Source organism: Acinetobacter sp. CY17 (assembly GCF_059515825.1).
The window spans coordinates 169272-226942 of the sequence record NZ_JCAKMX010000003.1; the positions used below are offsets into that span (position 1 = coordinate 169272).

At 42.3% G+C, this 57671-nt stretch carries 50 protein-coding genes, 1 tRNA gene and 1 riboswitch (2 of these 52 cut by a window edge); of the genes, 24 read left to right on the top strand and 27 right to left on the bottom strand.

Going from position 1 to position 57671, the window contains the following annotated elements; genetic code table 11:
* Nucleotides 1–1071, top strand: partial view of an NAD(P)(+) transhydrogenase (Re/Si-specific) subunit beta gene (locus AC5YCI_RS03650; RefSeq protein WP_496128931.1) — the 3' portion only. 375 nt of this gene lie to the left of the window's left edge; the window shows 1071 of its 1446 coding nt (coding positions 376–1446); the start codon falls outside the window, past its left edge; the stop codon is at nucleotides 1069–1071.
* A gap of 68 nt (nucleotides 1072–1139) precedes the next feature.
* On the opposite strand, the gene rsfS is transcribed toward AC5YCI_RS03650, so the two are convergent.
* The 5 genes from rsfS to AC5YCI_RS03675 form a co-directional block, all read right to left on the bottom strand.
* Entirely contained in the window at nucleotides 1140–1541 is a 402-nt protein-coding gene (rsfS, locus tag AC5YCI_RS03655; protein WP_496128932.1) for a ribosome silencing factor, read from the bottom strand.
* An 84-nt stretch (nucleotides 1542–1625) separates the two neighbouring features.
* Nucleotides 1626–2408, bottom strand: coding sequence for a hydroxypyruvate isomerase family protein (locus AC5YCI_RS03660; protein WP_496128933.1), 783 nt, complete (start codon nucleotides 2406–2408; stop codon nucleotides 1626–1628).
* Between the two features lie 3 nt (nucleotides 2409–2411).
* Nucleotides 2412–3284, bottom strand: coding sequence for an NAD(P)-dependent oxidoreductase (locus tag AC5YCI_RS03665; protein WP_496128934.1), 873 nt, complete (start codon nucleotides 3282–3284; stop codon nucleotides 2412–2414).
* An 11-nt stretch (nucleotides 3285–3295) separates the two neighbouring features.
* Nucleotides 3296–4081 (bottom strand): crotonase/enoyl-CoA hydratase family protein, encoded by a 786-nt coding sequence (locus AC5YCI_RS03670; protein ID WP_496128935.1) that lies wholly within the window; start codon nucleotides 4079–4081, stop codon nucleotides 3296–3298.
* 56 nt (nucleotides 4082–4137) lie between these two features.
* Complete coding sequence (locus AC5YCI_RS03675; RefSeq protein ID WP_496175245.1) at nucleotides 4138–6948, bottom strand: GacS-like sensor histidine kinase; 2811 nt, start codon at nucleotides 6946–6948, stop codon at nucleotides 4138–4140.
* A gap of 153 nt (nucleotides 6949–7101) precedes the next feature.
* Here AC5YCI_RS03675 and cysM point away from each other — a divergent pair, with 153 nt between their 5' ends.
* The 5 genes from cysM to AC5YCI_RS03700 are packed head-to-tail and all read left to right on the top strand — an operon-like array spanning nucleotide 7102 to nucleotide 13274.
* Entirely contained in the window at nucleotides 7102–8016 is a 915-nt protein-coding gene (gene cysM, locus AC5YCI_RS03680; protein WP_496128937.1) for a cysteine synthase CysM, read from the top strand.
* A gap of 28 nt (nucleotides 8017–8044) precedes the next feature.
* Nucleotides 8045–8866, top strand: a complete 822-nt coding sequence (locus tag AC5YCI_RS03685; RefSeq protein WP_496128938.1) for a 3'-5' exonuclease — start codon at nucleotides 8045–8047, stop codon at nucleotides 8864–8866.
* A gap of 6 nt (nucleotides 8867–8872) precedes the next feature.
* The gene (gene rlmD / locus AC5YCI_RS03690) at nucleotides 8873–10261 is read left to right on the top strand and encodes a 23S rRNA (uracil(1939)-C(5))-methyltransferase RlmD (RefSeq protein WP_496128939.1); all 1389 of its coding nucleotides are present in this window, start codon (nucleotides 8873–8875) and stop codon (nucleotides 10259–10261) included.
* Between the two features lie 43 nt (nucleotides 10262–10304).
* A complete protein-coding gene (locus AC5YCI_RS03695) occupies nucleotides 10305–12611 on the top strand; it encodes a RelA/SpoT family protein (protein WP_496128940.1) in 2307 nt (768 codons plus the stop codon).
* A gap of 54 nt (nucleotides 12612–12665) precedes the next feature.
* A complete protein-coding gene (locus tag AC5YCI_RS03700; RefSeq protein WP_496128941.1) occupies nucleotides 12666–13274 on the top strand; it encodes a 4'-phosphopantetheinyl transferase family protein in 609 nt (202 codons plus the stop codon).
* A gap of 41 nt (nucleotides 13275–13315) precedes the next feature.
* Here AC5YCI_RS03700 and secF read toward each other — a convergent pair whose 3' ends face one another.
* The 8 genes from secF to queA all read right to left on the bottom strand — a co-directional run bounded on the left by secF (nucleotide 13316) and on the right by queA (nucleotide 21453).
* Nucleotides 13316–14290 carry a protein translocase subunit SecF gene (gene secF / locus AC5YCI_RS03705; RefSeq protein WP_496128942.1) on the bottom strand — a complete coding sequence of 325 codons (975 nt, stop codon included), beginning with the start codon at nucleotides 14288–14290 and terminating at the stop codon, nucleotides 13316–13318.
* A gap of 11 nt (nucleotides 14291–14301) precedes the next feature.
* Nucleotides 14302–16203 (bottom strand): protein translocase subunit SecD, encoded by a 1902-nt coding sequence (gene secD / locus AC5YCI_RS03710; RefSeq protein ID WP_496128943.1) that lies wholly within the window; start codon nucleotides 16201–16203, stop codon nucleotides 14302–14304.
* Nucleotides 16204–16256: 53 nt separating this feature from the next.
* Nucleotides 16257–16586, bottom strand: a complete 330-nt coding sequence (gene yajC, locus AC5YCI_RS03715) for a preprotein translocase subunit YajC (RefSeq protein WP_496128944.1) — start codon at nucleotides 16584–16586, stop codon at nucleotides 16257–16259.
* Between the two features lie 83 nt (nucleotides 16587–16669).
* Nucleotides 16670–17800 (bottom strand): tRNA guanosine(34) transglycosylase Tgt, encoded by a 1131-nt coding sequence (gene tgt, locus AC5YCI_RS03720; RefSeq protein ID WP_496175246.1) that lies wholly within the window; start codon nucleotides 17798–17800, stop codon nucleotides 16670–16672.
* Nucleotides 17801–17920: 120 nt separating this feature from the next.
* Entirely contained in the window at nucleotides 17921–18745 is an 825-nt protein-coding gene (locus tag AC5YCI_RS03725; protein WP_496128946.1) for a hypothetical protein, read from the bottom strand.
* A gap of 46 nt (nucleotides 18746–18791) precedes the next feature.
* Nucleotides 18792–19358: a LemA family protein gene (locus AC5YCI_RS03730; RefSeq protein ID WP_496128947.1), complete on the bottom strand. Its 567-nt coding sequence runs from the start codon at nucleotides 19356–19358 to the stop codon at nucleotides 18792–18794.
* Between the two features lie 10 nt (nucleotides 19359–19368).
* Nucleotides 19369–20406 (bottom strand): hypothetical protein, encoded by a 1038-nt coding sequence (locus AC5YCI_RS03735; protein ID WP_496175247.1) that lies wholly within the window; start codon nucleotides 20404–20406, stop codon nucleotides 19369–19371.
* A 9-nt stretch (nucleotides 20407–20415) separates the two neighbouring features.
* Nucleotides 20416–21453 (bottom strand): tRNA preQ1(34) S-adenosylmethionine ribosyltransferase-isomerase QueA, encoded by a 1038-nt coding sequence (gene queA, locus AC5YCI_RS03740; RefSeq protein WP_496128949.1) that lies wholly within the window; start codon nucleotides 21451–21453, stop codon nucleotides 20416–20418.
* Nucleotides 21454–21627: 174 nt separating this feature from the next.
* On the opposite strand from queA, the gene AC5YCI_RS03745 reads away from it, so the two are divergent.
* The 8 genes from AC5YCI_RS03745 to AC5YCI_RS03780 all read left to right on the top strand — a co-directional run bounded on the left by AC5YCI_RS03745 (nucleotide 21628) and on the right by AC5YCI_RS03780 (nucleotide 30427).
* A tRNA-Leu gene (locus AC5YCI_RS03745) sits at nucleotides 21628–21714 on the top strand.
* Between the two features lie 263 nt (nucleotides 21715–21977).
* The gene (locus AC5YCI_RS03750) at nucleotides 21978–23237 is read left to right on the top strand and encodes a sensor histidine kinase (protein WP_496128950.1); all 1260 of its coding nucleotides are present in this window, start codon (nucleotides 21978–21980) and stop codon (nucleotides 23235–23237) included.
* 69 nt (nucleotides 23238–23306) lie between these two features.
* On the top strand, nucleotides 23307–26069 hold the full coding sequence (gene glnE, locus AC5YCI_RS03755) for a bifunctional [glutamate--ammonia ligase]-adenylyl-L-tyrosine phosphorylase/[glutamate--ammonia-ligase] adenylyltransferase (protein WP_496175248.1): 2763 nt from the start codon (nucleotides 23307–23309) through the stop codon (nucleotides 26067–26069).
* A gap of 18 nt (nucleotides 26070–26087) precedes the next feature.
* On the top strand, nucleotides 26088–27014 hold the full coding sequence (locus AC5YCI_RS03760) for a branched-chain amino acid transaminase (RefSeq protein WP_496128952.1): 927 nt from the start codon (nucleotides 26088–26090) through the stop codon (nucleotides 27012–27014).
* A 70-nt stretch (nucleotides 27015–27084) separates the two neighbouring features.
* Nucleotides 27085–27969, top strand: coding sequence for a mitochondrial fission ELM1 family protein (locus AC5YCI_RS03765; RefSeq protein WP_496175249.1), 885 nt, complete (start codon nucleotides 27085–27087; stop codon nucleotides 27967–27969).
* A gap of 65 nt (nucleotides 27970–28034) precedes the next feature.
* Nucleotides 28035–28697 (top strand): YrbL family protein, encoded by a 663-nt coding sequence (locus AC5YCI_RS03770; protein WP_496128954.1) that lies wholly within the window; start codon nucleotides 28035–28037, stop codon nucleotides 28695–28697.
* Nucleotides 28694–29740 (top strand): glycosyltransferase, encoded by a 1047-nt coding sequence (locus AC5YCI_RS03775; RefSeq protein WP_496175250.1) that lies wholly within the window; start codon nucleotides 28694–28696, stop codon nucleotides 29738–29740. The genes AC5YCI_RS03770 and AC5YCI_RS03775 overlap by 4 nt, the downstream gene beginning before the upstream one ends.
* A gap of 12 nt (nucleotides 29741–29752) precedes the next feature.
* The gene (locus tag AC5YCI_RS03780; protein WP_496128956.1) at nucleotides 29753–30427 is read left to right on the top strand and encodes an SGNH/GDSL hydrolase family protein; all 675 of its coding nucleotides are present in this window, start codon (nucleotides 29753–29755) and stop codon (nucleotides 30425–30427) included.
* Between the two features lie 44 nt (nucleotides 30428–30471).
* Here the strand turns inward: AC5YCI_RS03780 and AC5YCI_RS03785 are convergent, their stop codons facing one another.
* The 4 genes from AC5YCI_RS03785 to AC5YCI_RS03800 all read right to left on the bottom strand — a co-directional run bounded on the left by AC5YCI_RS03785 (nucleotide 30472) and on the right by AC5YCI_RS03800 (nucleotide 34469).
* On the bottom strand, nucleotides 30472–31338 hold the full coding sequence (locus AC5YCI_RS03785) for a lysophospholipid acyltransferase family protein (protein ID WP_496128957.1): 867 nt from the start codon (nucleotides 31336–31338) through the stop codon (nucleotides 30472–30474).
* A 67-nt stretch (nucleotides 31339–31405) separates the two neighbouring features.
* Nucleotides 31406–31630, bottom strand: a complete 225-nt coding sequence (locus tag AC5YCI_RS03790) for a hypothetical protein (protein ID WP_122899532.1) — start codon at nucleotides 31628–31630, stop codon at nucleotides 31406–31408.
* Between the two features lie 134 nt (nucleotides 31631–31764).
* Nucleotides 31765–33549, bottom strand: coding sequence for an aspartate--tRNA ligase (gene aspS, locus AC5YCI_RS03795; RefSeq protein ID WP_496128958.1), 1785 nt, complete (start codon nucleotides 33547–33549; stop codon nucleotides 31765–31767).
* Nucleotides 33550–33704: 155 nt separating this feature from the next.
* On the bottom strand, nucleotides 33705–34469 hold the full coding sequence (locus tag AC5YCI_RS03800; protein WP_496175251.1) for a DUF4184 family protein: 765 nt from the start codon (nucleotides 34467–34469) through the stop codon (nucleotides 33705–33707).
* A gap of 132 nt (nucleotides 34470–34601) precedes the next feature.
* Here AC5YCI_RS03800 and znuD point away from each other — a divergent pair, with 132 nt between their 5' ends.
* Nucleotides 34602–36686, top strand: coding sequence for a zinc piracy TonB-dependent receptor ZnuD (gene znuD / locus AC5YCI_RS03805; RefSeq protein ID WP_496175252.1), 2085 nt, complete (start codon nucleotides 34602–34604; stop codon nucleotides 36684–36686).
* 76 nt (nucleotides 36687–36762) lie between these two features.
* Complete coding sequence (locus AC5YCI_RS03810) at nucleotides 36763–38229, top strand: phospholipase D-like domain-containing protein (protein ID WP_496175253.1); 1467 nt, start codon at nucleotides 36763–36765, stop codon at nucleotides 38227–38229.
* A gap of 78 nt (nucleotides 38230–38307) precedes the next feature.
* Here AC5YCI_RS03810 and AC5YCI_RS03815 read toward each other — a convergent pair whose 3' ends face one another.
* Nucleotides 38308–38763 carry a hypothetical protein gene (locus AC5YCI_RS03815; protein ID WP_496128962.1) on the bottom strand — a complete coding sequence of 152 codons (456 nt, stop codon included), beginning with the start codon at nucleotides 38761–38763 and terminating at the stop codon, nucleotides 38308–38310.
* Nucleotides 38764–38865: 102 nt separating this feature from the next.
* On the opposite strand from AC5YCI_RS03815, the gene AC5YCI_RS03820 reads away from it, so the two are divergent.
* Nucleotides 38866–39234 (top strand): RcnB family protein, encoded by a 369-nt coding sequence (locus AC5YCI_RS03820; RefSeq protein ID WP_496128963.1) that lies wholly within the window; start codon nucleotides 38866–38868, stop codon nucleotides 39232–39234.
* On the opposite strand, the gene AC5YCI_RS03825 is transcribed toward AC5YCI_RS03820, so the two are convergent.
* From AC5YCI_RS03825 to AC5YCI_RS03840, 4 genes are all read right to left on the bottom strand, one after another.
* Nucleotides 39231–39716, bottom strand: a complete 486-nt coding sequence (locus AC5YCI_RS03825; RefSeq protein WP_496128964.1) for a phosphate-starvation-inducible protein PsiE — start codon at nucleotides 39714–39716, stop codon at nucleotides 39231–39233. The genes AC5YCI_RS03820 and AC5YCI_RS03825 overlap by 4 nt on opposite strands.
* A gap of 110 nt (nucleotides 39717–39826) precedes the next feature.
* Nucleotides 39827–41608, bottom strand: a complete 1782-nt coding sequence (locus tag AC5YCI_RS03830) for an acyl-CoA dehydrogenase C-terminal domain-containing protein (protein WP_496128965.1) — start codon at nucleotides 41606–41608, stop codon at nucleotides 39827–39829.
* Between the two features lie 103 nt (nucleotides 41609–41711).
* Nucleotides 41712–43496 carry an acyl-CoA dehydrogenase C-terminal domain-containing protein gene (locus AC5YCI_RS03835; protein ID WP_496128966.1) on the bottom strand — a complete coding sequence of 595 codons (1785 nt, stop codon included), beginning with the start codon at nucleotides 43494–43496 and terminating at the stop codon, nucleotides 41712–41714.
* Nucleotides 43497–43767: 271 nt separating this feature from the next.
* Nucleotides 43768–44307 (bottom strand): hypothetical protein, encoded by a 540-nt coding sequence (locus AC5YCI_RS03840; RefSeq protein ID WP_496128967.1) that lies wholly within the window; start codon nucleotides 44305–44307, stop codon nucleotides 43768–43770.
* Nucleotides 44308–44431: 124 nt separating this feature from the next.
* Between AC5YCI_RS03840 and baeS the strand changes: the two genes are divergently transcribed.
* The 3 genes from baeS (at nucleotide 44432) to AC5YCI_RS03855 (ending at nucleotide 48373) form a co-directional block, all read left to right on the top strand.
* Nucleotides 44432–46066 (top strand): sensor histidine kinase efflux regulator BaeS, encoded by a 1635-nt coding sequence (gene baeS / locus AC5YCI_RS03845; RefSeq protein WP_496128968.1) that lies wholly within the window; start codon nucleotides 44432–44434, stop codon nucleotides 46064–46066.
* Between the two features lie 6 nt (nucleotides 46067–46072).
* On the top strand, nucleotides 46073–46759 hold the full coding sequence (locus AC5YCI_RS03850; protein ID WP_496128969.1) for a response regulator: 687 nt from the start codon (nucleotides 46073–46075) through the stop codon (nucleotides 46757–46759).
* Between the two features lie 258 nt (nucleotides 46760–47017).
* Entirely contained in the window at nucleotides 47018–48373 is a 1356-nt protein-coding gene (locus AC5YCI_RS03855) for an amino acid permease (protein ID WP_496128970.1), read from the top strand.
* 38 nt (nucleotides 48374–48411) lie between these two features.
* Here the strand turns inward: AC5YCI_RS03855 and AC5YCI_RS03860 are convergent, their stop codons facing one another.
* Nucleotides 48412–49857, bottom strand: coding sequence for a protein adenylyltransferase SelO (locus tag AC5YCI_RS03860; protein ID WP_496128971.1), 1446 nt, complete (start codon nucleotides 49855–49857; stop codon nucleotides 48412–48414).
* A 68-nt stretch (nucleotides 49858–49925) separates the two neighbouring features.
* Entirely contained in the window at nucleotides 49926–51089 is a 1164-nt protein-coding gene (locus tag AC5YCI_RS03865; protein ID WP_496128997.1) for an acyl-CoA desaturase, read from the bottom strand.
* 256 nt (nucleotides 51090–51345) lie between these two features.
* On the opposite strand from AC5YCI_RS03865, the gene AC5YCI_RS03870 reads away from it, so the two are divergent.
* The gene (locus AC5YCI_RS03870; RefSeq protein ID WP_496175254.1) at nucleotides 51346–51768 is read left to right on the top strand and encodes an META domain-containing protein; all 423 of its coding nucleotides are present in this window, start codon (nucleotides 51346–51348) and stop codon (nucleotides 51766–51768) included.
* Nucleotides 51769–51804: 36 nt separating this feature from the next.
* Here the strand turns inward: AC5YCI_RS03870 and AC5YCI_RS03875 are convergent, their stop codons facing one another.
* From AC5YCI_RS03875 to AC5YCI_RS03885, 3 genes are all read right to left on the bottom strand, one after another.
* Entirely contained in the window at nucleotides 51805–52518 is a 714-nt protein-coding gene (locus AC5YCI_RS03875) for a glycerophosphodiester phosphodiesterase (RefSeq protein WP_496128973.1), read from the bottom strand.
* 133 nt (nucleotides 52519–52651) lie between these two features.
* Nucleotides 52652–53236, bottom strand: coding sequence for a cob(I)yrinic acid a,c-diamide adenosyltransferase (locus tag AC5YCI_RS03880; protein ID WP_496175255.1), 585 nt, complete (start codon nucleotides 53234–53236; stop codon nucleotides 52652–52654).
* A 106-nt stretch (nucleotides 53237–53342) separates the two neighbouring features.
* A complete protein-coding gene (locus AC5YCI_RS03885) occupies nucleotides 53343–55196 on the bottom strand; it encodes a TonB-dependent receptor plug domain-containing protein (RefSeq protein ID WP_496175256.1) in 1854 nt (617 codons plus the stop codon).
* Between the two features lie 35 nt (nucleotides 55197–55231).
* Nucleotides 55232–55435, bottom strand: a riboswitch (cobalamin riboswitch).
* Between the two features lie 128 nt (nucleotides 55436–55563).
* Between AC5YCI_RS03885 and AC5YCI_RS03890 the strand changes: the two genes are divergently transcribed.
* The 3 genes from AC5YCI_RS03890 to AC5YCI_RS03900 all read left to right on the top strand — a co-directional run.
* Complete coding sequence (locus AC5YCI_RS03890) at nucleotides 55564–56205, top strand: phosphoribosylanthranilate isomerase (RefSeq protein WP_496128998.1); 642 nt, start codon at nucleotides 55564–55566, stop codon at nucleotides 56203–56205.
* Nucleotides 56189–57418, top strand: coding sequence for a tryptophan synthase subunit beta (gene trpB, locus AC5YCI_RS03895; RefSeq protein ID WP_496128976.1), 1230 nt, complete (start codon nucleotides 56189–56191; stop codon nucleotides 57416–57418). The genes AC5YCI_RS03890 and trpB overlap by 17 nt, the downstream gene beginning before the upstream one ends.
* A gap of 183 nt (nucleotides 57419–57601) precedes the next feature.
* Nucleotides 57602–57671 carry the 5' end (the start) of a DUF1543 domain-containing protein gene (locus AC5YCI_RS03900; protein ID WP_496128977.1) on the top strand. 440 nt of this gene lie beyond the right edge of the window, so the window shows 70 of its 510 coding nt (coding positions 1–70); the start codon lies at nucleotides 57602–57604; its stop codon lies off the right edge, out of view.

Below are 57671 nucleotides of genomic sequence, written 5' to 3' on the forward strand. Positions count from 1 at the left end.
GGTGTCAATTTTCATGCCATGAGCAGCGTGCATTTATTTGAACTGTTTGTCGGTTGTTTTGTCGGTGCAATTACCTTTACAGCCTCTGTATTTGCTTATGGCAAATTAGCAGCGAAAAAATGGGCTAAAACCATTAGCGGTGCATGGGTTAAACCTGTACAGGCGTTAATTTTCATTACGATGCTGATTTGTGGCTTTACTTTCTTTAGCACAGGCAGTATGCCAGCATTCTGGGCCATGACCGCTTTAGCTTTAGTATTTGGCTGGGTATGGATTGCACCAGTCGGTGGTGGTGATATGCCAGTGGTGGTCTCATTGCTAAACTCATTCTCGGGTTGGGCAGCAGCAGGGATTGGTTTCACGCTCGAAAACAATATGTTGATTGTGGCGGGTTCACTGGTGGGTTCATCGGGTGCAATTTTATCTTACATCATGTGTAAGGCCATGAACCGTTCTATCATTAACGTATTATTCGGTGGTGCCATGGGCGGTGCAGCTGTGGCCAGTGCCGATGCGGGCGAAAAAGTACAACGTAATTACCGTTCAGGTTCTGCCGATGATGCAGGCTTCTTAATGTCCAATGCCGATAGCGTGGTAATTGTACCGGGTTATGGTATGGCACAGGGGCGTGCGCAAAATGCGGTCAAAGAACTGGCAAATTTGCTCAAAGAACAAGGTGTGACGGTACGTTTTGCCATTCACCCTGTCGCGGGGCGTATGCCGGGGCATATGAACGTATTACTTGCTGAAGCAGATGTACCGTATGAAGATATTTTGGAAATGGATGAAATTAACTCAGACTTTCCAGCCACTGACGTGGTGCTAGTGATTGGTGCCAATGACGTGGTTAACCCTGCGGCAAAAGATGACCCAACCTCACCAATTTACGGTATGCCAATTTTAGAAGCGCATAAAGCACGTACCACGATGGTGATCAAACGCTCTATGGCAACTGGTTATGCCGGTTTAGACAATGACTTGTTCTATAACGACAAAACCATGATGGTATTTGGTGATGCCAAAAAAGTGGTAGAAGATATGACCAAGGCCATTAATGGTACAGGTCACTAAAAATAACCGCCTGAGGGCGGTTTTTTTGAGGCATTAAAAAAGCGACCATTAAGGTCGCTCTTTGCTTTTTAAGCCACAGTTTCTGGCTGAGTGCGCCATAAACTTTCAAGATCGTAAAATTTACGTGCTGTAGGTAGCATTGCATGCACTACCACAAAACCTAGATCAATTAAGATCCATTCAGCATCTTGTTCGCCTTCAATACCAAGAGGGCGGAAGCCTGCTTTACGTGCTTCTTCAGCGACGTTATTGGCAAGCGCCTTTAAATGACGGGTTGATGTGCCGCTAGCAATGACAATAGCATCTGCAACGTTACTGATCGTGCTGACATCTAATGTCACGATATCTTTAGCTTTTACATCTTCTAAAGCTTCGCGTACAACATCTAAGCATGCTTGTACGTCTTTAGTTTGAGAATTCATTGCGAGATCGTGAGAATTAGAAGCGCTGGGCGATGGTTCTAAATTCATAAAGGTTAATATTTCCAGACAATAACTCACCTTCTAATATAGCGAATTTAGCACTAAATTTCAAACCAGCATCCGACAAACTGTTTAACTACTTGGAAAATATTGTGCTTTCCATTCAAAGGAATGCTGTGACTGACTTTGCGGACGATATTCTGCGGCCACATAGCCTGCGTAAGCGCTGGATTGCAAATAGGCAAAAATCGCCTGATAGTCAATGTCACCTGTACAAGGTTGATGACGGCCAGGACAGTCGGCAAATTGAATATGTCCAATCTGTTCAATATTTTCTTGTAAGGTAGTCAGTACATCTTCGCCCATCATGGCCATATGGTAGCAATCATATTGCATCTTTAATTGAGGATGTTGCACTGCTTCTAACATCTCTTGGGCCTGAGCAATATTTTGTAGCAAAAAACGCGGCATATCTGTGCCATTGATCATTTCAAATACGGGCTGAATATTAAGCTGGCTTAGCATTTGACTGGCAACTTTTAAGTTACTGGCCAGAGTGCATAAACATGGCAACAGATCTACATCTAACGGTTGCTTGCCCGCTAAAATATTGACGCTTGGTACATCAAGCGCCGTGGCATATTCAATAGCCTGTTGCACAGCTTGGCGAAACTCAGGCTCCTTGCCTGGGATACCTGCTAATCCATTGCCGCCTTGCATCAAGTCGCCAGCAGGAACATTAATTAAACAGAGGCTTAAGTTATGCGCACGTAGTTGCTGTTGAATTTGGGCAATAGAAAGCTCATAAGGAAATTGAATTTCAACATGCTCAAAGCCATGTTGACGCGCAAGAGCAAAGCGCTCAATCAGCGGCACTTCAGTAAAAATCATCGACAGGTTAACAGCGAGTTTCATGTTTTATTCCTGATTGGCCTCGACTAAATGAATGACGGTAGCTAGGTCTGCTTGACTATAGCCTTGATGTTGATGGCGTTGCAGTTGCGATAAGGCCTGAGTAGCCACAGGAATAGCCAAATCAAAATCTTGTGCCAATTGCACCGCATTATTTAAATCTTTGGCTAGGGTTTGTACTTTCCATTGTACGGGTTCAAAGGTATGGGTCGCCATCCGCGGGCTTAAAATTTGAAAGGGTTTGGAGTCGGCAAAGCCACCTGCCAATGCGGGTGCCAGTAAAGTAGTATCTACGCCTGCTTGAGCTGCCAATGCCACAGCTTCGGCAATTAAGGTGCTGTTGGCAGCGACAATCAATTGATTGCAAATTTTAGTGGCTTGGCCTGTGCCGCTGTCGCCCATACGGGTCACACGTTGTGCCAGCACCTGATAAATCGGTGTTAAATCTGCAATAGTCGCGGCATCACCCCCAGCAAAGACCACCAAACTGCCTTGTTCAGCACCTGCTGTGCCACCGGATACAGGTGAGTCAATCCAAGTGATGTGTTTGGCTTTGGCGGCTTGGGAGAGGCGCTGTGTTGCCGCGACGGATAAACTGGAAAAATCGACAATAATCTGATTGGCTTGTAAGTGAGATTCAATTTGCGCATAGACGCTTTCAGCGGCTAGATCATCTGCCACACATAATAAAATCACTGGATAAGTGCCAATATTGGCTAAATCAAGCGCATGCGCCCCTTGTTCAAGTAGTGGTGTACAGGCACTTGCAGTTCGATTCCAGACCGCAATTTTAAATTTTGCCTCAATTAAGCGCTTTGCCATACGGCTGCCCATTAGGCCTATGCCTAAAAAAGCGATTTTTCCTTGTGCTAATTGCATACTTCCCTCTATTAAAATTGTCGTGGTAAAAATTCAATCTGTGGGTTTTTATCTTTTTGTCGTGCTAAACGACTGTTTTTGCCCAATAATAATTTTAGCTGCCAGATTTTCTCTAATCTTAAGGCCTTATGTGGGGCATGTTGCATGGCATCTAATACCCGTTTAGCAGCATAAATAGCATCTGGCGAGCGGCTGCAGATCTCCTGTGCTAGATGCTTTGCCTGTTGCAAAGGCTGCTCAGCTAAATGGGTCACTAAGCCAATCTCTTTTGCGTAATTGCCATCAAAAATACGTGCAGTTAGCGTCAATTCTTTGGCTAAATCTAAAGGAATTAAACCTGAGAGTGAGCGAGATAGCCCCATATCTGGCACCAAACCCCAACGACTTTCCATAATTGACATTTGTGTATTTGGATGTGCAATACGGATATCAGCGGCTAAAGCCAGTTGCATACCTGCACCAAAGCAATAACCTTCAATCGCGGCAATGACAGGTACAGGCAGCTGTTGCCAAATTAAAAAGGCTTTTTGAAATAAACTTTGTCCGGGTTTAATCAGCTCCCAGGTGGCAAAAGCACGATTTTTACTGTTATTTAAGTCGGCAAGGTCAATGCCGGCACTAAACACCTGTGCTTCGCCAGTTAAAATTACCGCGCGTAACTGCCGATTTTTTTGTAATTGTTCGGCAGTTTTAACCAAGTCTTTAAGTAAAGCAAAGCTCATGGCATTGCGTTTTTCAGGACGGTTTAAACGCACAATCGCAATGCCATCTTGGTATTCGAGTTCGATATGGGCCATATTATTCTCTTGTTATTGCTTTTGAGGTGAGCATAACATGCGCCAACCGCAAAAAATTAGTCTGCTTGGTTTTTTAGCATATGTTGTGCTGCCAGTCGGACTTCATCAATACGATGGGTTAATTCCTCAAAACGGGTTTGGGTTGCTGCAATAAAGGCTTCATCGGCAATGCGTTGTTCCTTACGCAAAATAGAGATGAATTGCTCAAATTCCCCCGTGATCTGTTGCAAACGCGGCGTACCTACATAACGCGTTGCACCATATAGACGATGTAATACATGTTCTAACTGTGGAAAATCTTCTACTTCAATCAGTTCCTGCATTTCACTGAGTTCTTTATCAAAGCTTTCTACTAGCATTTTGAGTAAATCTAAGGCTAAATCTTCTTTATTGGCCGCCAATTGTAAGCTTTGTTGCCAGTTTAAGATCTCAGGGTCAATCACAGGTGGCGTACTGACGCTATCGAGACTCAGATTTTTGGCATTAAAACTTTGTTTGGTCCACTGGGTGAGAATCTGAATAATTTGTTCAATTTGAATGGGCTTAGTGACATAGTCATCCATGCCATTTTGTAACAACTTTTGCTTTTCATCGGCTAAAGCATGTGCGGTTAAAGCAATAATTGGTAAGCGTTTATGGTGCTCAATGGTCGACTCCAGCGAGCGAATAGCGCGTGTGGTATCAATGCCTGACATCACGGGCATTTGAATATCCATAAAAACTAAATCAAATGCCGGCTGCGCGTGTTGCAATTGTTTTTCTAAAATACCCAAAGCTTCTTGACCACTTAAAGCACGCGTCATTTTGACATTGAGTTCGCCTAAAAGTGCTTCTAAAACAATTAAATTGGGTAAATGATCATCGACAGCCAAGACATGTAGGCCTTGGCCATTAAATTGCTCAAACGCTTCTTCAACAAAGATTCCTTGATTGCTGAGTAATTGAATCAAGGCGCTACGGCTTAAAGGTTGATACAGTGGACGCGCTTGATGTTCGTTTAAAAGCTGCGGTTCTAGTTGCATTTGGTAGCCATAAACCGCTAAGTTACCGCGATAACGATGACGAATTTCGCGTAATAACGCTTCACTATCACCACTATGATCAACAATCAACCATGTGTTTTCATTGGCATCAAAACGATTTAAATCACTAAATAATTCTAAAATCGAACCTGATTCGGTGTGTTGTACACCATAGTTTTCTAAATAATGGCGTAATACATTGGCTGTGGCCGGATGTGCCAGATACGACAACACATGGATATGGCTAAAGTCAGGATGTGGCGTGTAATCTTCTTCGTTGACACCAAACATGGCAGTAAACCAAAAAGTTGAGCCTTTTTCGGTAGGTGCACGTTCTTGGTTATCTTCAAAGCCAATATGTCCGTGCATTAAATGCACCAATTGCTTGGAAATGGCTAAACCTAAACCCGTACCACCAAATTGACGTGTCACAGAGGCATCACCTTGAGAAAAGGATTCAAACAGCTTTTTACGATCAGTTCCGCTTAAGCCAATACCACTATCTTGGACGCTAAAGTGCAATAAACATTGCCCAATGTCGTCATGTTCCATACGCACCCGCACAATGATGTCCCCATCTGGGGTAAATTTAATCGCATTTGAAATCAGGTTGGTCAGCACTTGTTTAAAACGTAGTGCATCGCCAATCACATCTTTTGGAATGTTATCGGCATAGTAAAAGGCCATGGCAATATGTTTTTGCGCGGCAAGTGGTGACAGCATATCCATGACGTCAAAAATGGCTTCTTCCAAATCAAAGGGCGCAGTTTCTAGTTCTAATTTGCCCGCATCAATTTTAGAAAAATCTAGTACATCATTAATCAGAGCCAATAAATGAGCTGAGGATTTACGAATGGTTTGTAAATAGAGGTTTTGCTCAGTAGATAAATTGCCTTGTCGCAGCAATAAATGGATAAAGCCATCAATACTATTTAAAGGAGTGCGTAATTCATGGCTAATGTTGGCTAAAAATACCGATTTCGATTGGTTGGCTTGAATTGCCTGATCGCGTGCTTGGCGATAGGTAATATTTTGTACCTCTAGGGTATCTAAGGTACGGCGTAAGTCGTCTTCAGTTTGTTCGGTGTGTTCTTTGAGCTCTAAAAAGCTGTAATGTAAGCGCTTGACGACATTGGCAATATCGCGCTGTAGTAAGCGTAACTCACCGGTACTGTTAATGACGATGTGCTGATCTAAAGTGTCTGCATTTAAGCGTTGTAATTGCATGCGTACTTCATACATCGGTGCAATCCAGCGCCGTGAATAGAAGTTTAAGCATAGAAGTAACAGCAGTAAGGTCAGTAAACCTGTAGCAATTAATACAATCAATACCCGATAACGGGCAATTTGCAGTGGCTGATTATCCAATTCAATCATCAACCACGCCACTTTATTCGGTGCTTGATGAATGGCCATTCCATAAATATGACTATCTTTATGTTCTATAGGGCCTAAAAAACTGGCATTGGCGGCAGCTTTAGGCCATGGATCGCCGGCTTGATCGCCCAAACTCAAACGATTTTGTCCACTGGCATCAATAATTGCCGTTCGGATGACATGTTTATTATTCATCATGGTTTGCATAAAAGTGCGACCATGATCGTAATGCAATGGATAATAATTGAGTAAAGTGATGGCTTGTTCAGCTTGGGTTTGAAAGCGGGTTAAAATCGCAATGGCCATTTGCCGTTGCTGTGCTTTGGCGGCATTGGACGTTTCAATTAAAACTAAAGCTGCGCCCACGCAGGCCAAAATCATAATGGGGACAAAAATGAGCGCAATCAGTTGCCCGTAGGCATGGTTTAAATGTAAGCGCTTAAATAACTTTTTATTGATATTGGGCATGATTAAAAAGGCAGCTTTTGTTTGCCGATGAGTTTAGCATGCTTTTTTTTAATCTGATTAGGCTTTGAGCGAGTTAAAGAAAAAGCCTGCTAAATGGGTGCAGAATCAAGCATTTTTTCATACAATAGGCACACCTCGATAAAGGTGCAAATAATGAGTACGACAACCCCTGATTTTCAAGAAGACGAATTTTTACTGGATCATTATGTGGGCAAAACCCCACTGGTGCGTTTACAGCGTCTGGCAAATCACACTCAAGCAACAGTATTGGCCAAATTGGAAGGCAATAACCCAGCAGGTTCAGTCAAAGATCGTCCTGCCTATAACATGATTATGCAAGCAGAAAAGCGTGGTCAGATCCAACCGGGTGATACGTTAATTGAAGCGACGAGCGGAAATACAGGCATTGCCTTAGCAATGGTTGCAGCGATGCGCGGCTATAACATGAAACTCATCATGCCAGCTAACTCGAGTCAAGAACGTAAAGATGCCATGGCAGCTTATGGTGCTGAGCTCATCGAAGCAGACAACATGGAACAGGCGCGTGATATGGCGCTACAAATGCAAGCTGATGGCGTTGGTTTGGTACTGAACCAATTTGGCAATCCAGATAATGTAGAAGCACATTACCTGACCACGGGGCCAGAAATTTGGCAGCAAACGGGCGGTAAAATTACCCATTTTGTCAGTTCAATGGGCACTACGGGCACCATTATGGGGATCTCAAAATACTTAAAAGAACAAAACCCAAATGTCCAAATTGTCGGTTTGCAACCTGCTGAAGGCTCCAATATTCCCGGGATTCGTCGCTGGCCAACTGAATATCTACCGACCATTTTTGATGCTTCACGCGTCGATCGTATTATGGATATTCCGCAAATTGAAGCGGAAAAAACTGCGCGTCAATTGGCACGTACAGAGGGCATTAGTGCGGGCGTTTCTTCAGGCGGTGCAGTTTGGGCATCGATTAAAATTGCTGAACAACATCCAGATGCAGTGATTGTATGCATTGTCTGCGATCGCGGTGATCGTTATTTATCTACTGGCTTATTCTCAGTCCAAGACTAAGATTGAGCAACGTCTATAGGGTCATATTATGCGTTTACCGGTATTAGTTTTTGATATTGAAACCTTAACCGACAAAAAATCAGGTGCGCATTTATATGACCTTGATTTGCCAGATGCGGATTTAGATGCTGCTTTGGCCAAGTTGCGGCGGCAAGAAGCAGGTACAGACTTTCAGCGTTTACCGCTACATGAAATAGTCTGTATTTCTGGGCTATGGATTAACGAACAAGGTCAGATGAAATTGTTTTCGTTTAGCCAAGAGCATTATACTGAACGCGAAATTTTACAAAAATTTTTATCGATCTTTGATAAGCGCTATCCAACCTTAGTTAGTTGGAATGGTTCACAATTTGATTTGCCAGTGATTTTGTACCGCGCCATGTATCATGGTTTATCTGCGCCAAGTCTTTTCGATCAGGGCGAAATTGATAACCAAAAACGCTATAATAACTATCAGAACCGTTACCATCAGCGTCATGTCGATTTAATGGACGTGCTGGCCATGTTTAACGGACGTAATTTCCAAAAGTTAGATGATATTGCCCATCTGTTAGGTTTTCCGGGTAAACGTGGTTTACCGGGTTATCATATCCCTAAGTACGTGGCCCAAGGGCAGTGGCTAGAATTAACCAGCTATTGCGAAGGCGATGTGCTCAATACTTGGTTGGTGTTTTTACGCTGGGCACTGTTAAAAGGCTTAATTACGGCACAAGACCATCAAACTTGGATTCAACACAGCATCGACTATTTACAGAGTCAGCCGCAACATACCGAATTTTTACAGGTATGGCGCCAAAACTCACAACACACTGCATTTACTGCGATTGATTTCTCCCCAGACAAAAATTAGGTATCCATGAAACACAGAGCTAAACCTCGTCCTATGCCACAACCCAAGTACATTTTTCAGGTTGAATCGCTATCACATGAAGGACGAGGGATAGCGCACTATGGCAATCATCCTGATCATCCGAGTGATAAACACGGTAAAAAAGTCTTTATTGAGGGTGCTTTACCGGGCGAAACGGTACTGGCTCAGATTACCAATGTCGTAAAGCGCCTAGAAGAAGCTGACTGTGTAGAACTGATCAGTGAACCTTCAGTAATACGTGTAGAGGCGGCATGTCCGCATTTTGAGCGTTGTGGTGGCTGCAATATGCAGCATATTGCTAAAGATGAACAAATTCGTCTTAAGCAAGAGGTATTAAAATCGCATCTGACCCATTTTGCAGGTCTAGAACCAGAAAATTGGTTGGCCCCGATTCGCTCACAACGTGAAGATTACCGTCGTAAAGCACGCATTGGGGTACGTTATGTGCCAAGTAAAGATAAGTTAGTGGTCGGCTTTCGTGAAAAGCAGAGCAATAAACTGACTTCAATTGATCGTTGCCTCATTTTGGATCAACAATTTGGCTCAATTACCCGTTTAAAACAACTATTACAAAGTTTGGCTGGCAAAGCAGCTATTGGTCATATCGAACTGGCCATGGGTGACCAAGAGGTGGCCCTCGTGATCCGACATTTACAGCCTTTAATTGCAAATGATGTCAACCAATTGCGCCAATTTGCGTTAGACAAGGGTTGGCAATTGTATTTACAAGGCAATGAAGACCCAGCATTAGTGCGTGTTGATCAGCCTGAAGCAGCGAAACGTTTACACTATAGTTTGCCTGATTTTGCGCTCAACTTTGCTTTCCATCCGCATGATTTTACTCAAGTAAATTCAACAGTTAACCCACAAATGGTGCAGTTGGCATGCCAATTGCTAGAGTTGCAGCCCGGTGAGCGTGTTTTAGACCTGTTTTGTGGTTTAGGTAACTTCTCTTTACCACTGGCACGTTGTGTAGGGGAGACTGGGCAGGTGGTTGCGGTAGAAGGGAGTCAAGAAATGGTCGAGCGTGGCACAGAAAATGCCCAACTTAACCAAATTCAGCAGATTCAGTTTTACTCACAAGATTTAACACAAGATTTTTCGCACCAATCTTGGGCGAAACAAGGTTTTGATGCATTATTAATTGACCCACCTCGTGCTGGCGCCGAGCAAGTGATGCATTATGTGCCCAAGTTTGGTGCAAAACGTTTGGTATATGTCTCGTGTAATCCTGCAACGCTGGCGCGTGATGCAAAAGTGTTAGCAGAACATGGATATCGCTTGATTCAAGCGGGTGTGATGGATATGTTTACACATACTGGCCATGTAGAATCAATTGCTTTATTTAAAAAACACGAAATAGACAATTTATAAATTTATAATATGATACAGCGTAACAGAGAAGTAGGAGACGGGTATGGTCACAGTACGTGAACAGCTTCCAGGGCGATTAAATGAATTGTCTGAGGAAACGACTGTTGAGCATGCCGAACAAGCTCAGCAAGATCTGGCCGAATGGCTAGATCGCGTCCGCGCTATTTTTGATGGTGCTGAACTTAAACAACTCGAAGAAGTTGCCCAGTTGACCTTACAACGTGAGCTTAAAAGTACGGTCAATCATCGATCCAATACCTTCTATACGGGTTTAGAGATGGCCAATATTTTGGCCCATCTGTATGTGGATGAAGATACCTTATCGGCAGCGATGCTCTACCGTGGTGTACGTGAGGGTGTGATTTCGCTTGCAGAAGTACTCGAGCGTTTTGGTGCACAAGTGCATAGCTTAGTGACGGGCACCTTATCTATGGGTAAGCTTTCTGAACTGATTGAAAAGAATAAGCGTCTAGAAGATCACTTTAATAATAACCAGCGTGAACATCTGACCGGCATTTATAAGATGCTGATTTCTGTGACTGAAGATGTTCGAGTCGTATTAATTAAGCTGGCAGAACGTACTTATGCGCTACGTGAATTGGCCAAATCACCCAAAGATCGTCAAGAACGTGTAGCACGTGAGATTCTCACCATTTACTCACCACTGGCGCATCGTTTAGGCATTGCCCAGCTCAAGTGGGAGTTGGAGGATTTAGCTTTCCGTTATTTAGCGCCAGAGCGTTATAAAGAAATTGCCTCACTCCTTAATGAAAAGCGTTTAGAGCGTGAGCAATATATTCAGTTTGTGATTGATAAATTGCGTAATGCTTTACTCGAATATGGCATTGAGGCGGAAATTAATGGTCGAGTGAAACATATCTACTCGATTTACCGCAAAATGAAGAGCAAAGATTTAAGCTTTGATCAGCTGTATGACATTCGTGCTTTACGTGTTTTGGTGAAATCCATTCCTGAGTGTTATCACACGTTAGGTATTGTGCATCAAATGTGGCGGCATATTCCGCATCAGTTTGATGACTATATTACCAACCCTAAAGCCAATGGTTATCGCTCATTACATACTGCGGTGATTGCCGAGAACAAATCTTTAGAAGTGCAAATTCGTACCCTTGCCATGCATAACGAAGCAGAGCTTGGGGTATGTTCACACTTTAACTATAAAGAAGGCTCAAAAACCACGGATCATTCTTTTAATCATCGTTTGCATTCGCTTCGTGCAGTGCTTGAGCATTATCAAGAACGTAATGATGCAAGTGCCCATAAAGAAGATGACACTGAAGAAAACTTTGAGCAAATCCAAGAGTTTGAAGATTTTGAGAAGATTTATGTGTTTAGTCGTGATGGCGACATTAAAGAGTTACCACGTGGCTCTACAGTCTTAGATTTTGCCTATCATGTGCATACGGAAGTGGGCAATAAGTGCTATGCCGCGCGCGTCAATCAGCGTTATGTGCCCCTGACTTATACCTTAAAAACGGGTGAACAAGTTGAGATCTTAACCAAAAAAGATCGTGAACCGAACCGTGACTGGTTGGTGAACTCACTTGGCTATATCAAAACTGCCCGTGCACGGGATAAATTGCGCCATTGGTTCCGTCAGCAGGATCGTAGTAAAAACTTAGAAGCGGGGCGTGAGATTCTTAATAAAGAGTTATCTCGTTTAGCCATTCATCCAAAAAGCATTGATTTGGCAGATTACTGTAATCATTTCAATGTCAAAACGGGTGATGATATTTTAATTGCCTTGGTTAATGGTGATGTCAGCCTGCATGCTCTGATTAATCAGGTCAACCGTCATATGCATCTGGATCAGGATGAACCTGAACTGGTGTTAAAACCAACCTTAAATCCACGTGCTAGTCATACCTTGTCGGCACACGGCATTTTAATTGATGGTTTAGACAATGTTGAGCTGCATATCGCGCAGTGCTGTCAGCCTGTCCATGGTGAATCAATTGCCGGTTATATTACCTTAAACCGTGGCGTCAGCATCCATAAAGTGGCTTGCCCTGATTATCTGCGTATGATTCAAAATGAACCAGAACGTGCGGTGGAAGCCGATTGGGAAATGCAGCCGACTCGGGGTCAAAGCGTGCAAATTGTGGTGGAAGCCTATGACCGCCGTGGTTTACTCAAAGACTTAACCCAAGTGATTTTCTCGGACCAAATTAACATTCGTCAGGTGAATACCATTTCAGAAGCGGATGGTATTGCCAATATGAAACTTTTAATTGAAGTCAAAGGCTTGGCGCAGTTATCGCGCTTATTGGCGCGTTTGGAGCAACAACCGGGTATTATTAGCGCTCGCCGTTTAGTTCAAGGTAACTAAACCAAGTGCAAGAAACCAGCAATTTCGGTTGCTGGTTTTTTTATGGAAAAAATCATGCAAATTTATTTAGATTGTCAACCTATTCAACAGCTTGTAAAGCTTGATCCAGCTTTAAGCCGCCGAGATTTTGTCGCAGCGCAAAAGCAGGCGTTACATGCGTATCGCCTAGAAAAATTAAGTCAAAGTTTAGGCCGTGACGTGCAAGCAGCAGAATTATGCAAAACTGAATATGGTAAGCCATATTTACCAGATCTCGCCTTTAATCATAGTCATAGTCAGCAACATTATGCTTTAGTGATGAGTGCTGATGTAGATGACATTGGCGTAGACATTGAAGATTTAAATCGCAGTATTCGTTTTGAGGCTTTGGCTCAGCATGCTTTTACGCAGAATGAATTACAGCAATGGCAGCGAAGTGGAAAAAATAAAAACTATTGGTTTCAAGTGTGGACAGCCAAAGAAGCGCTTGTCAAAGCAGCGGGTCTAGGTATTCGTTTAAGCTTAAATACTTTAGAAACCAACGTCGTATTTGGGCAGATGCAGGGCAGTATGCAGCATCCACAATTGGGCGAGTTGAGTTATCAGCAACTACAATTACATGAGGCCATGCTAACAATTGCTTGGCGTAGCACAGCGCAGATGCCAACCATTCAACAGATCTAAAAAAAGCCCATCAAGTGATGGGCTTTTTTTAGCGTGGGCAATTAACGCGGAGGTAATTGCTCATCGCCATGTTCTTCAAATTCAGGTTTGACCTGCACAATAAAGTCTTGACGATTTAAACCACGCCATAAGGCAAAGGCTGTACCAATGTAAATCGATGAGTAAGTACCCACAAACACACCTACAAACATGGCAACTGAAAACCACTTCAGACCATCACCGCCCATAAACATCATGGCAACCACTACAAGTAATAGGGTCATAGAGGTATGAATGGTACGACGTAAGGTTTCAGTTAAGGCAATATTCACCACTTCAAGCGGTGTCGCGCCACGAATCTTACGGAAGTTTTCCCGAATACGATCCGATACCACAATGTTATCATTCAGTGAGAAACCAATAATTGCCAGTAAAGCTGCAAGTACGGTTAAGTCAAATGGCCATTGCATCAAAGCAAAGAAACCTAAAGTCACAATAATGTCGTGGAATAAAGACAGCACTGCACCCATAGCAAGCTTAAATTCAAAGCGAATGGTGACATACACTAGCATCAGCAGTAAGGCTAGGCCGACTGCGCCTGCAGAACGGACATATAGCTCATTCCCGACTTGACCACCGACTACATCGACTTTAGGGACTTCGGCGGCGTTGTTTGGTAACTGTACCGCAGTGGTAATCGCTTTGGTTAAATCTTCTGCTTCAATGTCTTCTTGCACGGGCATACGCACCATCAGGTCACGTTCAGAACCTAGGGTTTGTACCACAGCATCACTAAAACCAGCTTGGCTTAACGCTTGTGTGACTTGCTCAGGTTTGACTGGATTGGTGTAGTTTAATTCAGCAGCGACACCGCCAGTAAAGTCTAAGCCTAAATTCAAGCCCTTCGTGGCAATAAAGAAAATACTGGCCACCGTTAAGAAGATCGATAGCAATGCTGCAGGCAATGCGATCTTCATAAACGGGATAACACGTTCTTCTTCTGGGCGACCGTATTGCGGTTGAGAATTTTCAGTCATCAATGATCTCCTTAAATGCTCAACTTTTTCAGGTCGCGCTTTTTGCCATAGATAATTTGTACAATCGCACGCGTCACTGTAATCGCAGTAAACATCGAGCAGACAATACCAATCATGAGGGTCACCGCGAAGCCTTTAATCGGGCCGGTACCAATCGCAAATAGAATAAATGCCACCAAGAATGTGGTTAAGTTCGAGTCAAAAATGGTGTTATAAGCACGGTCATAACCGGCCACAATGGCCTGTTTAGGCGAAGCGCCCCATTTTATTTCCTCTCGAATTCGTTCACAAATCAGTACGTTGGCATCGACTGCCATACCAATGGTAATCACGATCCCAGCAATACCCGGTAGGGTCAGCGAAGCACCAATCCAAGACATGACGGTTAAAATCATGGCTAAGTTAAACACCAAAGCAAAATTGGCAATCACACCAAATAGACGGAAAAACACCACCATCCAAATCGCAACCAGTAAGAAACCAATTTGCGTAGACAGTACGCCTTTGTCGATGTTTTCTTGACCTAAACTTGGCCCAATCACACGCTCTTCAACAAAGTACATAGGTGCAGCTAAAGCACCCGCACGTAGCATAAGTGCCAGCTCTGAGGCTTCTTGTGGTGAATCTAGACCAGTAATACGGAACTGTGATCCCAAGACAGCTTGAATCGTTGCTGCGTTAATGACCACAGATTCGGTATAAGGAGTACGTACTTCAGTTTGTGTACCTGTTTCAGGATCTTCGACATAGCTAATTTTTTGTTTGTTCTCAATGAACAATACCGCCATGCGTTTACCCACTGCGTTACGCGTGGCATCCGCCATGAGCTTACCGCCAGCAGAGTCGAGGGTAATGTTGACCTCGGCACCACCCGTATCTTGGCTAAAACCAGATGAAGCATTTTGTACACGCTCACCCGTTAAGATACGATTACGATTTAACAGTAACTCACGACCGCTGTCTAAAGATTCAAATGCAAATAGCTCAGTGCCTGGAGGAACAGGTTGACCATTTGATTTGCCCAAATAAGGGTCAATGTATTGATCATTTAAATCAGACACTAAACGGAATTCTAAGTTCGCTGTACGACCTAAAACACGTTTTGCTTCGGCAGTATCTTGTACGCCTGGTAATTCAACCACAATACGGTTGCTACCTTGGGTTTGTACCAATGCCTCAGCTACACCTAACTCATTAATACGGTTACGTAAAGTGGTTAAGTTTTGATTGACTGCGTAGCTTTGAATTTCTTGACGACGCGTATCTGTGTAGGTTAAGCGTAAAGTTGCACCTGCATCTGTCGCGAGCGCTTGTTGATTAAACTCATTGCCATTACGACGTAAGAAGTCCATGGCCGCGCTACGCGCATCATTATCGGCAAATTGAACCGTAATGGTGTTGTTCGCTAAGCTTAAACTATTAAATTTAAGGTTGTTTTCACGCAGTTGACGACGCAAATCAGTTGCGGATGTTTCCATACGCTGGCTAATGGCTTTGTCCATGTCCACTTCAAGTAAGAAGTGTACACCACCACGTAAATCCAGACCGAGCTTCATTGGTTTGGCACCAATTTTTTGTAGCCACTCTGGTGTAGTAGGCGCTAAGTTTAACGCCACAACATAATCATCACCCAAACCTTGACGCAAGGCATCTTTGGCTTTGAGCTGGGCTTCAGAGGAATCTAGACGCAGCAAAGCTGCATTATTACTAAAGCTGCTGTCATGACTACTGAGATTTTCGCTTTTGAGGATTTGCTCTGCTTTTTGTACGATGCTTGCGTCAATTTGAGTACCAGCTTTGGCACCCGAAATTTGCACGGCAGGTTCATCTGGATACAAACTTGGCAGGGCATATAAAGTACTGATCACCAAAACAACGAGGATCAGTAGATATTTCCATGCAGGGTAACGCATTTATTTTCTTCTTAAAATAAAAAGTCGTGCAACTTGCACGACTTACATTGTGATTAGAGGTTATTCAAAGTGCCTTCAGGTAGAACCGAAATCACACTCGCACGTTGAATTTTCACTTCTACGCCACGATTCAATTCTACCACTGCAAAATCACCTTCAATTTTGGTGATACGACCCATAAGACCGCCAGCAAAAACCACTTCGCTACCTACACCTAAGCTTTGTACAAGATTACGGTGTTCTTTGGCGCGTTTTGCTTGAGGACGCCAAATCAAGAAGTAGAAGATTGCAACAAATACCGCAATCATCAAGAGGTTGGCCATCAGGCTAGGTTGTTGTGCAGCTTCACCTGCTGCATGAGCGGTTGAAATAAAAAGGCTCATCTATAATTTCCTAAATACTAAGTAAAAAATGTCTTGAACAGCAATTTACCTTGTCTTTTTCTTTAGCGCAAATAGCAAAAAGATTAATCAACAGGGCAAGGTGGTACTTCTAGGCCGCGACGTGCATAAAAGTCTGCAACAAATTCGTCAAATGTACCGTTATCCAAGGCATCACGCATCATTTCAGTTAAACGTAGGTAATAACGTAAATTGTGAATCGTGCCGAGCATCGAACCTAACATTTCACCGCATTTTTCTAAATGGAATAAATACGAACGAGTAAAGTTGGTACAGGTGTAACAATCACAATGTGGATCGAGTGGACCTTGGTCATGGCGATATTGGCTGTTACGAATACGCACTAAACCATCGGTTACAAAATAATGACCATTACGTGCGTTACGCGTTGGCATAACACAGTCAAACATATCCACACCGCGACGTACCGCTTCGACGATATCTTCAGGCTTACCCACGCCCATTAAATAACGTGGTTTATCTTCTGGCATTTTGGCAGGCAGATAATCCAAAACCTTGATCATTTCTTCTTTTGGTTCACCTACAGATAAACCACCAATGGCATAACCATCAAAGTCAATCTCAAGTAGACCTTTTAAAGATTCATCACGTAGGTCTTCGTACATACCACCTTGAATGATACCAAACAAAGCATTACGGTTTTTTAACACCTCGTGATGTTGTGTCTTACAGCGTTTTGCCCAACGTAATGACAGCTGTAAAGATTTTTGCGCTTCTTCATGTGTAGCAGGATAAGGTGTACATTCATCAAAAATCATCACAATGTCAGAATTCAAGGTATGTTGAATATCCATTGAGGTTTCAGGTGATAGAAATACTTTAGAACCATCAATTGGCGAACGGAAGGTCACGCCTTCTTCTTTAATCTTACGCATTGCGCCCAGACTAAACACTTGGAAGCCGCCTGAATCAGTTAAAATTGGATTGTTCCATTTCATAAACTGATGTAAACCGCCGTGTTCACGGATCACATCTAAACCTGGACGCAGGTACAAATGGAAGGTATTACCCAAAATCACTTGAGATTTAATCTCTTTAATATCGCGTGGTAATACCCCTTTGACCGTACCGTAAGTACCTACAGGCATAAACATTGGTGTTTCAACCACACCATGTTCTAGGGTTAAGCGACCACGACGAGCACGGCCCGACTGCGCTAATTTTTCAAACTTCATACACGTTCCAACTCAAGGCGAAAAAACAGTTCGCTGATGGCTAAAAATAAAGGGAGCTATTTTCCTTGATTCTGCGCCCAAACGCTAGTATTTACCGAGTTGCTGTGTATTTTTGTGTAATCAACGCTGTTGAATCACCTTGCTATAGAACTGATCGATGCGCTCTAAAATTTCCTCACGGGTCAGGGCAAATTGTGGATCAGTATCCATTGCAGCAATGGTTTGCACCAAATTTTGGATATAAGGGTTGATATCTGCAAAAGTAGCATCGAGCGTTAAAATATAGGCTTGATTGGCAATTTGCATATAATCAAAAGGATCAAGCCGTACCAATTGCGCAATATCAACCAACATGTCTTTGTCTGCTTGGGTGAGCTTTTTTAAACGAGCTGGATCATGTGCTACGTGATTATGCTGTTTTAGTTGCATAAATTCTTGCAGTAATTGGCTCGACGCATTTAAGAAGACTGCTGAACTGGTTTCAAGATTGGGCTGGGTTGGAACATGTACAAAAAACAGAATTTGATCGACATCTAAACCATAGGACTCAACCAAATCTTCTTTGGCTTGTTTGTAGGCATTGAGTAGTAGATCTAAATTATTCAGTTCGGTTAAATTTTGCTGTTGTAGCGGCGTACCAAAAAAATGCCGACGCTGAAAATAGTCCGCTAGCAAAGTTTTAAACTCATTCAGACGGTTATGATGAGGACTAGAGCGAAAGCGCCATTTATTGACATTCCATTTGTCATCATGACTTAAAAACTGTGCATAATCTTCAACATCAGAAAACAAGCTACGTTTGGTGGCAATGGTTAGATAGTCGAGCATCATATACTCGTTAAACACCAAGGCACAGCCATAAATTTCGTCTTCATAATAACGATCGTAAAGCTGATAAAATTCATGGATTAACGCATCTTTTAAGACAGGTAGATGTTCTAACATGAGATCCTTGGTTATTGTAATGCCCTAGCGTGAGCGGTCATTATATTTAAAAATTTGGTCGATAATCAAAGTTTTGCGCAGTGGAGACGTCACGAAAGACTCGAATCGGCTTTTTGCCCGTTGTTGCAGTATTAATCAAGTTATTTGGAAAGATTTGGATATAATTGTTAAAAACTTCTACATTGCGGTTAAAAATCGTAATTGCTGCACCTACATTCTCATTTTGTTCTTCAATTTCTTGCATCATTTTTAAATAGATTTGATCGGCTTTAAGCTCAGGATAGTTTTCCACTATCACATTTAAGCTCTGCATCAATTGCTTAGATAAGGCTTCAATCTGCTGTAGGCGACTAATATCGGTGCTATCGGTCTTGAGCTGCACAATATTTTGACGTAATTCAGTCACTTGTGCCAAAGTACCTTGCTCAAATTGTGCATATTGCTCAACCAGTGGAGCAAGTCCTTCTAAAATTTTAACTTTTTGACGTTCAAAACTGGCGACATCCGCCCAGGCTCGAATGCTGGCGTTATGGTGACGAATAATATTGTTACGAATCATAATGACAGCAACGATGATTAGCATCACCAGCCCAAGAAAAATCAGGAGTTGCATGCCATGTTCCTCATTGTAATAAAGTCAGTAGATCGTCTTTTAAACACTCTAGTAAGGGTAATTTAAAAGTGCGTAAGTGTCCACGTAATGCCGAAATATCTTGAATTTTTTTATGATTATGGCTTGTAATTTTCATTAAATCATCTTGGCCTAAATAACACAGCATATTTTGATTTTCATTAATATAAAGCTCACCTTGACGTTGGCTAAAAAATTGACCTAATTTTAAGGTCAAGGCAGGCCCTATTTTTTTTGCCATGTCTAAAGGGTTTTCTCCGCCGATATATAAACGCTTGCGAATTTGAATGTCGCTGCTGTGCCAAGGCAAATGATAGGGGTAAGGCATTTTTTTATGTTGGGTACTAGCTGCAAAGGTAGGTAAGTCATGATCAAGATCAAAGATAAACACGCCCCATAAATCTTGATGCACTTCCTTAACGCTCAGGCGTTCACCTTGCTGATTACGCACTTGTAATTGATTAACAAAATGATATTGGAATAGCAAAATCTGATGCTTTTTTCCATTTTGTTCTTGCCAAATGGTGCTGGCAAAAAATGGAATTTCGTTAACAATGCTGCCACGATTAAAAATAGGGAATTGTTGTTTTAATTGTGCAATGAATAAGGTGGGATTTAAAGGACGAGCTAAGGCTTCAGGTTGTTTATGGTAATGCAGCTGATATCGGGTCTGAATCATGCGCTGTTCTAAATATGCAATCACTTCTGTAATTGGACGTTCGGATGCGTAGAGCAAATAACTTAAACCTAAGAGGCAAACAGCAGCAAAAGCGCTCAGTTGCGCAAGCCTAGCATAGGGGTCTAAAAGTAACGGTAAAATAAAAACAGCGCCGACTAAGGCAGTCAAAATTGCTAAAGCATTATCAAATTTTAAATGCTTGGGCGCACTCCATGGATGCAGCTGATTCAGTAGATCTTCAGCTGAATGGCTATTGCGCCCAATTTGCCATAACCGAGCCAGATTATGTTCCACCTCAGCATTCTTTTGACTACGTAAAGCTAAAATGCGTTGACTGGTCTCGATCGGCATAGGATTGGATTATTTTACGGCGTGATCAATCAGCATAGCATCGCCATAGCTAAAGAAGCGGTAGCGATTTGCAACAGCATGTTGATAAGCAGTTAAGATATTGTCACGATTTGACAGTGCTGATACCAACATCAATAAAGTAGATTCAGGTAAGTGGAAGTTGGTAATTAAACGATCTACCACCTTAAACTCATAACCTGGATAGATAAAAATTTGTGTATCGCCAGTCCACGCTTTAAGTTCGCCACCATTGGCTTGCGCTGCACTTTCAGTGGCACGCGTTGCTGTGGTGCCCACTGCAATCACTTGATTACCACGCGCTTTGGTGTCACGAATCTTTTGCATGGCTTCATCAGAAACTTGGCACCATTCACTGTGCATAATGTGATTTTCAATATCGTTAGTACGTACCGGTAAGAACGTTCCTGCTCCGACATGTAGCGTCACAAAAGTGGTTTGAATGCCTTTTTCAGCTAATTTTTGCAGTAATTCTTCATCAAAATGTAAGCTTGCAGTGGGTGCTGCCACACTGGCAATTTTGGTTGGATCATTAAAAACAGTTTGATAACGTTCGGTATCAATATCCTCTGCTTCACGGTTAAAGTAAGGCGGAATAGGCAGAGCGCCATATTGATCCAATACATCTAAAATAGGCTGTGAAAACTCAACAACAAATAAATTTTCATGGCGACCTTGTACGGTCACTTTAACTTGGTCGGGTCCAATAAACAGTTCCGCACCTGCCTTTGGCGAGTTACTGGCTTTAATGTGACAGTGCGCAATAAACTGATCTTGCATGCGCTCGACTAACACCTCGACTGCACCACCAGACGCACGTTTACCTTTGAGACGGGCTTTCATGACTTTAGTGTCATTTAACACCAATAAGTCACCTGGATGAAGCAGCTCTAAAATATCGGTAAAGTGATAATCATGATGCTGACCATGTTTATCTAAATGTAATAAACGCGATGCGCTACGTGTTTCGAGAGGATAACGAGCAATCAATTCGTCAGGGAGATCAAAATTAAAGTCAGACAGTTGCATGTTGAACATAAGGCTTAAAAAAACTGGCCTTAGTATATGCCTTTTTGTTTAAAATGGCAGAAATTGCCGATTTTAACGGCAAAAAAAAGCCATCTGCCTTAATTTTGAGCAAAAACAAAGATAAAGCGTTGACAGCTTAAAAAATAAGTTTATTATAGCCCTCACAACATCTCTCCCGAGGTGGTGAAATTGGTAGACGCGGCGGATTCAAAATCCGCTGTCAGAGATGACGTGTCGGTTCGAGTCCGACCCTCGGGACCATATTTAAAAACCCCAAACTGGCATTAAAGGTTTGGGGTTTTTTTATGCCTGTTTTTTTATATTAATAAAATTCATAAAAAAACCTTATAACTTTTTGATTAAATTTGGTTTATACCACTTGGTAAAAAACTAGTTATATATTATGTTAAGGTTTGAACGTCTTTTGTATTTTTTGTTGTTGTCATTTTAATCAATAGCGTGCTAAATAATGGAGATACGAAGTCAATTTTTTCTAATTGAGAAAAAATGATGAGGCTGAGAATATGGAACTCAAATTATTAGAAATAGGCTCAGAAACTGAGCAGCTCAGTGCCTGCAAACTCTCATTATTGCTTGGTGTATTTGGTGCAGACAATCGTATTAGCGATTTTTTAAAGTTTGCCCGCAGTATGCTCCAAACAGATCATGCGATTTTAGCATTTAAAGATGAACCCTATATTTGGTTCTCATCTGATGAGGGGTGCCGTCCGTTTTTATCTGAAGCAGATGCTACAGTCAATGAGTTTTTTGCAGAGACTGATTTAATCACCCCGAATCACCCGATTTATGCCAAAGCATCCGCGTATATGCAAAATCTGGGCATGCATCATCGTCGTATGTTGGCGGTTGATTTGTGTGACAGTGAAGATTCTGTGGGTCATGTATACTTATTTGACCAAAACGACACGCCTTTTGATGAAAAAAGCATTGTGATTGTGCGCGAGTTTATTCAAAGCTTAATGGGGATTATTCGTTTACGTTTAGAAAATGCTGAACTGAAAGAAGAATTTGAGCAACAAGCGGCGCTCAATTTTAGTAAAACCAAATTCTTCCAAATTATTGCTCATGACTTACGTGCCCCTTTTCATGGTTTGTTGGGCTTTTCTGAAATCCTCGCCAAGGAACGTGACACGCTTGATGAAAAAGGTATTCAAGATATTAGTGATTACGTCTTTGATACAGCGCAGTCCACCTACAATTTATTAGAAAGTTTACTCAATTGGGCCATGGCAGAAGGTGGACGTTTTGTCTATCACCCGATTAATTTTGCTTTATCACAATCGACTAAAATTGTTACAGATGTCTTGGGGAGTTTGGCGGTTAAAAAGAATATTCAACTCATTAACCAAGTTGAGGAAAATATTAAGGTTTATGCCGATATTAATATGATTACCTCGGTGATTCAGAACTTAGTGTCTAATGCGTTAAAATTTACCCACAATGATGGCAGTGGTCGGGTGATTTTACGTGCCGAAACTGCACAGCAGCAGGTACATATTTATATTCAAGATACAGGTTTAGGGATGACCAAAGCGCAGATTGAAACCTTATTTGAACCTAAGATTACCTATAGCCGCCAAGGTACCTTAGGTGAAAAAGGCACTGGATTGGGTTTGGTGCTGTGCAAACGCTTTATTGACTTAAATCAAGGTCAGATTAGTGTGCACTCGAAAGAAGGTGAGGGCACTATTTTTAAAGTTACTTTACCTGCAGCCAATCATACTCACCAAGCACTTGAACAACGTCAAAGCCAAGCTTGCTGATAAAATACTTTTCTAAAGCTCAAGCTTACTGTTATAACAGGTAAAAAACAGGGCTTGAGAAAGAAAGCAATGAATACAGCACAGTTACAAAAGACCTTACGCGCCAGTCAATATGCGGAGCAAGTGCTTAGCATACATGCTGAGTTACTCAAAGAGGATTATGCGGCAGATGCGTTTTTAAGCTCTTTAAGCAGTGCGCAAATTTATCATTGTGTCCATCAAGCCCTACAGGATGTCACAGATGAAAGCAGTTGGATGCGCCACATGCGGATCTTGCGTGCACGGCTTATGTTTCGTTGGATTTGGCAAGATGCCAATCAACTCACCGATGTCTTAACCTTAACGCGAGAACTGTCTGACTTTGCTGATGCGGCCATCTGTGCTGCTAAAGATTTTGCCTTAGCTCCGTTGGTGGCTAAATATGGTCAACCCATCGGGTATAACGGCAAAGTGCAAGATTTAATTGTCATTGCCATGGGGAAATTGGGCGCGCAAGAACTCAATTTATCCAGTGATATTGACCTGATCTTTGCCTTTGATGAACAGGGTGAAACCGAAGGTGGGCGTAAGTCGATTGATGTGCAGCAGTTTTGTATCTTATGGGGCCAAAAACTAATTTATCTGCTTGATCACATTACTGCTGATGGTTTTGTTTTCCGTGTGGATATGCGCTTACGTCCTTGGGGAGATGGTTCTGCTCTAGCGATCAGTCATATCGCCTTAGAGAAATATTTAAGCCAACATGGTCGTGAATGGGAACGTTATGCATGGATTAAAGCACGTATTGTGAATCCAAGCCCTGAGGGTGATGAGCTTTTAGAAATGACACGACCGTTCGTGTTCCGTAAATATGTCGATTACACTGCATTTGAAGCGATGCGTGAAATGAAAGCCATGATCGAGCGTGAAGTGGCACGGCGTAATATTGAAGATGACATTAAATTGGGCGCAGGTGGGATTCGCGAAGTTGAATTTATTGTGCAAGTCTTTCAGCTGATTTATGGTGGCTACCGCTTAGAGCTGCAAGATCGTCAATGTTTGGTTAGCTTAAGTCATTTAGATGATGCAGAGTTGTTAGATGAACAAGCGGTCATTGATTTAGAAGATGCCTATTTGTTCTTACGCCGTGTTGAACATGCCATTCAAGCCTTAAATGATCAACAAACCCAATCTTTACCGACAGAACCCGATTTACGTGCACGTATTTTTGAAACTTTAGGCTTTGAGAGTTGGCAGGCATTTTTACAGTGCTTAAATGCCAAACGCAGCAAGGTCATGTATCAATTTGAGCATTTAATTAAAGAAAAAGACTTAGATAGTTCAGTTGAAAACATGAGTCAGCTTGAGCAGCGGTTACATGAGGTTTTAGATGATAACGCCAAGAATCTGGTGCACGAATTTTGGCATGGACACGCCTTAAAAAAACTACCGGCCAAAGCCATTCAACGTCTCAAAAGCTTTTGGCCGCATTTACTTGAAGCTGTGTTGCAATCTGATCATCCACAAATGGCCTTAGTGCGTCTTATGCCATTGCTGGAATCGGTCATGCGCCGTACCGTATATTTGGTCATGCTGATTGAAAGCAAAGGTGCGCTGCAACGCTTAGTGAAAATGGCCACTGTTAGCCCATGGATTTGTGAAGAACTCACGCATTATCCGGTATTATTAGATGAATTTTTATCCATGGATTTTGAGCTGCCAAAGCGTCAAGATTTAGAAGATTCATTACGTCAGCAACTGCTACGCATTGAGATTGATCAAGTTGAAGATCAAATGCGCGTGTTACGTCTATTTAAAAAATCCAATGTCTTAACTGTGGCAGCCAGTGATGTTTTGGCTGAAAGTCCACTGATGAAAGTCTCTGATGCCTTAACCGATATTGCGGAAGTCTCAGTCAAAGCCACACTGCATTTGGCTTATCAAATTGTGGCTAAAAAACACGGCTATCCACTTGATTTAGAAGGTCAACGTTGTTCGCTCGATCATATTGCTTTTAGTGTGATTGGTTATGGCAAAGTCGGTGGCATTGAACTCGGCTATGGCTCAGATTTAGATTTAGTCTTTATTCATGCCATGGATGAACAAGCCGATACCGACGGTAAAAAAGCCATTAGCGGTTTTGAGTTTGCTATGCGGGTGGCGCAAAAATTTATGTCACTGATGACCACGCAAACCTTAGATGGTCGTGTCTATGAAATTGACACCCGTTTGCGCCCATCGGGTGAGGCGGGTTTACTGGTGACCAGCTTTAAAGCCTTTGAACAATATCAATTTAAAAGTGCATGGGTATGGGAACATCAAGCTTTAGTGCGGGCCCGCTCAATTGCAGGCGAGGCTAGCCTTTGCCAAAAATTTGAGGAGTTACGTTGCCTTATTTTGACTCAGCCACGCGATGAAGCCAATGTTCGTACCGAAGTGCTGAAAATGCGCCAAAAAATGAAAGAACATTTAGGTTCCTCAAAAGAGCAACAAAAAGATGGAATTTTTCATTTAAAACAGGATGCAGGTGGTATCGTTGATATCGAATTTATGGCACAGTATGCGGTATTAGCATGGAGTGGGTCGAATCCCGATCTCGCCCATTACTCTGACAACGTACGAATCCTTGAGGATGCCGCAAGAACGGAATGCTTATCCAGCGCCGACGCGACAGCATTGATTCAAGCTTATCTTCGTGAACGAGCCGAGAGCCATCGTCTAGCACTTGCAAATCAATCCATGCAAGTTTTGGCAGATGATTGGCACGCTACCCGAGAGGTCGTTTGCAAGTTATGGCAAAGATTAATTGATCCAAGTGCAGTGTTTGCCTTGGATAAAAATGACTGTGTATAACAATTTGGAGTGTGTGTCATGAATTTGGCTGATCGTGATGGTTTTATTTGGCAAGATGGACAATTAGTTGATTGGCGTGAGGCGAAAACTCACGTACTTACACATACCTTGCATTATAGTATGGGTGTGTTTGAAGGTGTCCGTGCCTATGAAACCCCGAATGGAACGGCTATTTTCCGTTTAAAAGAACACACTAAGCGTCTGTTAAATTCTGCAAAAATCTATCAAATGAAAGTTCCATTTGATCAAGCAGCATTAGAGAAAGCTCAAATTGATGTGGTTCGTGAAAATAAATTAGCATCTTGCTACTTACGTCCAATTATCTTTATTGGTTCAGAAAAATTAGGTATTGCTGCAACAGACAATACCATTCATGCAGTGGTTGCGGCATGGAGCTGGGGTGCTTACCTTGGTGAAGAAGCGATGGCGAAAGGCATTCGCGTAAAAACTTCATCATTTACGCATCATCATCCAAACGTGACCATGTGTAAAGCCAAAGCATCGGGTAACTACACCTTATCCATTCTTGCGCATCAAGAAGTGGCTCACTCAGGTTATGACGAAGCTATGTTACTTGATCCACAAGGTTATGTATGCCAAGGTTCAGGCGAAAACGTATTCTTGGTTCGTGATGGCGTGATTCATACCCCTGATATCGCAGGCGGTGCGCTTGACGGTATTACTCGTCAAACCATCATCACCATTGCTAAAGACTTAGGTTATGACGTGATTGAACGTCGTATTACCCGCGATGAATTCTACATTGCTGATGAAGCATTCTTCACAGGTACAGCAGCAGAAGTGACGCCAATTCGTGAATACGATGATCGTCAAATTGGTGAAGGTGTACGTGGTCCAATCACAACGCAAATCCAAAAAGCATACTTTGATGCAGTTCAGGGTAAAGATCCTAAATATGCGCACTGGTTAACTTACGTAAAATAAGTCAATCGGGTAGTATGAGAGGCGAAACGAAAGTTTCGCCTTTTTTATTGTGTTTTAAATAGGTTGATACATGCATATTGTTTATGTAACAGATGGAAAAGCAGGGCATCGCTCACAGGCTTTGGGTTTATATAAAGCCATGCAGCGTTTAAGCACGCAGCAAGTGACCTTTGAAGAAGTGGCTGCTGAATCTCTATCTGCGTTTAACTTATTTTTAGCGCGTGGCAATCAAAAGCATCCCAAAATTCAACAGATACCTGATTATATTTTCAGTGTCGGCAGTCAAACTCAGCTTAAAGTCCTGCTGTTAGGGCAAGTGTTTCCCAAAGCCAAAACAGTGGTGTTAATGAAGCCTAAATTTCCGCTGCATTGGTTTAATTATGTGGTGGTGCCTAAACATGATGGGATTAACGCAGAAAACAATGTGATTGTGACCGAAGGCGCTTTAAATCCAATTGTCAATGAAAAGCGCCATCAACCTAAACGCATTTTAATTGCGCTAGGGGGTGACTCTAAACGTCATAAGTGGAACGAAGCCAAGGTTTTAGAAACCATTGAGAAAATTGTACAAGATAATAAAAAATCTGACATTATTTTAACCACATCACGCCGTACCCCAAAAGAGTTTTTAAGCCAACTCAATACATACAGCTTTGCAGCAAAATTACAGATTTTCCCAGTAGAAGATACGATACAAGGTTGGATTTTTGAACAAATGCAATTGGCTGAAGCAGTATGGGTCACAGAAGATAGTGTCTCTATGATTTATGAAGCTTTAACAGCAGGCTGTAAAGTGGGTGTTATTGCTATAGAGCGTTTAAAGCAAGATCGCATTACTGCATCGGTTGATTTGTTGTTACAACAAAAACGAGCCAGTTTGGCTACGTCTATTCTGCATCTGCCCAAAGCCAGTACATTACAAGAGGCGGATCGGGTTGCTTCTGTACTGGTATAAAAATACATTTTTCTAAGGCTGCATTGTCTTATAATGCGCAATTCGTGTAATAGTTAGGTTGGATAATGGCAGAGCAACAAGTGCAGTGGTCAGCTGCAGATGTGATTGGTAAAGGTGCAAACCGTATTTGTGTACGTGATGTACAAGACCCTGCCATATGCCTCAAAATTGATTTACCTAAGCATCAGCGCAGTGTGAAAAATTTTCGCCAGCGTATTCGTCGTGAACTGAGTGATCGCTTGAGTATCTTTAATGAAAATTATATTGAGTGGCAAGCCTATCAAAGTCTAGTACAGCGTTTAGGTCACACAGTCCTTGATACTTATATGGCGCGTTGTATTAGTGTAGATGCCAGTGCCCAAGGTTTAATCCTACGCTGTGAATTGGTACAAAGTGCCGATGGGCAAATTGCAAAAAGCTTATTTCATTATATGCAGCATCCAAGCAACATTGATACAAAGCAACTGCTTGCTGCATTAGATGAGTTTCAAACTTGGTTGCTCAAATATAATATTCCATTGTTTGATTTAAATGCAGGTAATTTGGTGGTACAGCGCGATGGGCAACAGCTTCAACTGAAATGTATTGATGTAAAGTCGGTGCTGCGTGGTAAAGAGATTATTCCCGTCTCGTATTGGTTTAAATCTTTGATGCATAAAAAAATTAAGCGTCGTATTGCACGCTTAAAAGTTTTGGTTCAACAAAATATTCAGAAGACAACTGCATGAAAATTGTACAGATTATGGCAACCAGTGGTGGTGGCTTAGGCGGTTTGGAACAACATACCTTTAACTTGGTGAATACTTTATCTGAGCAGCATGAGGTACATTTAATTGCCTTAGAGGCGTATGCCCAGCATCTTCATCCACGGGTACATTTTCATGGCTTTAACTTTGCGCGTAGCCGTTTAAATCCGCTGTTATGGTGGCAACTCGCGCGACTGATTCAGCAGATTCAACCTGACATTGTACACGCACAAGCGGGGAAAGCCGCTGAGTTAGTCAAACTTATTCGTAGCTGTTTACCTAAATCAGCCAAAGTGGTCACGACAGTACACGGCACCAAAAAAAATAAAGCCATTTATGCGCATGCTGATGCAGTGATTGCTGTAAGTGCAGCATTAAAAGCAGGCATTCCCGAACATAAAGCGCATGTGATTTATAACGGTGTACATCAACAGCCTGCATTAAGCCCAGCAGAAACAAAAAAACTACAACATGAGATTTTTGCTCAGCATCCACAGCTGAACCCTCAGCAAAAAAATGTGCTATGTATTGGACGTTTAGAACCGGTAAAAAATATTGCTTTACTGATTCAAGCCATGCAAGGCATTCAAGCCAATTTGTGGATTGTCGGTGATGGCTCTTTACGCGCCGATTTAGAAGCACAAGTAAAAGCCTTAGATATGACTGAACACGTCGCATTTTTAGGTTTTCGCCGTGATGCACGGGACATATTACAATTGGCTGATGTGGTTGCATTATCTTCAGAGCGTGAAGGTTTTCCGCTGGTGATGGTTGAAGCCTTACAGGCGGAAAAAATTATGGTGTCTACCAAAGTGAATGGGGTTGTGGAGTGGTTGCCGCCTGAGGCTTTAGCAGAGTTAAATGATATACAAGGCTTACGTCAGGCTTTGCAGCAAGCATTAAGTGTAGAATCAAAACAACAGCAAGATTGGCAAGGCTTATTTCAACGTGCCCAGCAGGAATTAACGGTCAGCAGTATGGCTGAGCAAACGGCTAAGCTTTACCAACAATTATTGGCTCATTAAGGCAGACTCAACATGCAAAATTCAAAACTTCGTTATGTTGCGCTTGGCGATTGCGTAACTTTAGGTGCACCGCTGCAGCAAAATCATGCCTATCCTGAACGTGTAGCCGCGGCAATGGGTTGGCAAGTGACCAACTACGGACATACCATGTCAAGCACCCGTGAAGGCTTACAATATTTTAAAAAAGAGGATGTGCAAAGTGCAGACATTTTGTCGATTCAATATGGCATTGTAGATTCGTGGCAAACCTTTAATGGTGCGCCCTTTGTGTTGTATTACCCAGATACCAAATGGCGTAAATTTTTGCGTAAGATCGTGAAAAAAATTAAAAAGTATGGTCGAAAATTTAATTTTCATGCTCTGTTTGGTACACGCAATGTAGTACCCGTTGAAGAATATATTGCTAATATTCAATACATGATTCAGCATAGCCAAGCTAAATATATTTTATTGCCAGAAATTTATCCAAATCAGGACTTAAGCCGTGAACCACGTATTTTGGCCTATAACCAAGCTTTAGCTAAATTGCACGATGGCCAGCGTGTGTTTGTGATCAAGCATTTTGATCTGTTAAAAGCCCATTTAAACAGTGATTATTATGATGATCCAACTCATTTGTCGGGCAAGGGACACCAAGCCGTGGCGGACAATATATTGGCTCAGTTAAAACAGCATGTGATGACTTAATAAGAAAACCTACAGAAATAAAGGTTTTTTCAGCACTCAGCGGGCTAGCAGCGTTTATATAAATGTGGATCGCTTGGCATACGTCGAAAACGCTTATACGACCAAATATATTGTTCTGGGGCTTGGTTAATCATGGCTTGCATTTCATGATTTAAGCATTCTACCGAGCGTTGTAAATCTTTCCCACCAATGTCATGGTGCATGGGTTGGCAAATGACTTTAAAGCCCGATTTTACCCGTAAGCAGCTTAAACCTAATATATTACATTGGGTTTTTTGTGCCAGTTTAGACACCAACGTGGTACATAATACTTCTTGGGCAAAAAAATTGGCATAAATACCGCCTGAGGGTTTGGGCAAATGGTCTGGCAAAATCACAGTTAGACCACCTTGCTTTAAGTGTTTGAAAATCGCACTGACGCCAGTTTTATCGGTGGCCACCAACGTTGCATTAAAGTTTTGCCGTGCTTGTAAAACAAACCGATCTACACTTTTGTTTTTATTGGGTTTATACATAATTACTGGGGCGGTATATTGGCTCAGCCACGCATTTAGCAGCTCCCAACAGCCAAAATGGGTTACCACCATAATCACGCCTTTGTGATTGGCCAGTGCATCTTCAAGCAATTGAGCACCTTGTACATTTTGTACTAAATCGATGCTGTAGGCCTTGGGCATCCCCCAACATTTAATTGACTCGACATAGGTATAGCATTGGCTCTTTAAGCTGCTTTTGAGTAAGGCTGTCTGGGCTTGAGAGGACAGGCTTGGATAGACCAAATTCAGGTTAGTTTGACTAATCTTTTTAAATGAAGAAGGGAGTAAATACAGTAAATAAGCAAAACAATGGGCGAGTGTATATAACCAAGTCAAGGGCAAACGCGCTATGACTTTTAAAAAATAATAAAGCATAAAGATAAGGATAGAAAAAAAGAAGAGAGAAAATTAAAGCCTTTAAAATTAAAGGCTTTAAAATAAATTAATTCTTATATTTGTCTGGGTTGCCCATCAAGACCATATAAATTAAGGCAATAAAAATAACAAATGCACCAGCAATACTGCTTACGCAGAAATATAAAATTCGCTCATTGGTATCTAAGCTAAATAAATTATTGGCTAAGATATAACGCATAAATAACCATTGCACCACTGAAAATACAATCAGCATAATGCCTTTATTACGAACCGCAGGACGCATAGCCATCGCTTGCTTACCCTAAAACTAAACTGAGGCTATTATGCCACCGTTATGCTTTTGGCTCAATCACACAAAAAAGCCCTGCTATTGCAGGGCTTTTTTATTTCTCCTCAAGGGAGAAAAAAGAAGACGCTAAAAAATTATTTTGCTTCTTCAGCTTTTGGTTTTTCGCGTAAACGAATACCCAAATCACGTAACTGAGTCGATTCAACTGGCGCAGGCGCTTGAGTTAACGGACATTCAGCAGTTTTAGTTTTCGGGAAGGCAATCACGTCACGAATAGAAGATGCACCTGTCATCAACATCACTAAACGGTCAAGACCGAATGCCAAACCACCATGCGGAGGTGCACCGAATTTCAACGCATTTAACAAGAAGCTGAATTTCTCTTCTGCTTCTTCTTCAGAAATCCCTAAAGCTTCAAAGATGGCTTTTTGCATTTCTAGGTTAAAGATACGTAGTGAACCACCACCGATTTCAGTACCGTTTAGGACCATATCGTAAGCAACAGACAATGCCGCACCTGGATTGTTCTTCACTTCTTCAACGCTTGATTTTGGTAGCGTGAATGGGTGATGTACAGAGGTCCATTTGCCATCATCTGTTTCTTCGAACATTGGGAAGTCAACCACCCAAAGCGGTGCCCACTCACATGTCGCCATGTTCATGTCATGACCCACTTTAATACGTAAAGCACCCATGGCATCATTTACAACTTTGGCTTTATCTGCACCAAAGAATACGATGTCACCGTTTTCAGCACCCACGCGTTTTAATAGATCAAGTACGATTGGCTCAATAAATTTAACGATTGGAGATTGTAGACCTTCAATGCCTTTTTCAAGATCGTTGACTTTAATGTAAGCCAAGCCTTTTGCACCGTAGATACCCACGAATTTAGTATATTCGTCGATTTGGCTACGTGGTAAAGCACCCGCACCCGGTACACGTAACGCAACAATACGACCTTTAGGATCTTTAGCAGGACCTGCGAATACTTTGAACTCAACGTCTTGCATCATGTCTGCAACGTCAACAAGTTTCAAAGGAATACGTAAGTCAGGCTTATCTGATGCATAGTCACGCATTGCATCTGCATAGGTCATACGTGGGAATTTATCAAACTCAACATTAAGAAGTTCTTTGAACATCTTAATGGTTAAAGTTTCCATTAAATCCATGATGTCATCGTCACTCATGAACGATGTTTCAACGTCGATTTGGGTGAATTCAGGCTGACGATCCGCACGTAAGTCTTCATCACGGAAACATTTCGCGATTTGGTAGTAACGATCAATACCACCGACCATCAACAACTGTTTAAATAGCTGAGGCGATTGTGGCAATGCGTAGAAGCTACCGTTTGATACACGGCTTGGCACTAAATAATCACGTGCACCTTCTGGTGTTGCACGCGTTAGAATCGGTGTTTCAACGTCTAAGAAACCATTTTCTTCGAAATAGTTACGAATCAGGTTAGTTAATTTAGAACGGAAACGTAAACGATCTAACATTTCTTGACGACGGATGTCTAAGAAACGGTACTTTAAACGTACTTCTTCAGAAATGTTGGTATTTTCGTCATTTAATGGGAATGGCGGCGTTTCTGATGCAGCAAGAACTTCGATTTCTTTACCAAGCACTTCGATTTGACCGCTGGTAATATTTGCGTTTTCAGTGCCCTCGTAACGACGACGTACGCGGCCTGTAATTTTTAATACAAATTCTGAACGTGCTTTATCCGCAGTTGCGAATGCTTCTGGCGTATCTGGATCGATAACCACTTGCACAAGACCGTCACGGTCACGCATGTCAAGGAAAATGACACCACCGTGGTCACGGCGACGGTGTACCCAACCGCATAGTGTTACGGTTTGGTCAATTTGAGCTTCGGTTAAAGAACCGCAGTAATGAGTTCGCATCATGGCGTATAAAATCCAACTATATGGGTTACAAAAAAGCTACTACGTAAACAGCGTATGCTTTTATTCAAAGTCTAGGATTATGCCTCTTTGGGACAGCCCTCACAAGAACTACAACAAAAAACAGCATTAAATTAAGGCAAAGCCCAGTGATTGCTTTATTTATCGCGAAAAAATTGTTGCCAAATACTTAAAATGCTTAAGACAAAGGCTGAAACGAATAAGAAAATCTGACTAAATTCATTAAATGTACGCCCAAGAAAGTAATAAGCGTTGCCTTGTAACGTATTAAATGAGAACTGGCTTAAATAGGCCCGACTCCAAAAAATGGCCATGACAGTTGCTAGGAGAAAAGCAGTCGCAATCGCAAACCGTAGACGCTGTGTGGCCAAATTTGGGCTGTGGTGGCGTTGACAATAACGTATGATCCAATACACTAAAACTGGCAAGGCCAAAGCAGAACTCAGAATTTGCAAGATAAAGTGCAGCGGATACTCAACATCTAATACCGCAATGTTTTGACTTAAGAAATCATGCAGGATTAGAGTGCGAAAATCTACATGGGTCAGACCATCCCAGAGGATATGCGTAGCATTGCCAAGAAGGAGTGCAATCAGCATACAAAAAATAAATTTTAATGCGCCTAAAACTCCTTTAATTTGAATCGGGTCGGATAAATTAAATAACTGATAAAGCATGGGCCGATACAGGGCATACCATAGCCCACAAAAGCCCAAACCAATGACTAAATTGGGATAAATTTGTCCCGACCAACGATGCGAAATACGTCCTGCATCAGTGACAAATAAACGATATAAATCAGGTAACATACAGCCAATTGCCAAGGCGGCAAGTGGTAAGGTATGTCGACTTGCGCGGGCGAGTACAGGTGCAAGCACTGCATGCGATAAGGTAAAAGGCATTGCGACACAGTAAATCAACAGATTGCCTTAAGCTTAACTGAAGTTGCCAAACACGGCTGTTTTTTATTGCAAAAATAATGAAATGTTATATTATAACATCATTCTGATTTTACCGACTTTGAGCCTTAAGTCATGTCCCTACATAAGAACCTGATTACACTTGCAATTTTTGCCTCAGTGGCGCCACTGAGTCTTGCTGAGGAAACAACTGCAACTTTAGATACCATTCAATTGACTGCACATCCATTGGTGCAAACAGCGGCTGATTTTGCCGTGGCCGATCATGTGATTGATCAAAAGCAACTCAGCCAACGTGCGCCGACCATTGGTGATGCCTTGGCTGATGAGCTGGGGGTATATTCGAATCAATATGGTTCAGGCTCAAGTCGTCCTGTGATTCGTGGTCAAGATGGGGCTCGCGTTAAAGTATTACAACATGCCTCAGAAACGGCGGATGCTGCGACTTTATCACCTGACCATGCAATGACTGTTGATCCTCTATTAGCCAAACAAGTCGAAGTGATTCGTGGCCCATCGACACTACTATATGCAGCAGGTACAGTCGGTGGTTTGGTCAATGTCACTGATCAAAAAATTCCGACCCAAATGCCTAAAGATGGTTTAGAGGGCACAGTAGGTCTACGTTACAACTCAGGAAGTGATGAAAAACTGGCGAGTGCTGGCGTGACCGCTGCTCTAGGTGATCAATTTGCTTTACGTGTAGAAGGCTTAACGCGTAAAGCCAATGATTATATTGCACCAGATTATTTCCATGAGCATGATGGTGAATTAGAAAAAGAGCGCCGTGTGGGTAATACCTTTGCTGAAGGTCAAACTGTAAATATTGGGGGTTCTTGGATTCATGAGCGTGGCTTTGTAGGTTTAGCGTATAGCAATCGTCAGGATCAATATGGCTTGCCAGGACATAGCCATGAATATGAAAGCTGCCATCCACATGGTGATCACTTACACTGTGCTGGCAATGATCACGGTCATGGTCATGATGATCATGACCACGACGACCATGACGAGCATGGACACGATGATCACGAGCATGCACATGCTGGCCCTTGGGTGGATTTAAAATCAGAACGTTACGATTTACGTGCCGAGTTAGAGCAGCCTTTTAAAGGCTTTGATAAGTTACGTGCCCACGCAAGCTACACTGATTATAAACATGACGAAATTGAAAGCGGCGAAGTCTTAACCAACTTTAAAAATAAGGGCTATGACGGTCGTTTAGAATTGGTACACCAGCCTGTAAACGGTTGGGAAGGCGTGATTGGTACGCAATACAGTCAGCAAGATCTAGAAATTACGGGCACAGAAACCCTGTTGGCACCAAGTAAAACTAAAAAATGGAGCATCTTTGGCTTAGAACATAAGCAAGTGGGTGATGTACATTTAGAAGTTGGTGCGCGTGTGGATCAGCAAAAAATTGATATTGATTCGACGCAAAAAGATCATGATGAGACTGCTTTCTCAGGCTCTATGGCAGCCAATTGGGAATTTGCACCAAGTTATAAACTCTCTGTGGTGGGTTCACATCAACAGCGTCTGCCGTTGGCACAAGAGCTGTATGCCAATGGTAAACACTTTGCTACCAATACCTATGAGTTGGGCAATGAAAATCTAGATGTCGAAAAATCCAATAACTTAGAAGCAGGACTGCATTATGAAGGGGATAAATTAGATTATCATCTGCATGTTTACCATAATTGGTTTGATAACTATATTTATGCAGCAACTTTAGATAGTTATGAAAACTTCCGTTTAGTACAATATAGCCAAGATCAAGCTAAATTTTACGGTACAGAGGCACAAGTAGGTTATAAACTCAATGACACCTATCATATGAGTGTATTTGGTGACTATGTACGTGGCAAAATTGATGGTGATAACGCACCACGTGTTCCTGCCGGTCGTTTAGGCACCAAAGTCAATGCCCAATTTGATGATCAGTGGTCGGGTAGTGCTGAGTATTATCATGTGTTTAAACAAGACAAGTTTGCTGACTTTGAACAACAAACCCAAGGCTATAATATGGTCAATGTCGGCTTAAATTACACGGGTCGTTATGCTAATGATCAAGACTACCGCGTGTATTTAAAAGCCAATAATTTATTAGATGATCAAGTCTATTCTCATGCCTCTTTCCTATCGAATATTCCACAGGTGGGACGTAACTTTACTGTGGGCCTAGAGTTTGACTTCTAAGCCAAATACACAGAAAAGCCCTTGAAAATTCATACAATAAAACCTAGTCTGAGCGCATTGGACTAGGTTTTTTGTTATGCGTATCTTCCAGAGAATTCACACCAAGTTAAATTGGTCACTTCGTCGTTATATTGCTGTGATGATTGCGATTTTATTGCTCAGCCTTGTGGCATCAGGTGCTTATCATATCTATAAACCCTTGCCTGAGGGCTTAAACTACACTGGTAAATTACGGCATGCCGAAGTGGAGTTCTTAAGTGATCAAACTTATGTTGATCAACATGGCAAGCCACACACGCAGCAGATGATTTTTGATCGCATGCTCAAGATGATTGATGAAGCCCAAAGCTTGATTGTGCTGGATATGTTTTTATTGAATGCGGAAACAGGCGAGTCAAAGCTTGAGCATCGCCCATTAACACAACAGCTCAGCCAAGCCTTAATTCAAAAGCGTTACTTCAATCCAAATATCGACATTAAAGTGATTACTGATCCAATTAACTCAGTTTATGGCGGTGTGCAGCCTGAGCATTATCGTCAAATGCGTCAAGCCGGTATTGATGTGATTGAAACCGATTTAACCCCGTTACGTGCCTCTAATCCGTTATGGTCAAGTTTTTGGTATTTATGCTGTCAAGGTATTCAAAATAATCCGCAAGGCGGTTGGTTACCCAATCCTGTCGGTGCGGGCAAAGTGACTTTACGCAGCTATTTAAATCTTGCCAACTTTAAAGCTAATCATCGTAAAGTTTTGGTGGTGGATTCGGCAACTGGTTGGCAAACTTTGGTGACTTCCATGAATACCCATGATGGTAGCTCACGCCATTCCAATGTCGCGTTATGGGTCAAAGGGCATACAGCAATTGATGTGCTGAATACTGAACACAGTGTGGGGCAGATGTCCAAAGCCAATATGCCGATGCTGATTGTGGGTGATTTTGAAGCCGAGAAAACCCAGCCGCAAGTGCAATTACTGACTGAAAAAGCCATTTATGATGCGGTTTTACAGAGTATTATTAGTAGCAAGAAAGCCGATGTAGAACTAGATTTAGCGATGTTTTATCTATCTGAACGTCGTGTGATTGAAGAGCTGATTGCGGCACATCAGCGTGGTGTAAAAGTACGCGTACTCCTTGATCCCAATAAAGATGCGTTTGGTCGCACTAAAAATGGTATTCCAAATCGCCCTGTCGCAGCAGAATTACATCAAGCAGGGATTGATGTGCGTTGGTGTAATACCCAAGGTGAACAATGTCATAGCAAAATGCTAATTAAACGCGATGTGGACAATACAGAGATCATTTTAGGTTCAGCCAATTACACCGCACGTAATTTAAAAAATTATAATTTAGAAAGTAATTTACGTGTAATTGGCAGTCGCGATGCACAGGTGTTTCAAGATGCAGAGCAGTATTTTAACACTGCATGGTCAAATTTAGACGGCAAGCAAATCAGTGTCGACTATGCCAAATATGCCGATGCGTCTAAATTAAAATATGCGCTCTATCGCTTGATGGAATGGAGTGGCATCGGGACGTTTTAGTGCTTTACCTCTCCCTAAGCCTCTCCTAAAAGGAGAGGGAATTCCTCCCTTTTTTAAAGGGAGGTTAGGAGGGATTCTTTAAGGCTGTGGATTTGGTGGTACCATTTGATCAAGTTCTTTATCGCTTAATTGATCAAGCTCTTCAATCTTGGTTTTAATTTTCCATTTCTCTGCATCATTTACAGGATTTGGTAAACGTGCTTCTAGCCAATCACACACCACATCTGGTGGAAAATCGGCATGGTTACATTGAATCACCCACGATAAAAAGTCTTTGGCTTCACCGTTCATATAAGGTGGTGGTGAGACAGGTAAGAATTGGGTCGGTAAGCGTTCATTTTTTGAAATATAATTTAAAACATGACCCAGTTCTTGTACCGTTTGCCATGCCAATGGATGCTCAACATTAATTTGGAATTTAAACCACCATGCATGCTGACCATCGGTGCCATAGCTTTCGATTAACGCCTTACGCACACTCGGTACTTTGCAGAAATACTCATAGAGACGGTCGAAACTTAATTGTTCAGCCACAATACTTCACTCAGCCAGAAAAAAAGCTATCTTAACATAAACTTGGTTTTGCTTTAAAAGCCAACTTGTTATGCTAGTTAAAAGTCAATCAGGATAAAAAACATGCGTCAATTTTTGGCTTATACGCTGTTAGTTGCTTTGCTAAGTCCGCAAGTCTGGGCAGAGAGTCCGTGGGCAGGCTATCGTGGAGTAGAGAAAAAAATCCAGCGCCCGATGCGCCCTAAACCACCACATCCAGCGCAGTGGCCACGTCCACAGCCGCATGTTTCTATTCAATATCAAGGCCCAACGACGGTGGTACAAAACACTCAAAGTTATAGTTTTGTCAATGGTCAGCCAGCCACGTCTTATATTCAAAGCTCCAACTATGTTTTTATTTCCGATTGGCAGCGTTTAGGTTTGCCTGCACCGCCAAGGGGTATGTATTGGATTTATGAAAATGGGCGTTATGCTTTAGTGCCGCAGCGTTAAGCCAATTCGTCATCTTGTGGGCGGGGCGTTTTGTCTTGCGGTAAAGCTTGTTCTTGTTCTTTATTGCGAATCACCGATGGGTAATGCCATGAAGCAAAGCGTACCACCAAAATGGCTGCAGCTAAAATTAAAATAGAACCTGTAATAATGACTAAATCCATGTCTGCTTTATGATCATGTTGAATGTCAGAAATGAGTAAGCGAGTTAAAGCAGTGATGGCGATATAAATTAAAAAACGTACGGGCATGTGGTTGGTTTTAAAGTAAATCCCTACCATGGCACCCAGTTCTAAATAAATGAATAACAGTAAAATATCATCAATTGCTGCATATTGTTTAACAGTTAAAATATCCCAAACTGTATGACCTGCGGACCAAATCACCATACAGCCAATAATAAACAAAGCACTATAATGAAAACCCTCAACAATCCGATTGCCAAATTGATCTAAATAGCGCTCTAGTGGATGTGATTTGGCCATGATGTTATCTCGCTGTTTTGAATATATTTACAAGAAAAATCATGCAATTTTTATGCACATTTCAGCAAAAAAATACCCGCATACAGCAGGTATTTTCTTAAGAGTGGTTTTTAAGCCTGACGAGTAAAGTATTCAGGGCTAAAGCTCATAATGACATCGGCACCTGATTTGATTTTACTGATGCGCATTGGGAGTTCAGGTAAAATGCGTTGCACAAAATAAATGGCAAGGGTGAGTTTGTCTTGGTAGAAATCGCCAGCTTTGCCCTGTGCTGCATGGGCAATACGTGCCAGCATATAACTAAAGCTGAGTAATCCAACAGCATGTAAATAATCCACTCCCACTGCATTGGCAAAGTTTGGATTTTCCTGAGCAGCTTCTAAAATAAATTGCGTCACCGATTCGAGTTCTGTTGCGGCATCTAAGGTGGCATCTTTAATAAAATTCAGCTCTGCATCGAGTTGATTAGCAAAATCACGAATTTCATCAATATAGTCAGTTAAGAATGCACCTTGGCATTTAATGGTTTTACGGCCAATTAAATCTTGGGATTGAATGCCATTGGTACCTTCATAAATTTGTGCAATACGTAAATCACGTACACATTGTTCCATACCCCATTCACGAATGTAACCATGCCCGCCAAAGCACATTTGTGCATCTAACACGGCTTGAAAAGCGGTATCGGTCAGATAGGCTTTGGCAATAGGAGTAAGTAGCGCAACACGCTCGTTGGCGGCTTTGACTGCTTCTGGGTTGTTAGAAAATTTAGTGATATCGAGTTGCTGCGCTACGTACACTGCAAAAGCGCGTGAAGCTTCGTTATTGACGCGTGCGTTGAGCAACATACGACGTACATCGGCATGTACTAAAATTGAATCAGCTGGTTTTCCAGGAGATTGAACTCCTTCGGCACTGCGCCCTTGCAAGCGATCTGTAGCATATTGTGCAGCATTTTGGTAGGCAAATTCAGAAGCGCCTAAACCTTGAATGCCCATTGATAAACGTTCGTAATTCATCATTACAAACATGGCGGCTAAGCCTTCATGTTCTTGACCGACAATAAAACCTTTGGAGCCGTCAAAATTCATCACACAAGTCGCGGAGCCTTTAATCCCCATTTTATGTTCGATGGAACCTGCTGCGACATGATTGCGTTCACCTAATGAACCATCGGCATTCACTAAAATTTTAGGTACAATAAACAAGGAGATACCACGTGAACCGGCAGGTGCATCTGGGGTCTTGGCCAAGACCAGATGAATAATATTTTCAGTTAAATCATGGTCGCCACCAGTAATAAAGATTTTAGTGCCAGTAATATTGTAAGAGCCGTCTGGATTTTTCTCGGCTTTGGTTTTAATGATACCTAAATCTGTACCAGCATGTGGCTCTGTTAAGCACATGGTCCCTGCCCATTCACCACTATACATTTTAGGTAAATAGGTTTGTTTTTGTTGTTGCGAGGCATAACTGTCTAAGGCTAAACCTGCGCCTACAGATAGAAGCGAATACAAGGTAAAAGCGGGATTGGTGGCAAACAGCATTTCATCGCTGAGCACAGTCAGCATTTTTGGCATGCCTTGACCGCCCCATTCTTCATCGGCACCTAAACCTAACCAGCCGCCTTGGGCATATTGTTCAAAGGCGGCTTTAAAGCCCTCAGGTGTCGTCACCACACCATCTTTAATTTGTGCACCTTGTTCATCACCTGTACGGTTTAAAGGTAATGTCACGTTTTGGCTAAATTTCGCCATTTCTTCTAAAATAGCTTCTGCGGTTGCCGTATCAATATGCGCAAGTTTTGGGTTGGCTTGCCAAAATGAAGCAGCATGAAAAACGTCATTGAGAATAAATTTCATATCTGCAAGTGGTGCATTATAAATTGGCATTATTGACTCACCTCGTTGTTGTATTTAATTGGTTTTGTACTTTTTATAAACAAAAGGGACGCCCATTGCAATGAGTGTCCCACTAAGTGTTAAGAAAAATCAGTTAGAAAGCAAAATGTTCAGCATCTAACTGCATTAATGATTCAGCACCGGTTTCAATTACGGCTATATGAGCGCGTACGCGTGGTAGCAATTTATTAAAGTAGAACTGCGCCGTGCTGATTTTTGCTTGATAAAAGGCAGTTTCTGTTGTGCCAGCAGCGAGTGCTTGCTGTGCAGTATACGCCATACGGGCCCAGTAATAGGCAAGTGTTACATAGCCAGCGAAGTGTAAATAGTCCACTGCCGCAGCACCGACTTCTTCAGGATTTTGCTGCGCACGCTCGGCAATTTCTTGCGTGACTTGAGTTAGATTTTGTGCCCATTTGGCAAGAGGGGTAATAAATTGTTGCATGCTTGAGTCATTTTGATGGGCTTGAATAAAGCTTTCAATGATGCTTGCAAAGTCTTCTAACAATTTACCTTTGGAACCCAAAACTTTACGCCCAATTAAGTCAATCGCTTGAATTTCAGTTGTGCCTTCGTATAGGCAGGCAATTCGGGTATCACGGACAATTTGTTCCATACCATGTTCAGCAATAAAGCCATGACCCCCAAATACTTGCACGCCTTTATTGGCAGCTTCATAGCCTGTTTCAGTTAAAAAGGCTTTGGCAATTGGAGTCAGTAGCGACAAAATATTGTCTGCTTTTTCACGTGTAGCAGCATCTTGTGCTTTTTCGACTACATCTGCATATTGGGCTAAATCATAAATTAAAGCACGACCACCTTCTGCAAAAGCCTTTTGGGTGAGCAACATATTACGCACCGCAGGATGCACAATAATAGGATCAGCGTCTTTTTCTGGTTCTTTAACCCCAGACAGTGAACGCATGGCTAAACGGTCTTTGGCATAGGCCAGCGCCCCTTGGAAGGAGCTTTCTGCAGCAGATAAGCCTTGTACTGCCGTACCAATACGTGCGGTATTCATAAAGGTAAACATGCAATTGAGACCACGATTTTCCGGTCCAATTAAGTAACCTTTGGCATGATCAAAATTGATCACACAAGTGGCATTACCATGAATGCCCATCTTATGTTCAATCGAACCACAACGAACGCCGTTGGCTTGACCATCAATCAGTTTAGGCACAATAAACAGCGAAATACCTTTAGTGCCTTTGGGTGCGCCGGGTAAACGTGCCAAGACAATATGGATAATATTCTCTGACATGTCATGCTCACCCGCAGAGATAAAGATTTTCTCACCGCTAATTGCATAACTGCCATCTGCATTGGGTTCAGCTTTGCTACGAATAATACCCAAATCAGAACCCGCATGTGCTTCGGTTAAACACATAGTCCCAGTCCACTCACCAGAAACCAATTTAGGTAAATAGGTGGCTTTTTGCTCATCTGAACCATGATGCTCTAGGGTACGTACAGCGCCATGTGACAAACCAGGATACATACCCCAAGCCCAGTTGGCGGTGCCCACCATTTCAGATACGGTAATGCCTAAGGAATTTGGTAAACCTTGGCCACCAAATTCAGGGTCGGCAGACAAAGAGGGAAAACCCAGTTCAATGTATTTTTGATAGGCTGCTTTAAAGCCCGTTGGTGTGGTCACAACACCATCGTTCCAGCGGCAGCCTTCTTGATCGCCTACTTGGTTTAAAGGCGATAATTCATGTTCACAGAAATCTGCAGCAGCTTGTAAATATTGGTCAATGAGCTCACGACTCACTGTATCCTGAAAGGCAGGCAAAGCAGCATAATGTTGCTCGGCATTTAATACTTCATGCAGTACAAATTGCATATCACGTAACGGCGCTTTGTATTGTGGCATCTGATTATTCTCCCTTGGTCAGGACCATCACTGGTGCTGATTGATATACTTTTAGATCTATAAATTTTGATTCTTTTATATACTGAGATTAAAAAATAGGGCTAGATGAAAGCATGACTCAAAAGTCAAAGAAAAAAATTGCAGCAGAGCTAAGTGACTTAATTTATAAAAATTTTAAGCTAAAAAAAGATCAGGTATAGTCAATTTAAGTGGCAGTTATGTAAAACAAAAAAAAGACGCTATTCAAGCGTCTTTTAAATTTAGCCTCGCTTTAAGCCACTTTGGTTTGCAGCTGCGGCTTAAATTTCAATTGGCATTGACCATTGATGGTCTGATCAGCAAATGTAATGTGTACGGCCTTACCTGCGCTTTGACCTTGGCAAGCAGTTTGGATCGCTTTTTGCTGCGCTTGGCGCTGTGCTAAACGTAAATCAAATTGTTTGACCATTTCAGCACGCTCGGCATCAGTCAGCACGCTGTTACGTGATTTTGGCTGAGACGCCTGCATTTTATAATGTGACTTTAAGGCTTTTTGACCACGTTCTGGCATAAACACCATCTCGCAACTGCCATTTAGCTGACGTTGACCAAGGGTTAAATTCACTGGGTCACCGACCTTTTTGCCTACACAGGCGTGTTGAGTCGCTTTATGCATACTGCGCATATGCTGATGCTTTGCCATACGACCATCTTGATGCTGTTTGAGCATACGTTCATGTTTTGGTTGTTGGACTTGCGTATTGGATTGACACGCGCTGAGTAGTAATGTTGCACAGACTGCGCTGCTTGCAATTGCGATTTTTTTCATCATTGTATTGTCCCTAAAACCCAGATTTTTGTGGGTTAAAGATTAAATAATAAAGATGAAGAAACAATGGAGAGTTTTTTAGTATGCTGTTGGGTACAATAGCTTTCTCCTGTTTAGAGAGCAGCCTGTGAACATTCGTCGCGTTCCCATTGCCTTACGCTTATTTCTCACCGTGTTACTTACGTCCTTACTGATTACGACAGTCAGTCTTGGGGTATTGCATTGGACTATGCAAAAAAACTTTGCCAAGTACGTAGCTGATGTGGAAATGCAAAAGCTTGATTTGTTGGTAAATAATTTAAGCGGTGTTTACAGTATGCATCATGATTGGGGCAATGCAATTCAAGCGCAAATTTTGCAAATTGAAGGCGAAGCTGGGCCTGAAGATTACGACCGTTTATCGCGCTGGTGGTTGCGTCGTCAGTATGATATTGCCCAGCAGCAACGTTATTTTGAAGAACATACTTTAATGAATGTAGCCGCAGCCGTGAATGGTACTGTAGCCAGTGAAAGTGTCATTGACCCTGAAGAGTTGCGCCGTATTGAGCTGAATTTACCCTCAGAATATGTGCCGTTTGAAGGTTTGAGTTTTCCACTCAATATCAGTAGTTTCCGTGGCGATCAAAAACAAAATAACGATGGTAAAAAGCAATTTATTTCTATGCCTGACCGTTTGGGTTTAGGCACGCGCTTAGGTTTATATGATGCTAAAAAGCAATTTATTGTCGGTGAGCCATCGCCTGCACAAACCTCATGGCGTCCAATAGTCGTTGATGAAAAAGTGGTGGGCTATTTAGCGCTCAAACCTGTTTTAGAGCAAGATGATGCCTTAAGTATTAACTTCTTTAGCAATCAAAAACGCTATTTATTTTTGATTTATGGCTTAAGTTTCTTGGCCAGTTTAATTGTGGCATTACTGCTTGCCACCTATTTTAAAACCCCAATTCAAAGGTTATTGCAGGGTACACGCGAGTTAACCAAAGGCAATTATCAACATCAAGTGATGGTCAATCGTAATGATGAACTAGGTGATTTATCCAAGCAACTCAATCAATTGGCTTCGATTTTAGATCAACATGAAACCTCACGCCGTCAGTGGGTTGCCGATACATCACATGAACTAAAAACACCTTTAGCTGTTTTACAGGCACAAATTGAAGCCATGCAAGATGGCATTCGTAAAGCAACGCCTGAACATTTAGACGCCATGCTACGTCAAGTGACCAGCTTAAAAAAACTCACCAAAGATTTAGCTGATTTAGCCCAAGCCGATGCGCAGCAGCTCAGTTGTTACTTTACCCAAGTTAATCCTTGGCAAGTGATTGAGCAAGAAGTAGAAAACTTTAAACCAAGTTTTGCTCAAGCCAATATTGACATCCATGCCGTTGGACAAGATGCCAGTTTACAATTAGACCCTGATCGTTTTAAACAAATTATGGTCAATTTAATTGGTAATAGCTTACGTTATACCGATGCAGGCGGTGAAGTGCAGATTCATAGCCATGACAGCCCAACCGAATGGACGGTTTACGTGGATGACAGTCCTTTGGGTCTGAGTGATGAGCAATTGGCGCGTCTAGGTGAACGCTTCTACCGAGTCGATGATTCACGCACTCGCGCCACCGGTGGTACAGGCTTAGGCTTGGCATTATCGCGCCAAATTGCACAGGCTTTAGGTGGTAGATTAACGTTTGAACATTCTCCTTTAGGTGGTTTGCGCTGCAAACTGACCTTTCCAAAAACATTGCACAATCAAGGATAACGCAACATGAAACATATTATGCTGGTGGAAGATGAGGTCGAACTCGCACAGTTGGTACGTGACTATTTAGAAGCAGCAGGCTTAGAAGTCAGTATGTTTCATGATGGTCAAGAAGCCTACGACAGCTTTTTACAACGTAAACCGCATTTAATGGTTTTAGATTTAATGGTGCCACGTATGGATGGTTTAACCATTTGTCGTAAAGTACGTGAACAATCAGATTTACCCATCATTATGACCACGGCACGTACTGAAGAAATTGACCGCGTGTTAGGTTTAAATATGGGTGCAGATGATTATGTATGTAAACCATTTAGCCCAAAAGAATTGGTGGCGCGGGTGCAAGCGGTGTTGCGCCGTTTAGACCGTAAAGCGGAGCCTGAACAAAATAGTTTATTCCGTATGGATAAAGGTCAACAGCGTATTTGGTATCAACAAAAACCACTGAACCTCACGCCAACAGAATTTCGTTTATTGGAACTATTTTTAGAGCATGTGGGACAAGTGTATTCGCGTGCACAATTGCTAGATCATATTAATCCAGACAGTTTTGATGTGGCCGATCGTGTCATTGACAGTCATATTAAAAACTTACGCCGTAAAATTTCTGATGCTGCGGAAACCGGTAATCGTCATGAATGGATTCAAGCAGTGTATGGGGTAGGCTACCGTTTTGAATATCCTGAAGATTAATTGATTCAGATTGAGCAGCATAAAAAGCGAATAGCCGAGCCTATTCGCTTTTTTATTATTTCACAACAAAATGTCATCACCCTCTGCCAGAGTTAAGGTTGTGTAAAGCACAACCTTGAATATACAGAATAAAAAATGCCAGATCTCAAGCGCTAAGAGAATCCTGAGTTTTAATCACTCAGTCTCTGATCAGTTCAGACTAGGTGAATGCAAATTCAGCCTATACAATTTAGTTTTGCTTGATATTGAGAGGGTGTTTTGCACCACGAAACGCCAAAACTACAGCGCCGTTTAAAGAATCGTCATATTCAACTCATCGCCATGGGCGGTGCGATTGGTACGGGACTTTTTTTAGGTTCTGCACATATTATCCAATCGGCAGGCCCATCGATTATTTTGGGCTATCTGATTGGCGGGTTGATTGCGTTTTTAATTATGCGCCAATTGGGCGAAATGATCGTGCACGAACCCGTCACAGGTTCGTTTAGTTATTTTGCTTTTAAATATTGGGGTAAGTTTTCAGGCTTTTTAACGGGTTGGAACTACTGGATTTTATATATTTTAGTGGCCATGACGGAACTGACTGCCATTGGTAAATATATTAATTATTGGTGGCCAGAGATTCCCGCGTGGGCATCAGTTTTATTTTTCTTTGTGTTGGTCACTGTCATGAATTTGGCCAATGTCAAGATTTATGGCGAGTCTGAGTTTTGGCTCTCTCTCATCAAAGTCCTCGCCATTCTTATGATGATTTTGTTTGGTGTGTATTTGCTATTCACTGCCGATGTCAACTCAGCAGCATCAATCAGCAATCTATGGGCACATGGTGGCTTTTTCCCCAATGGTTTTGAAGGGCTATTTTATATGTTGGCCTTTATGATGTTTGCTTTTGGTGGCATTGAGCTCATTAGTATGGCGGCAGCAGAAACCGAAAACCCAGATCACAATATTCCTAAAGCCGTCAATCAAACCGTGATTCGGGTGTTTTTATTTTATATTTGTTCGTTAGCCATTTTACTGTCTTTAGTACCCTGGAATCAGCTCAGTTTAGGCGATTTAGAGCACAGTCCTTTTGTGATGATTTTTAATTTAATCGGGATTGATTGGGCAGCACATTTACTCAACTTTATTATTTTAACCGCGTCACTTTCGGTCTGTAATAGTGGCATGTATGCCAATAGCCGTATGTTGTTAGGTCTTGCAGAGCAGGGCAATGCACCTCAAGTCTTTAAACGTGTAAATGACAAAGGTATTCCAGTTGCAGCGGTATTATTTTCTGCATTGCTGATTTTTGGCTGCGTATTGCTGAATTATTTTGTGCCTGAAAAAGCCTTGAGTTATTTAATTTATATTGTGGTCGCAGCGGCAGTGCTCAATTGGGTGATGATTAGCTTAATCCACTTAAAGTTTAGAAAGTCCATGCAACAACAAGGCATTCAATCTAAATTTCCCGCACTCTTTGCACCCTTAACCAACTATTTGGTTTTGGCCTTTATGGCGGTGATTTTATATGTGATGTGGATGCAAGGCTTTATGCTTTCGGTACTGATGTTACCGGTATGGATCGCTTTACTGTTTATCTTATTTAAAGTGTTTTATAAACAAAAAACTTAAATCAAAATGGACTCAATTGAGTCCATTTTTAATGATTTTTAACTTGAGCAACTCACTACCAATTCGGGTTGGTCACTTGGTAGAGGTGCTAAATCTTCAGCATGTTCTAAATCAGGCTGCTTGATAAACGGTGTGCTGAGTAAATCAAACAAACGCTCCACTTCTGAAAAATCATTGCCCTCAGCCAATTCAATCGCCTTTTGCGCCATGTGGTTGCGCAAAATATACTGTGGATTAACTTCAGTCATACGTTGATTTAACGCTGCAATATCTTGATGTTCACGAATACTTTGATATTGGCTTAAGAAACTTTCAAATTGACGACGATCCAAACAATCATCTAATAGCGCGGTGTAGTCTTGATTTTGCAGGCGAATAAAGCTTTGCGTGTAATCTAGTTGTTCACTTTGTAAAATGCGTAAAAATGCCATGGCACAGTCAAAACTGTCTTTATGGAAACTTGGTAAGCCCATTTTTTCCGCTAAACCCAACTTATAATGTTCTAAAAAGGTCGGTTCAAAGTGTTCTAAACAGGCAGCTAAATCGTGTTTCCATTGTGCTTTATCATAGTGATTTGGACATAAAGGCACTAAATTATTCAGCCATTGCCATAAATTCCAATGTCCCATGCTGGGTTGATTTTGGTAACTATAACGCCCTTGATGATCGGAATGATTGTTAATCCAGTGGGGGCGGAAACGCTCCATAAAACCAAATGGGCCAAAATCTAAGGTACTGCCAGTGATATTTAAGTTATCGGTATTCATCACGCCATGTGCAAAACCGACCAATTGCCAGTGACTGATCATCACCGCAGTACGCTGAATCACACGGGTGGCAAAGGCGAGGATGGGTTGCTCTGCATCAAGGCATTCAGGGTAATGCCATTCGATACATTTTTGTGTAAATTCAGGCAGTAAATCACCTTGATATTGATTAATCCATTCGAAATGCCCTAAACGAATATGACAATCTGAGGTGCGTAATAACATCGCACCACGTTCTAGTTTTTCGCGTTGCACCCCTTGATCTGAAGAAGTAAAACCTACCGCATTACTGGCAGCAATACCTAAACTGTTGAGTGCATGACCTGCTAAATATTCACGAATTGTCGAGCGTAGTACAGCACGGCCATCGCCCATACGTGAATACGGGGTCAAACCTGCACCTTTTAAATGTAGATCAACGGTTTTACCAGCTTGATCTAGGATTTGTGCAATGAGTAGCCCACGTCCATCACCTAGTTGTCCTGCCCATTGTCCAAATTGATGACCTGCATAGACCATGGCGAGCGGTTGAAACTCGCGAAAGGTTTTTTGCCCGCTACAAATCTCAACCCAATCAGCCTGTTCTTGTTCAGACCATTGTAATTGCTTGGCAAGGGCTGCATTAAAATGTCCAGCTTTGGCCCCATTTAAAGGCGCAGGCATTTGCTCATGATAGAGCTTAGAGGGAAGACTTGGATAACGGGAATTAAATTGCATAAACCAAAATACTCGTAGCTTGAACAGTCACTATAACAAACAAAGCCCCGAAATCGGGGCTTGTTGTATTAAGCAGCGCTATTCTTTTTAATGCTGCGCATAACGTGATTGAGTGCTTCACGATGCTGGGAGAGGCGTTGTTCGACCTGATGGAACTCAGCTTTAAGCTTGTCATCCATTTGGTGGATTTTTTCTGCCACAGCGGCTTTTTTATGTTGAATTTCTTGCTCTTTAAGCTTAGCCCAATCATTTAAAGTTTGGCTAAAGGCTTCGTATTCTTGCGAAATACGTTGTTTGGCCTGTGCCATATCTTCAGTCATGTTATGACCATAGACGGCTAGGTCTTGCTCTGCATATTTAAACTTCATCGCTAATTCTGCTTTTTTAATATTAAAGCTTGGAATACGACGTAAGTTTTTGGCTAAGCCCAATTTAGAGCAGCTCCAAATGAGCCATTTAGTTGGGTCATATTGCCACCATTTCACCCCGTTACGGTAGTCGTATTGGAAAATATGGTGATAGTTATGATAACCCTCGCCCCATGTGGCGACAGCTAAGAAGAAATTATCGCGCGCGGTGTTTTCGTCGGTATAAGGACGCGAACCCCACATATGGCACAGTGAGTTAATAAAGAAAGTCACATGATGGCTTAAAATTAAACGTACTAAACCACCTAACAGGACGACACCCCAAACATCACCTACCGCCCAACCGAGCGGCAGTAAAATCGCAGCATGTACCGCAATTACTAAAGGTACATAATATTTATGCTGGAACATCACGATTTTATCGTTCTGTAAATCAGGGGCATTTTTATAGTTAGGTTCTGCCGCAGGATAATCACGTAACATCCAACCCAAATGCGCATACCAAAAGCCGTTATTAATCGAATACGGATCTTTTTCCACATCATCTACATGACGGTGATGGGTACGATGGCCTGACCCCCAATACAAAATACTATTTTGTACCGCAAAGGTTCCCATTAACATTAAAATAATCTTTAATGGGGTGGTTGCCTCATAAGCACGGTGTGCCCATAAACGGTGGTAACCTGCCGTAATGCCTAAACTGCTGACGCCTAATAGCACGACCATACTGATCCATGCCGCAAGGCTAAAATCATGGTTGATGGCATATAAAGGAATGGCAATAACGGCAACAATTGGCAAAAAGACTAAAGCAAAAACGGCAACCCAGTTAATCGGGGCTTGGGGTAGGGGAGGATTCATCTCCAACAACGCTCCTAGGACCAGCGGCTCACCTAAATCGGTGCAGATGACAAGCATATTAGCATGAGCAAATAGGCAGACTCTAGTATTATTATACGTTTGTATTGTAGGAAACCGTAACAGAATATCAGCCCTGACTTATACTGAAAAAGCGACAGGGTGAAAGGCGTAGCTAAAAAAAGGATGATTATAAAATGTTGCAGTCTAAGTTTTTAAAAATAAATAGTTTTTTGTGTATTGGCTTGTTTTTGGTAGCGTGTCAAACTACGCCATCTGGCACAAAACCCCCCCCACATCTAAAGGCAGTCAGGAGCGCCCCCTTAAAGTAACTCGTAGTAGTGATGGCTTACAGGATATTACATGGCAAATTAAACAGATCCATGGCAAAGCTGCGCGCTTTTATGGGCAAATACCAAGTTTGAAACTCAACTCACAGTTGGGAGTGATTCAAGGTCATACAGGATGTAACGCGATTCACGGACGTTATGTACTGCAGGCGGCGCAAAAGCGCTTAGCATTAGATGCCAAAGCAGGCCATTACAGTTGCGATCAAGCATTGGCACAAGAAGCAGAACTTGCTGATGCTTTAGCCAGTGTGCGCCGTTATCAACTGAGTGGCCAGCAATTGCTATTGGTGGATGAGCGCGGGCGTAGTGTGATTGTGGCGCAAAAACCTTAACTCTATAGCCCTATTCAATAGGGCTTTTTTACAAGCTTAGAGTTGCTCTAACATCAATTTTGGATAGTCAGTAATCAGGCCTTGAACACCTAGATCACGCAGCTGTTTAGCGCGTTCAATCTCATTAACTGTCCACACACTGACGTTAAGATTGGCATGTTGTGTCGCTTGAATCAGTTCAGTCGTGGCTAATTCATTCATCCAGCCAATTTGGCAGCAACCTAAGCTTAATGCATCTTCAATGGCCTTTTCACCACGCGTATCTTCAATGAGTAAACCCCGTTTAAAGGTTGAGTTTTGCTGCTGCAAGGCGTGATGAATTTTATGGTCAAAACTGGTAATAATGGCGCTGTGTTCAAACCCTTGTAATTGTTGTTGTAAGGTTTGAGTGAGGTGCATAGCATGTTGTGCTGAGGCCACCGCTTTGACTTCTACTTCGATATGATCAAAGTTATAAATTACATTTAAGGTTTGTTGCAGCAGTGGAGTAGGTTCAAATTGATTCCAAGTTGACCAAGCCACTGCATGATTATACTGGGCTAAATCCGCAGCACTACACTCATAAAGATGTTTATCTTGTCCTGTAGTTCTGAGCATTTGATCGTCATGCATGACAATTAAGGCATGGTCTTTGAGTTGACGTACATCAAACTCTACGCCAAGAATGCCTAAATCTTGGATATATTGAAAGCCGCCGAGCGTATTTTCAGGTGCTTCACCACGCGCACCGCGATGACCAATTATGCGCATGTAAAACCTATCAAAATCTGTAGAAAGGACATGATAAACAAGAGACGTGACAAAAATGTGACGCTATTTTGCTCCGATCATTCTCAATTGCAAGAATGATCGGATGAAAGATCATCTATTTTTAAAGGTCAATTTAGATGCTTTCATTAATATTTTTTTGCCATAACATTTCGTGGCCACCAGTTTGTAACTGTAGGGTGCGTGATGCCACAAATAACCAATCAGAGAGACGATTGAGCAATTGCAAAGATGGTGCTTGAATATTTTGGTCGCGGTTATGTACGGCCATTAAGCGTCGTTCGGCACGGCGGCAAACGCTACGTGCCTGATGAGCATAACTACACACCAAGCTCCCCGCGGGTAAAATAAAGTCTTTGAGCATAGGGAGTGATTCATTCATGGCATCGATATCATGTTCTAGATATTCGATGGCAACAGGCTGTACTAAATTAAAGTTTGGAATACAGACTTCGCCGCCTAAATCAAATAACCAATGCTGAATTAAGCTGAGCGATTTATCCCATTTGGCCTTCTGCTCTTCAGTTAAATCACTCATGCCAATGTGTGAGCGCAGTACGCCAATACTTGAGTTAAGCTCATCGACATCCCCTAAGGCTTCAATACGCAAATCATCTTTGGCAACGCGTGAGCCATCGCCCAATCCTGTGGTGCCTGAATCGCCTGTACGGGTATAAATTTTACTTAAACGGTGACCCATGAGAGTTCCTTTATTTTTGAATGTTGAATTCAAGCATAATGCCATCGTACTGACATGATGCAAAATAGACTGCAATGCTGACTGAATATTGAAGCCAGTATTTAAATTAGTATTTAAACGTCACACCCATCGAGGCGACTCGTCCACCGCTGAGGTAGTAGTGACCATCATAGTTGCCTGGAGAAGCCGTTTTATAGTTGGCATCGCCTGCATTTTGGACGTTAAAGAACAATTTGGTATATGGATTGGCATGGTAGTAGCCATGTAAATCAATTTGCATATGACCTGGAATCATATCTTCATCATACGCACTACTGTCGGAACGGCTATTGGCGGTGAGTGTTGCCGAGAGTCCATAGACTTCATCAGCCAAACCTAACGATAAAGCCAGCTTTTGCCGTGGGCGACGGCTTAAGTCTTCACCAGAGGCATCATTGGTGGCTTTGTTATAGCTATAACTGGTTTTGGCAAACCATTGATCTTGATGAAAATGCAGATAAACTTCTGCGCCATCAATGGTTACTGCATCAATGTTGGCCAGTTTCCAATCATTGGCTGGGTCGCTGTCAATTAAGTGATCAATTTCGGTACGGTAGACCGATAAGCCACTGCGCCAAGCTGTATTGATTTGCCAATCTACCCCGAGTTCATAAGACAGGCTTTCTTCGGGCTTGAGTTCTGGGTTGGCATAATATCCATAATACAAGTCATTCATGGTTGGCGCTTTAAATGCCGAACCAATATTACTGTAGACACTGATATGGGGCTGGAAGAAGTAACGTACAGCCGCTTGTCCTACGGTATGTGTGCCATATTTTTGATTGTCTTCAACACGGACGCCAACTTGGGTTTTGAGCTTGTCCGTTTGCAATTGGTGCTGGACATAATAGCCTGTGCTGTCCAATTTTTCTTGGAACGAATCTGTTGGTTTACGGGTTTCGGTGTCTAAAGCCTTATGGTTCACACCTAATGTAAGGTTTTGATGTGAAGTCAGCTCTTGACGAAGACTGAGGTCATATTCATCAGACTCAAACCTGGTTTCTTCCGCCACATTGATTTGTGTTAACACATCTTTAAAATGCGATACACGAGCTTTAAGTTCAGTGTTGTCACTGGCTTGATAACGGGTGCTTAAGGTTGTGACTTGGTTTAAAAAGTTATGTGCACGTGGGCTATAAGTATAAGTGCTCCAACTATAGTCTTCGTACTGTGCACGACCTTCATTTTCAGAATGTTCAAGCGTGATATCGAAAGCATCACTGGCATATCCGAACTTGCCGGAAAAACCTTTTTGATCATAGCTGGCAGGTTCTGCACCTACATAATCAAAAATTTTGGTGCCGTCAGTTTCAAGGCGTTGACCACGCAGTTGCGCATAAAAACCATTGTTTACCGCATCAAGACCTAAAATGGTTTTATAAGTGCTATTTTCACCCACTTCAGCAGATACGAAAGCCGAATTTTTGGTTGGGGTTTTGGTGATCATTTGCACCACACCACCAATGGCATTGGTGCCATAGAGTACTGATGCTGGGCCTTTTAAAATCTCAATCTGTTTGATTTCAGTGGTATCAATAAAGCTATTTGAGGCAAGACCGCTGGCATCATTATTTAAACGCACACCATCACGCAGCACCAATGTATGGTCAGATTCCGTACCCCGCATAAATAAAGAGGCAATTTGACCATAACCACCAGATTGCACCATATTGATAGATGCATCGGTCATCATCAGTTGTGGAAAGGAGGCAATGGGTGATTGCTCAATCTCATCTACACCAATCACATTGATGCGTGCAGGCACGTCTTCAATCTGTTCTGCAGAACGTGTTGCGGTCACCACAATAGTATTAAGTTTGGCTTGCGCTGTTGGCGAAGTGTTGGCAAAACTTGAAGAAGAAAAACCCAACGCAAGTGCGATCGCACCAACTAAAGCGGTTGGCTGAAAATGAATAGACATGAGTGTTGCTCCATACATTCACCCCTCGTGAATGATTGAGTTACGGGGCATAGGTTTGGTATCCGGACTTAAATGTGCATTTGCTACATACCCACCTTCCCACATCTCATGCAGTGGTGTAAATCTGGTTGATTTATAAAGGTATGCTTTTCATTTTACCGTTGCGGGGGCAGTGTTGGTTTTGCACCAACTTCCCAAAACCCTATGCAATTGCGGCAGAGTATACGCACTGGACAAAGTCTAAACAATGTGGCTAGATAATTATCTGGATGAACTTTACGCAACATCGCAAAATTGCTTTACAATGCGGATTGTTAGAATTTATAGATTGGCTATAAATCAGGATGAGTTAAAGCCAGAACAAGATATGCGAACGCGTGCCAAAATCTGTGGAATCACCAGAAGCCAAGACATTCAAGCCGTTGTTGATAGCGGTGCTGATGCCATTGGTTTAGTGTTTTATCCACCGAGTCCTCGAAGTGTCACTATTGAGCAAGCTGCTGAATTGGCGACACATATTCCCGCCTATGTACAATTGGTTGGACTGTTTGTGAATGCCACGCTTGAAGAGATTCAAGCCACTTTACAACAGGTTCCACTCGACGTATTACAGTTTCATGGTGACGAAACGCCCGAGCAATGCCAAGCGATTGCAAAAGCAACAGGGCGACGTTGGTATAAAGCCATTCAGGTGAAGCCCGATATGGATCTAGAGACTCTGCTGGGCAGCTACCATGCGGTAGGGGCGAGTGCCATGTTATTAGATGCATGGCATCCAACTTTAAAAGGTGGCACAGGACAGGCATTTGACTGGTCAACTTTTCCAAAACTTGACCTTGCTTTAATCTTGGCAGGGGGCTTAAGCCCTGACAATGTTGCACACGCCATTGAAATCACCCGTGCTTATGCGGTGGATGTCAGCGGAGGCGTAGAATCCGCAAAAGGTATTAAAGACCGACAACTCATTGAACACTTTATGCAAGGAGTCCAACGTGGATCAGCAAAATAATGTGATTGACTATACCCAATTCCCCGACGCACGTGGGCATTTCGGTATCCATGGCGGACGTTTTGTGTCAGAAACTCTCATGGCTGCATTACAGGATTTAGAGCAACTCTATTTCCGTATGAAAGATGATGCGCAGTTTTTGGCAGAATTCGACCGTGATCTCGCCTACTATGTAGGTCGTCCTAGTCCTTTATATTATGCTGAACGATGGTCCAAGCACCTTGGCGGTGCGCAGATTTACTTAAAACGTGAAGACTTAAACCATACTGGTTCACATAAAGTGAATAACACCATTGGTCAGGCTTTATTGGCAAAACTGTCGGGTAAAAAGCGTATTATTGCAGAAACGGGTGCAGGTCAGCATGGTGTGGCAACCGCAACCATCGCAGCACGTTTAGGTCTAGAATGCGTGGTGTATATGGGCGCGGATGACGTGAAACGTCAAGCCATGAACGTGTATCGTATGCGTTTATTGGGTGCGACGGTTGTGCCTGTCGAAAGTGGCTCTAAGACCTTAAAAGATGCCATGAACGAGGCGATGCGTGATTGGGTCACCAATGTTGATTCAACCTATTACGTGATTGGTACAGTGGCAGGTCCACATCCATATCCGCAGTTGGTACGTGATTTCCAATCGATTATTGGTCGTGAAGCACGTCAACAAATTCAAGCACAAGCGGGTCGTTTGCCAGATGCTTTAGTGGCATGTGTAGGCGGTGGTTCAAATGCCATGGGCTTGTTCTACCCATTCTTAAACGATCAAGATGTGAAAATGTATGGCGTAGAAGCCGCAGGTCACGGTATTGAAACCGGTAAACATTCAGCCCCTTTAAATGCAGGTCATGTGGGTGTGTTGCACGGTAACCGCACTTACTTAATGTCAGATGCACAAGGTCAAATCATTGAAACACATTCAATTTCTGCAGGTCTAGATTATCCGGGTGTGGGTCCTGAACACAGTTTCTTAAAAGATATGAACCGTGTGCAGTACATGCCAATTAATGACCAAGAAGCCCTACAAGGTTTCCGTGATTTAACCCAAATTGAAGGCATTATTCCGGCGCTAGAAAGCTCACATGCCATGGCGTATGTCACTAAACTTGCGCCAACCATGTCGAAAGATCAAATTATTATTGCCACTGTCTCAGGTCGTGGTGATAAAGATCTCATGACCGTTGCCCGTATTGATGGCGTAGAAATGGTCGAAATGTAATTGCTCTAAAGTCCTCTCCTGTTTGGAGAGGCTTTAAGAGAGCTTAAAATAAAATCGCATTCAAGTAATTGGGTGCGATTTTTTATTTATAAAAATAATGTCTTAAAAAATTGAAGTGTTTAGGCGACAGGCTATATTGACTTGGTTATGATAATAAATTGATGTTGTCTAGGGATTGGATGTATGCCAAGTTTATTTATTGTCATGCTCGGTGGTCGCCATGCGCGTGCTAACACCGAAGTGCATGATGTGG

Bases quoted from the DNA above. Each gene is read 5' to 3' on its own strand.
- rsfS (WP_496128932.1), bottom strand. From the start codon at position 1,541: ATGAATTTAGAACCATCGCCCAGCGCTTCTAATTCTCACGATCTCGCA.
- AC5YCI_RS03660 (WP_496128933.1), bottom strand. From the start codon at position 2,408: ATGAAACTCGCTGTTAACCTGTCGATGATTTTTACTGAAGTGCCGCTG.
- AC5YCI_RS03665 (WP_496128934.1), bottom strand. From the start codon at position 3,284: ATGCAATTAGCACAAGGAAAAATCGCTTTTTTAGGCATAGGCCTAATG.
- AC5YCI_RS03670 (WP_496128935.1), bottom strand. From the start codon at position 4,081: ATGGCCCATATCGAACTCGAATACCAAGATGGCATTGCGATTGTGCGT.
- AC5YCI_RS03675 (WP_496175245.1), bottom strand. From the start codon at position 6,948: ATGCCCAATATCAATAAAAAGTTATTTAAGCGCTTACATTTAAACCAT.
- cysM (WP_496128937.1), top strand. From the start codon at position 7,102: ATGAGTACGACAACCCCTGATTTTCAAGAAGACGAATTTTTACTGGAT.
- AC5YCI_RS03685 (WP_496128938.1), top strand. From the start codon at position 8,045: ATGCGTTTACCGGTATTAGTTTTTGATATTGAAACCTTAACCGACAAA.
- rlmD (WP_496128939.1), top strand. From the start codon at position 8,873: ATGAAACACAGAGCTAAACCTCGTCCTATGCCACAACCCAAGTACATT.
- AC5YCI_RS03695 (WP_496128940.1), top strand. From the start codon at position 10,305: ATGGTCACAGTACGTGAACAGCTTCCAGGGCGATTAAATGAATTGTCT.
- AC5YCI_RS03700 (WP_496128941.1), top strand. From the start codon at position 12,666: ATGCAAATTTATTTAGATTGTCAACCTATTCAACAGCTTGTAAAGCTT.
- secF (WP_496128942.1), bottom strand. From the start codon at position 14,290: ATGACTGAAAATTCTCAACCGCAATACGGTCGCCCAGAAGAAGAACGT.
- secD (WP_496128943.1), bottom strand. From the start codon at position 16,203: ATGCGTTACCCTGCATGGAAATATCTACTGATCCTCGTTGTTTTGGTG.
- yajC (WP_496128944.1), bottom strand. From the start codon at position 16,586: ATGAGCCTTTTTATTTCAACCGCTCATGCAGCAGGTGAAGCTGCACAA.
- tgt (WP_496175246.1), bottom strand. From the start codon at position 17,800: ATGAAGTTTGAAAAATTAGCGCAGTCGGGCCGTGCTCGTCGTGGTCGC.
- AC5YCI_RS03725 (WP_496128946.1), bottom strand. From the start codon at position 18,745: ATGTTAGAACATCTACCTGTCTTAAAAGATGCGTTAATCCATGAATTT.
- AC5YCI_RS03730 (WP_496128947.1), bottom strand. From the start codon at position 19,358: ATGCAACTCCTGATTTTTCTTGGGCTGGTGATGCTAATCATCGTTGCT.
- AC5YCI_RS03735 (WP_496175247.1), bottom strand. From the start codon at position 20,406: ATGCCGATCGAGACCAGTCAACGCATTTTAGCTTTACGTAGTCAAAAG.
- queA (WP_496128949.1), bottom strand. From the start codon at position 21,453: ATGCAACTGTCTGACTTTAATTTTGATCTCCCTGACGAATTGATTGCT.
- AC5YCI_RS03750 (WP_496128950.1), top strand. From the start codon at position 21,978: ATGGAACTCAAATTATTAGAAATAGGCTCAGAAACTGAGCAGCTCAGT.
- glnE (WP_496175248.1), top strand. From the start codon at position 23,307: ATGAATACAGCACAGTTACAAAAGACCTTACGCGCCAGTCAATATGCG.
- AC5YCI_RS03760 (WP_496128952.1), top strand. From the start codon at position 26,088: ATGAATTTGGCTGATCGTGATGGTTTTATTTGGCAAGATGGACAATTA.
- AC5YCI_RS03765 (WP_496175249.1), top strand. From the start codon at position 27,085: ATGCATATTGTTTATGTAACAGATGGAAAAGCAGGGCATCGCTCACAG.
- AC5YCI_RS03770 (WP_496128954.1), top strand. From the start codon at position 28,035: ATGGCAGAGCAACAAGTGCAGTGGTCAGCTGCAGATGTGATTGGTAAA.
- AC5YCI_RS03775 (WP_496175250.1), top strand. From the start codon at position 28,694: ATGAAAATTGTACAGATTATGGCAACCAGTGGTGGTGGCTTAGGCGGT.
- AC5YCI_RS03780 (WP_496128956.1), top strand. From the start codon at position 29,753: ATGCAAAATTCAAAACTTCGTTATGTTGCGCTTGGCGATTGCGTAACT.
- AC5YCI_RS03785 (WP_496128957.1), bottom strand. From the start codon at position 31,338: ATGCTTTATTATTTTTTAAAAGTCATAGCGCGTTTGCCCTTGACTTGG.
- AC5YCI_RS03790 (WP_122899532.1), bottom strand. From the start codon at position 31,630: ATGGCTATGCGTCCTGCGGTTCGTAATAAAGGCATTATGCTGATTGTA.
- aspS (WP_496128958.1), bottom strand. From the start codon at position 33,549: ATGATGCGAACTCATTACTGCGGTTCTTTAACCGAAGCTCAAATTGAC.
- AC5YCI_RS03800 (WP_496175251.1), bottom strand. From the start codon at position 34,469: ATGCCTTTTACCTTATCGCATGCAGTGCTTGCACCTGTACTCGCCCGC.
- znuD (WP_496175252.1), top strand. From the start codon at position 34,602: ATGTCCCTACATAAGAACCTGATTACACTTGCAATTTTTGCCTCAGTG.
- AC5YCI_RS03810 (WP_496175253.1), top strand. From the start codon at position 36,763: ATGCGTATCTTCCAGAGAATTCACACCAAGTTAAATTGGTCACTTCGT.
- AC5YCI_RS03820 (WP_496128963.1), top strand. From the start codon at position 38,866: ATGCGTCAATTTTTGGCTTATACGCTGTTAGTTGCTTTGCTAAGTCCG.
- AC5YCI_RS03825 (WP_496128964.1), bottom strand. From the start codon at position 39,716: ATGGCCAAATCACATCCACTAGAGCGCTATTTAGATCAATTTGGCAAT.
- AC5YCI_RS03830 (WP_496128965.1), bottom strand. From the start codon at position 41,608: ATGCCAATTTATAATGCACCACTTGCAGATATGAAATTTATTCTCAAT.
- AC5YCI_RS03835 (WP_496128966.1), bottom strand. From the start codon at position 43,496: ATGCCACAATACAAAGCGCCGTTACGTGATATGCAATTTGTACTGCAT.
- AC5YCI_RS03840 (WP_496128967.1), bottom strand. From the start codon at position 44,307: ATGATGAAAAAAATCGCAATTGCAAGCAGCGCAGTCTGTGCAACATTA.
- AC5YCI_RS03850 (WP_496128969.1), top strand. From the start codon at position 46,073: ATGAAACATATTATGCTGGTGGAAGATGAGGTCGAACTCGCACAGTTG.
- AC5YCI_RS03860 (WP_496128971.1), bottom strand. From the start codon at position 49,857: ATGCAATTTAATTCCCGTTATCCAAGTCTTCCCTCTAAGCTCTATCAT.
- AC5YCI_RS03865 (WP_496128997.1), bottom strand. From the start codon at position 51,089: ATGAATCCTCCCCTACCCCAAGCCCCGATTAACTGGGTTGCCGTTTTT.
- AC5YCI_RS03875 (WP_496128973.1), bottom strand. From the start codon at position 52,518: ATGCGCATAATTGGTCATCGCGGTGCGCGTGGTGAAGCACCTGAAAAT.
- AC5YCI_RS03880 (WP_496175255.1), bottom strand. From the start codon at position 53,236: ATGGGTCACCGTTTAAGTAAAATTTATACCCGTACAGGCGATTCAGGC.
- AC5YCI_RS03885 (WP_496175256.1), bottom strand. From the start codon at position 55,196: ATGTCTATTCATTTTCAGCCAACCGCTTTAGTTGGTGCGATCGCACTT.
- AC5YCI_RS03890 (WP_496128998.1), top strand. From the start codon at position 55,564: ATGCGAACGCGTGCCAAAATCTGTGGAATCACCAGAAGCCAAGACATT.